General features: G+C 48.1%; 56 protein-coding genes and 1 other annotated feature (1 of these 57 cut by a window edge). Of the genes, 48 read left to right on the top strand and 8 right to left on the bottom strand.

Annotated features, from left to right (window positions below):
• From AC0TWI_RS21310 to argH, 9 genes are all read left to right on the top strand, one after another.
• Positions 1-627, top strand: partial view of a DUF2953 domain-containing protein gene (locus AC0TWI_RS21310; RefSeq protein WP_488128435.1) — the 3' portion only. Its footprint begins 12 nt before the window's first position; only the last 627 of its 639 coding nucleotides appear in the window; its start codon lies beyond the left edge, outside the window; its stop codon occupies positions 625-627.
• Positions 608-1,210: a GerW family sporulation protein gene (ytfJ, locus tag AC0TWI_RS21305; protein WP_488128348.1), complete on the top strand. Its 603-nt coding sequence runs from the start codon at positions 608-610 to the stop codon at positions 1,208-1,210. The genes AC0TWI_RS21310 and ytfJ overlap by 20 nt, the downstream gene beginning before the upstream one ends.
• 590 nt (positions 1,211-1,800) lie before the next feature.
• Positions 1,801-2,298: a thiol peroxidase gene (gene tpx, locus AC0TWI_RS21300; RefSeq protein ID WP_488128347.1), complete on the top strand. Its 498-nt coding sequence runs from the start codon at positions 1,801-1,803 to the stop codon at positions 2,296-2,298.
• Positions 2,299-2,521: 223 nt separating this feature from the next.
• The gene (locus AC0TWI_RS21295) at positions 2,522-3,535 is read left to right on the top strand and encodes a class I SAM-dependent methyltransferase (protein ID WP_488128346.1); all 1,014 of its coding nucleotides are present in this window, start codon (positions 2,522-2,524) and stop codon (positions 3,533-3,535) included.
• Positions 3,529-4,728 (top strand): acetate kinase, encoded by a 1,200-nt coding sequence (locus AC0TWI_RS21290; RefSeq protein WP_488128345.1) that lies wholly within the window; start codon positions 3,529-3,531, stop codon positions 4,726-4,728. The genes AC0TWI_RS21295 and AC0TWI_RS21290 overlap by 7 nt, the downstream gene beginning before the upstream one ends.
• A 22-nt stretch (positions 4,729-4,750) precedes the next feature.
• Complete coding sequence (locus AC0TWI_RS21285; RefSeq protein WP_488128344.1) at positions 4,751-5,590, top strand: EcsC family protein; 840 nt, start codon at positions 4,751-4,753, stop codon at positions 5,588-5,590.
• Positions 5,587-6,096 carry a MogA/MoaB family molybdenum cofactor biosynthesis protein gene (locus AC0TWI_RS21280; RefSeq protein WP_488128343.1) on the top strand — a complete coding sequence of 170 codons (510 nt, stop codon included), beginning with the start codon at positions 5,587-5,589 and terminating at the stop codon, positions 6,094-6,096. Before AC0TWI_RS21285 ends, AC0TWI_RS21280 begins: the two co-directional genes overlap by 4 nt.
• Positions 6,097-6,335: 239 nt before the next feature.
• Positions 6,336-7,541: an argininosuccinate synthase gene (locus AC0TWI_RS21275; protein WP_488128342.1), complete on the top strand. Its 1,206-nt coding sequence runs from the start codon at positions 6,336-6,338 to the stop codon at positions 7,539-7,541.
• Entirely contained in the window at positions 7,538-8,917 is a 1,380-nt protein-coding gene (gene argH, locus AC0TWI_RS21270) for an argininosuccinate lyase (RefSeq protein WP_488128341.1), read from the top strand. The genes AC0TWI_RS21275 and argH overlap by 4 nt, the downstream gene beginning before the upstream one ends.
• A gap of 26 nt (positions 8,918-8,943) precedes the next feature.
• Here the strand turns inward: argH and AC0TWI_RS21265 are convergent, their stop codons facing one another.
• The gene (locus tag AC0TWI_RS21265) at positions 8,944-9,393 is read right to left on the bottom strand and encodes a universal stress protein (RefSeq protein WP_488128340.1); all 450 of its coding nucleotides are present in this window, start codon (positions 9,391-9,393) and stop codon (positions 8,944-8,946) included.
• Positions 9,394-9,534: 141 nt separating this feature from the next.
• Between AC0TWI_RS21265 and AC0TWI_RS21260 the strand changes: the two genes are divergently transcribed.
• Positions 9,535-9,675, top strand: a complete 141-nt coding sequence (locus AC0TWI_RS21260) for a hypothetical protein (RefSeq protein ID WP_488128339.1) — start codon at positions 9,535-9,537, stop codon at positions 9,673-9,675.
• Between the two features lie 93 nt (positions 9,676-9,768).
• Positions 9,769-10,884, top strand: coding sequence for an alanine dehydrogenase (gene ald, locus AC0TWI_RS21255; protein WP_488128434.1), 1,116 nt, complete (start codon positions 9,769-9,771; stop codon positions 10,882-10,884).
• A 463-nt stretch (positions 10,885-11,347) separates the two neighbouring features.
• Here ald and AC0TWI_RS21250 read toward each other — a convergent pair whose 3' ends face one another.
• Positions 11,348-12,442, bottom strand: a complete 1,095-nt coding sequence (locus tag AC0TWI_RS21250; protein ID WP_488128338.1) for a M24 family metallopeptidase — start codon at positions 12,440-12,442, stop codon at positions 11,348-11,350.
• A gap of 140 nt (positions 12,443-12,582) precedes the next feature.
• Here AC0TWI_RS21250 and AC0TWI_RS21245 point away from each other — a divergent pair, with 140 nt between their 5' ends.
• The 3 genes from AC0TWI_RS21245 (at position 12,583) to AC0TWI_RS21235 (ending at position 15,019) form a co-directional block, all read left to right on the top strand.
• Positions 12,583-13,266, top strand: coding sequence for a metal-dependent hydrolase (locus tag AC0TWI_RS21245; RefSeq protein ID WP_488128337.1), 684 nt, complete (start codon positions 12,583-12,585; stop codon positions 13,264-13,266).
• Between the two features lie 59 nt (positions 13,267-13,325).
• Positions 13,326-13,568 (top strand): hypothetical protein, encoded by a 243-nt coding sequence (locus tag AC0TWI_RS21240; protein WP_488128336.1) that lies wholly within the window; start codon positions 13,326-13,328, stop codon positions 13,566-13,568.
• 146 nt (positions 13,569-13,714) lie between these two features.
• Positions 13,715-15,019: a DRTGG domain-containing protein gene (locus AC0TWI_RS21235; protein WP_488128335.1), complete on the top strand. Its 1,305-nt coding sequence runs from the start codon at positions 13,715-13,717 to the stop codon at positions 15,017-15,019.
• Positions 15,020-15,113: 94 nt separating this feature from the next.
• On the opposite strand, the gene AC0TWI_RS21230 is transcribed toward AC0TWI_RS21235, so the two are convergent.
• A complete protein-coding gene (locus AC0TWI_RS21230; protein ID WP_488128334.1) occupies positions 15,114-15,413 on the bottom strand; it encodes a YtpI family protein in 300 nt (99 codons plus the stop codon).
• Between the two features lie 129 nt (positions 15,414-15,542).
• Here AC0TWI_RS21230 and AC0TWI_RS21225 point away from each other — a divergent pair, with 129 nt between their 5' ends.
• Positions 15,543-16,484, top strand: a complete 942-nt coding sequence (locus AC0TWI_RS21225; RefSeq protein ID WP_488128333.1) for a DHH family phosphoesterase — start codon at positions 15,543-15,545, stop codon at positions 16,482-16,484.
• A 91-nt stretch (positions 16,485-16,575) separates the two neighbouring features.
• On the opposite strand, the gene ytrI is transcribed toward AC0TWI_RS21225, so the two are convergent.
• Both ytrI and ytrH read right to left on the bottom strand, forming a co-directional pair.
• The gene (gene ytrI / locus AC0TWI_RS21220) at positions 16,576-17,082 is read right to left on the bottom strand and encodes a sporulation membrane protein YtrI (RefSeq protein WP_488128332.1); all 507 of its coding nucleotides are present in this window, start codon (positions 17,080-17,082) and stop codon (positions 16,576-16,578) included.
• Positions 17,079-17,411 (bottom strand): sporulation membrane protein YtrH, encoded by a 333-nt coding sequence (gene ytrH, locus AC0TWI_RS21215; RefSeq protein ID WP_488128331.1) that lies wholly within the window; start codon positions 17,409-17,411, stop codon positions 17,079-17,081. The genes ytrI and ytrH overlap by 4 nt, the downstream gene beginning before the upstream one ends.
• Before the next feature lie 129 nt (positions 17,412-17,540).
• Here ytrH and dnaE point away from each other — a divergent pair, with 129 nt between their 5' ends.
• From dnaE to AC0TWI_RS21180, 7 genes are all read left to right on the top strand, one after another.
• Positions 17,541-20,891, top strand: coding sequence for a DNA polymerase III subunit alpha (gene dnaE / locus AC0TWI_RS21210; RefSeq protein ID WP_488128330.1), 3,351 nt, complete (start codon positions 17,541-17,543; stop codon positions 20,889-20,891).
• A 219-nt stretch (positions 20,892-21,110) separates the two neighbouring features.
• The gene (gene ystJ, locus AC0TWI_RS21205; protein WP_488128433.1) at positions 21,111-22,319 is read left to right on the top strand and encodes an NADP-dependent malic enzyme; all 1,209 of its coding nucleotides are present in this window, start codon (positions 21,111-21,113) and stop codon (positions 22,317-22,319) included.
• Positions 22,320-22,451: 132 nt separating this feature from the next.
• Entirely contained in the window at positions 22,452-23,321 is an 870-nt protein-coding gene (gene accD, locus AC0TWI_RS21200; protein WP_488128329.1) for an acetyl-CoA carboxylase, carboxyltransferase subunit beta, read from the top strand.
• Entirely contained in the window at positions 23,315-24,298 is a 984-nt protein-coding gene (gene accA, locus AC0TWI_RS21195) for an acetyl-CoA carboxylase carboxyl transferase subunit alpha (RefSeq protein WP_488128328.1), read from the top strand. The genes accD and accA overlap by 7 nt, the downstream gene beginning before the upstream one ends.
• Before the next feature lie 228 nt (positions 24,299-24,526).
• Positions 24,527-25,486 carry a 6-phosphofructokinase gene (gene pfkA / locus AC0TWI_RS21190; RefSeq protein WP_488128327.1) on the top strand — a complete coding sequence of 320 codons (960 nt, stop codon included), beginning with the start codon at positions 24,527-24,529 and terminating at the stop codon, positions 25,484-25,486.
• 28 nt (positions 25,487-25,514) lie between these two features.
• The gene (gene pyk / locus AC0TWI_RS21185) at positions 25,515-27,275 is read left to right on the top strand and encodes a pyruvate kinase (protein WP_488128326.1); all 1,761 of its coding nucleotides are present in this window, start codon (positions 25,515-25,517) and stop codon (positions 27,273-27,275) included.
• Positions 27,276-27,383: 108 nt separating this feature from the next.
• Positions 27,384-27,770: an FxsA family protein gene (locus AC0TWI_RS21180; RefSeq protein ID WP_488128432.1), complete on the top strand. Its 387-nt coding sequence runs from the start codon at positions 27,384-27,386 to the stop codon at positions 27,768-27,770.
• 38 nt (positions 27,771-27,808) lie between these two features.
• Here the strand turns inward: AC0TWI_RS21180 and ytvI are convergent, their stop codons facing one another.
• Complete coding sequence (ytvI, locus tag AC0TWI_RS21175; protein WP_488128325.1) at positions 27,809-28,930, bottom strand: sporulation integral membrane protein YtvI; 1,122 nt, start codon at positions 28,928-28,930, stop codon at positions 27,809-27,811.
• Between the two features lie 478 nt (positions 28,931-29,408).
• Here ytvI and AC0TWI_RS21170 point away from each other — a divergent pair, with 478 nt between their 5' ends.
• From AC0TWI_RS21170 to thrS, 20 genes are all read left to right on the top strand, one after another.
• Positions 29,409-29,918, top strand: coding sequence for a DUF441 domain-containing protein (locus tag AC0TWI_RS21170; protein ID WP_488128324.1), 510 nt, complete (start codon positions 29,409-29,411; stop codon positions 29,916-29,918).
• 166 nt (positions 29,919-30,084) lie between these two features.
• A complete protein-coding gene (citZ, locus tag AC0TWI_RS21165; protein ID WP_488128323.1) occupies positions 30,085-31,200 on the top strand; it encodes a citrate synthase in 1,116 nt (371 codons plus the stop codon).
• A gap of 47 nt (positions 31,201-31,247) precedes the next feature.
• Positions 31,248-32,519: an NADP-dependent isocitrate dehydrogenase gene (gene icd, locus AC0TWI_RS21160; protein WP_488128322.1), complete on the top strand. Its 1,272-nt coding sequence runs from the start codon at positions 31,248-31,250 to the stop codon at positions 32,517-32,519.
• Positions 32,520-32,775: 256 nt separating this feature from the next.
• Positions 32,776-33,714 (top strand): malate dehydrogenase, encoded by a 939-nt coding sequence (gene mdh / locus AC0TWI_RS21155; protein WP_488128431.1) that lies wholly within the window; start codon positions 32,776-32,778, stop codon positions 33,712-33,714.
• A 128-nt stretch (positions 33,715-33,842) separates the two neighbouring features.
• On the top strand, positions 33,843-34,781 hold the full coding sequence (gene hflK, locus AC0TWI_RS21150; RefSeq protein ID WP_488128430.1) for an FtsH protease activity modulator HflK: 939 nt from the start codon (positions 33,843-33,845) through the stop codon (positions 34,779-34,781).
• The gene (gene hflC, locus AC0TWI_RS21145) at positions 34,781-35,713 is read left to right on the top strand and encodes a protease modulator HflC (protein ID WP_488128321.1); all 933 of its coding nucleotides are present in this window, start codon (positions 34,781-34,783) and stop codon (positions 35,711-35,713) included. The genes hflK and hflC overlap by 1 nt, the downstream gene beginning before the upstream one ends.
• 129 nt (positions 35,714-35,842) lie before the next feature.
• Entirely contained in the window at positions 35,843-38,473 is a 2,631-nt protein-coding gene (polA, locus tag AC0TWI_RS21140) for a DNA polymerase I (RefSeq protein WP_488128320.1), read from the top strand.
• A 26-nt stretch (positions 38,474-38,499) separates the two neighbouring features.
• Positions 38,500-39,327 (top strand): DNA-formamidopyrimidine glycosylase, encoded by an 828-nt coding sequence (gene mutM / locus AC0TWI_RS21135; RefSeq protein ID WP_488128319.1) that lies wholly within the window; start codon positions 38,500-38,502, stop codon positions 39,325-39,327.
• A gap of 80 nt (positions 39,328-39,407) precedes the next feature.
• Positions 39,408-40,040: a sporulation membrane protein YtaF gene (ytaF, locus tag AC0TWI_RS21130; protein WP_488128318.1), complete on the top strand. Its 633-nt coding sequence runs from the start codon at positions 39,408-39,410 to the stop codon at positions 40,038-40,040.
• Between the two features lie 13 nt (positions 40,041-40,053).
• Positions 40,054-40,656 carry a dephospho-CoA kinase gene (coaE, locus tag AC0TWI_RS21125; RefSeq protein WP_488128317.1) on the top strand — a complete coding sequence of 201 codons (603 nt, stop codon included), beginning with the start codon at positions 40,054-40,056 and terminating at the stop codon, positions 40,654-40,656.
• Between the two features lie 103 nt (positions 40,657-40,759).
• Positions 40,760-41,785 carry a glyceraldehyde-3-phosphate dehydrogenase gene (locus AC0TWI_RS21120; protein ID WP_488128316.1) on the top strand — a complete coding sequence of 342 codons (1,026 nt, stop codon included), beginning with the start codon at positions 40,760-40,762 and terminating at the stop codon, positions 41,783-41,785.
• Between the two features lie 166 nt (positions 41,786-41,951).
• Positions 41,952-43,487 carry a PTS transporter subunit EIIC gene (locus AC0TWI_RS21115; protein WP_488128315.1) on the top strand — a complete coding sequence of 512 codons (1,536 nt, stop codon included), beginning with the start codon at positions 41,952-41,954 and terminating at the stop codon, positions 43,485-43,487.
• 3 nt (positions 43,488-43,490) lie between these two features.
• Entirely contained in the window at positions 43,491-44,174 is a 684-nt protein-coding gene (locus AC0TWI_RS21110; RefSeq protein WP_488128314.1) for an N-acetylmannosamine-6-phosphate 2-epimerase, read from the top strand.
• Positions 44,175-44,180: 6 nt separating this feature from the next.
• On the top strand, positions 44,181-44,987 hold the full coding sequence (locus tag AC0TWI_RS21105; protein WP_488128313.1) for a MurR/RpiR family transcriptional regulator: 807 nt from the start codon (positions 44,181-44,183) through the stop codon (positions 44,985-44,987).
• Between the two features lie 269 nt (positions 44,988-45,256).
• Entirely contained in the window at positions 45,257-45,628 is a 372-nt protein-coding gene (gene speD / locus AC0TWI_RS21100; protein WP_488128312.1) for an adenosylmethionine decarboxylase, read from the top strand.
• Positions 45,629-45,768: 140 nt separating this feature from the next.
• Positions 45,769-46,224, top strand: a complete 456-nt coding sequence (gene nrdR / locus AC0TWI_RS21095) for a transcriptional regulator NrdR (RefSeq protein ID WP_488128311.1) — start codon at positions 45,769-45,771, stop codon at positions 46,222-46,224.
• Positions 46,225-46,239: 15 nt separating this feature from the next.
• Entirely contained in the window at positions 46,240-47,661 is a 1,422-nt protein-coding gene (locus AC0TWI_RS21090; RefSeq protein WP_488128310.1) for a replication initiation and membrane attachment family protein, read from the top strand.
• On the top strand, positions 47,645-48,577 hold the full coding sequence (dnaI, locus tag AC0TWI_RS21085) for a primosomal protein DnaI (RefSeq protein ID WP_488128309.1): 933 nt from the start codon (positions 47,645-47,647) through the stop codon (positions 48,575-48,577). The genes AC0TWI_RS21090 and dnaI overlap by 17 nt, the downstream gene beginning before the upstream one ends.
• A gap of 141 nt (positions 48,578-48,718) precedes the next feature.
• A complete protein-coding gene (locus tag AC0TWI_RS21080; protein WP_488128308.1) occupies positions 48,719-49,555 on the top strand; it encodes a putative sporulation protein YtxC in 837 nt (278 codons plus the stop codon).
• 315 nt (positions 49,556-49,870) lie between these two features.
• On the top strand, positions 49,871-51,811 hold the full coding sequence (thrS, locus tag AC0TWI_RS21075) for a threonine--tRNA ligase (RefSeq protein WP_488128307.1): 1,941 nt from the start codon (positions 49,871-49,873) through the stop codon (positions 51,809-51,811).
• A gap of 114 nt (positions 51,812-51,925) precedes the next feature.
• Here thrS and AC0TWI_RS21070 read toward each other — a convergent pair whose 3' ends face one another.
• Positions 51,926-52,471: a YusW family protein gene (locus AC0TWI_RS21070; protein WP_488128306.1), complete on the bottom strand. Its 546-nt coding sequence runs from the start codon at positions 52,469-52,471 to the stop codon at positions 51,926-51,928.
• 187 nt (positions 52,472-52,658) lie between these two features.
• Positions 52,659-52,797 (top strand) — a sequence feature (ribosomal protein L20 leader region).
• A gap of 70 nt (positions 52,798-52,867) precedes the next feature.
• On the opposite strand from AC0TWI_RS21070, the gene infC reads away from it, so the two are divergent.
• From infC to AC0TWI_RS21040, 6 genes are all read left to right on the top strand, one after another.
• Positions 52,868-53,371 (top strand): translation initiation factor IF-3, encoded by a 504-nt coding sequence (gene infC / locus AC0TWI_RS21065; RefSeq protein WP_488128305.1) that lies wholly within the window; start codon positions 52,868-52,870, stop codon positions 53,369-53,371.
• A 19-nt stretch (positions 53,372-53,390) separates the two neighbouring features.
• The gene (rpmI, locus tag AC0TWI_RS21060; RefSeq protein WP_488128304.1) at positions 53,391-53,591 is read left to right on the top strand and encodes a 50S ribosomal protein L35; all 201 of its coding nucleotides are present in this window, start codon (positions 53,391-53,393) and stop codon (positions 53,589-53,591) included.
• A gap of 32 nt (positions 53,592-53,623) precedes the next feature.
• Complete coding sequence (gene rplT / locus AC0TWI_RS21055; RefSeq protein ID WP_488128303.1) at positions 53,624-53,977, top strand: 50S ribosomal protein L20; 354 nt, start codon at positions 53,624-53,626, stop codon at positions 53,975-53,977.
• A 69-nt stretch (positions 53,978-54,046) separates the two neighbouring features.
• The gene (locus AC0TWI_RS21050; protein ID WP_488128302.1) at positions 54,047-54,319 is read left to right on the top strand and encodes a DUF1294 domain-containing protein; all 273 of its coding nucleotides are present in this window, start codon (positions 54,047-54,049) and stop codon (positions 54,317-54,319) included.
• Between the two features lie 44 nt (positions 54,320-54,363).
• The gene (locus AC0TWI_RS21045; RefSeq protein WP_488128301.1) at positions 54,364-54,936 is read left to right on the top strand and encodes a TVP38/TMEM64 family protein; all 573 of its coding nucleotides are present in this window, start codon (positions 54,364-54,366) and stop codon (positions 54,934-54,936) included.
• A gap of 106 nt (positions 54,937-55,042) precedes the next feature.
• Complete coding sequence (locus AC0TWI_RS21040) at positions 55,043-56,158, top strand: CAP domain-containing protein (RefSeq protein WP_488128300.1); 1,116 nt, start codon at positions 55,043-55,045, stop codon at positions 56,156-56,158.
• A 123-nt stretch (positions 56,159-56,281) separates the two neighbouring features.
• Here the strand turns inward: AC0TWI_RS21040 and AC0TWI_RS21035 are convergent, their stop codons facing one another.
• The gene (locus tag AC0TWI_RS21035) at positions 56,282-57,661 is read right to left on the bottom strand and encodes a vWA domain-containing protein (RefSeq protein ID WP_488128299.1); all 1,380 of its coding nucleotides are present in this window, start codon (positions 57,659-57,661) and stop codon (positions 56,282-56,284) included.
• Positions 57,662-57,671 lie beyond the last annotated feature (10 nt).

Genomic DNA, 57,671 nt, shown 5'->3' with positions numbered 1-57,671 from the left:
CTGGATAGCGGAGGGATGTTCATGAAGTTCCTTGCCATTTTGCTTATCGTCCTGCTCATAGGGGCGGTATGCCTACTGTTCACGAAGATAACAATAACCGTTACTGCCCAGATCGATGAAGTTGCCCAGTATGCCGATTGGACAGTGAAGGCCGTGTTTGGCATCCTTTCAATAAAAAGACGGATGGATCTGGATATGCTGTTGCAAAAGGCACGGAGCGATAAGCCTGCGCCTTCCGCTGGCAGGATGAGCCTGAAACAATATGCGGGAGTGGGGCCGGAGCTTAGAAGAATGGCCAGAAAAGTGACAATCCGTTCATTCACATGGAGGACTAGCATTGGGCTTGGCGACGCTGCCGATACGGCAATAGCTTACGGCAGCCTGTGGACAGTGAAAGCAGGTATCATATCTCTTATGGAAAGTGCGATGTCCATGAAGAAAAAACAGGTCGAAATTGAGCCCGATTTCCAAAGGATGATGCTGAAAACCCGCCTCAAATGTATGATGGACATCCGGGCCGGAAATGCTATCCTGGAGGCTTTTAGGATATATAGGAAAATGAAAAGGAATTCGGTTCATTCCGTGAATGAAGACAGGAGGAGCGTACATGGCGGAGCATCCCATTAAAGATTTAATGACAACGGCAATGGAAAATTTGAAGCAAATGATAGATGTAAATACAATCATCGGGGATCCTGTGGAAACCCCTGATGGCGGAATCGTACTTACGGTGTCCAAAGTAGGCTTCGGCTTTGCGGCAGGTGGCAGTGAATTTACCGGAGGAGGCTCCTCGGACAGCCAGAGCGGGAGCAGCCTGCCATTCGGCGGGGGAAGCGGGGGCGGCGTCTCCATCACACCAATCGCTTTTCTCGTTATCAATAAAGACGGCGTCCAAATGCTGCATCTCCAGCAAAAACCTCAATTTATGGAAAGACTGCTCGAAATCGCACCGATGGCAGCCGAAAAAATCCAACAAATCATGAACGAATCCGGCCAAAGCAAAAACAGCCAGCAACAAAAAAACAAAGACAGCAACAGCAACTCCTCCAAACAAAGCGACAACAAAGAACAAAAACAAAACAGCGATAAAGAAGACGAGAACAAAGAAAAAAATAGCGACAACAAAAACAGCGACCAAAACACCGAAAACAAAGACAGCAAAGACGAAGAAAAAGACAAGAAAAAAAGCGAACTAGACTTTGATATCTAAAGAAAAGCGGAGGCGCCTTGCTCAGCTGCGACAAGCATAAGACGAAGCTGGAAAAAGGCGCTTTCCAGCCTTTCTCCAGCTTTGGCTTATGACCTCGAGCAGCTGGGCGCCGGAGCTGGACAAAGAAAAGCGGAGGCGCCTGTTCATCGGCGTACAAACTGGAGGGAAGCCAACGAGATAAAGGAAACACGACGACGCAGGAGTCGATGTTGACTTATCGTAGGCGGCTGCCCGAAGTTTGCCAGCCGATAGGCGCCGGAGCTGGACAAAGAAATGCGGAGGCGATTGATCAGGGGCGACAAGCGCTGGAGAAAAAGCACGGGTGGGTGATGTCCAACCCACCTGTGCTTTTTCGAAGCGACCTCGAGCAGCTAGGCGCCGGAGCTGGACAAAGAAAAGCGGAGGCGCCTGTCCATCGGCATACAAACTGGAGGGAAGCCAACGAGATCGACAAGCGCTGGAGAAAAGCACAGGTGGGTGATGTCCAACCCACCCGTGCTTTTTCGAAGCGACCTCAAGCGCTTTTTGCTTGCAACCATGGAAATTTTCGACAATGATAGAGACAGACTCAACTGAAGGAGGAATAAACAATGGCAAAGGTAACATTCAAGGGAAGTCCGATTACGCTGCTTGGCAATGAAGTAAAGGTTGGTGACCAGGCACCTGATTTCACAGTACTCGCAAATGATCTTTCAGAAGTGAAATTCGGCGATTTTGAGAAAAATGTGAGAATCATCAGTGTTGTGCCGTCTGTCGACACAGGTGTTTGCGCTGCTCAGACAAAGCGCTTCAATGAGGAAGCAGCCAATTTGAATGCGCAAGTGATCACTATTTCTGCTGACCTGCCATTCGCCCAGGCGAGATGGGCACAGGAGAATGGACTAACAGCAGCAAAAATCTTTTCCGACTACCGCGACCTATCCTTCGGCGAAGCTTATGGTACGGTGATGCAGGAACTCCGCCTGCTGGCAAGAAGTGTGTTCGTCATCGATAGCAGCGACAAAGTGGTCTATGTAGAATATGTAAGCGAAGGAACGAATCATCCGCAGTACGATGATGCTATCGACGCGGCAAAATCTGCTAAGTAATTATTTCCGTGTTTTTGCAGCGAATCTGATATACTTGTAACCCTGAGTGTCTGTGCACTTGGGGTTTTCGCTTGTATGCCCGGAATTTTGCCGGAATGGCGTTTTTCTTGTTTCACTGCCGGTTGGAGGGATAAAATAGGAGTACAAAGAAGTGGCGCGGTTCAACCGGACACTTTTTTGCAGGCTGGCAGAGTACAGTTGAGTCTGGACAGGAGGACTAAGCATGAAATTGGCGCCGATAGAAGTTTTATTTAACGTTATCGACCAAACCGCAGGCATTTTGCAGGAAGAGCTGTCTTGTACATATTTGGATGCAATCGCCGAGACAGGGGAAAATCTGTTTCAGCAGGCGGTTTTACAGGAAGATATGAATGAAGTTGCGAAAAAGCGGCTGATGAAAAAATACAGTGAAATCCATCTTGGAACTTATACAAAAGAGGATATCCGGAAAGCCTATCAATTGGCGATTTTAAAAGGGATGAAAGGCAATGTTCAGCCCAATCACCAAATGACTCCGGATACGATCGGTTACATGATCAGTTATCTTGCCGGAAAGTTTTTAGAAGACCGGCAGCGCCTATCTATTCTAGATCCGGCCGCCGGAACAGCGAATTTGCTGTGCACGATTTTGAACAGGCTGGAGGACAAGGTAATATCCGCGTTCGGCGTAGAGGTGGATGAGGTGCTAATCCGCCTTGCGTATGTCGGTGCGAATCTCCAAGAGCAGCCGATCGAGTTTTATCATCAGGATGCACTGGAACCGCTCTTCATCGATCCGGTTGACGCCGTCTTTTGCGATCTGCCGGTAGGCTATTATCCGGACGATGTACAAGCATCCGGGTATGAGCTGAAGAGGGACAGCGGACATTCCTACGCACATCATCTTTTCATCGAACAAAGCATCCGCCATACAGCGCCCGGGGGATATCTCTTCTTCCTCATCCCTAATGGTCTTTTTGAAAGCGAAGAGGCACCGAAGCTTCAGGCGTTCCTGAAAAAACATGTTCATATCCAGGGGATCATTCAGCTTCCGCTATCCACATTTGCCAATGAGGATGCTGCGAAAAGCATTATGATCTTGCAGAAACAGAATGAAGGCATCAAGCCGCCGAAAGAAGTGCTTTTGGCGACGCTCCCTAAGCTGTCCAATAAAGAGTCATTGGACAAAATGATTCGCAAAATGGATCAGTGGTTCACAGAAAATAAACAACATCAAGAGGAGGGTCTTGATTGGTAAAAATCATGGCAGTAAACGCAGGCAGTTCATCGTTGAAATTTCAACTTATCGTGATGCCGGAAGAACAAGAAATTGCAAAAGGACTTATTGAAAGAATCGGTTTAAAGGATTCTGTGTTTTCGATTTCATTTAATGGGAAACGTCACAAAGAAACTCTCGACATCCCGAATCACAGTGTGGCAGTAGAGATTCTCCTGGACAGACTTGTCTCACTCGGAGTCATTTCCTCACTTCAAGATATTCAAGGAGTTGGTCATAGGGTTGTCCATGGCGGTGAAGTTTTCCGTGACTCCGCCCTTGTAGATGATGAAGCGCTGGCAAATATTGAAAAGCTGTCGGAGCTTGCACCGCTTCATAATCCGGCCAATGCGACAGGAATCAAGGCATTTAGAGAGATTCTTCCCGACGTTCCGGAAGTGGCTGTCTTCGATACGGCTTTCCATCAGACGATGCCGGAAAACTCCTTTTTATACAGTTTGCCGTATGAATACTACAAAAAGTACGGAATCCGTAAATATGGCTTCCATGGCACTTCCCATAAATATGTATCCGAGCGTGCGGCAGAATTGCTGGAACGGCCTTTATCCCAGCTCCGTCTCATCTCCTGTCACCTTGGGAACGGTGCGAGCATCGCCGCCATTAAAGGTGGAAAGTCGATTGATACTTCGATGGGATTCACTCCGCTTGCAGGTGTCACGATGGGGACTCGTTCAGGGAACCTGGATCCGGCCCTGATTCCGTATATTATGGAGAAAACCGGAAAAACAGCGGAAGAAGTGCTTGATGTGCTTAACAAGGAATCAGGCATGCTCGGCGTATCAGGCTTCTCCAGCGATCTGCGTGACATTGAAATGGAAGCCGCTAACGGAAGCGAACGAGCTGAATTGGCACTGGATATTTTCGCAGACCGGATTCATAAATATCTCGGTTCTTATGCGGCGAGAATGTCAGGCGTCGATGCCATCATTTTCACAGCAGGAATTGGGGAAAACAGCCAGGAAATCCGGGCAAAAGTCTTAAAAGGGCTTCAATTCATGGGTGTTTATTGGGATCCTGATTTGAACAAGATCCGTGGAAAAGAGACATTTATCAGTCACCCGCATTCACCTGTTAAAGTAATGGTTATTCCGACAAACGAGGAAATCATGATTGCAAGAGACGTAATGAGACTGTCACCCGGCTTGAACGGTTAATAAATTGGAGGGGGAGAGGCAAATGGCGACGAAGCGGGATGAAAAGCTTTTGGACGAGCTGCAAGAATGGCGGCAGACATTATTCGAATATGAAGCGAATGATTTTCAAAACACATACGACAAATGGCTCGATGGGTTGATGCGCATGCTGCCGGAAAGGCTGCAGAACGACATTTTTGAAAAAGTGGACAGCTGGCTCTTTCATCTTAACTCGCTTTTGCGCGGCTCCCAGCTTCAAAGTGAGGCAGAGGAGCGGATATTGCAGCTGGCTCGCTCAATGAAGGAGGGGGTTGACTCCCTATCTGATTTGCAGAAGCTGCCGGTTGATCAGCTCACTTATATTGCCGAACAGCAAGCGGCCAGACACCGATTGTACTCACTCGTGCAAGGCGGTATGTCGGGTTCCGGCAAAGGGCTGCTCGTAACGAGTGATTTGCTTGCAGTACTGGTCATCAATCTCCGTGTCACCCAGCTGATCGCCATGTCTTTCGGCCATAATGTTCAATCTCCGGCAGGGCTTGTTGAGACAGTAAAAGTGTTTAATACAGCCATCATGCCGGATCGCTTGAAGATGTTTGGCTGGGAAGATTTGATGGATGATCTGCAAAAAGGGGATCAAGCCTTTTATTTTGATACTCCAGAGCGGGTAACAGATCAGACTTGCATCGATGAAGCCTTGAAGCAGCTCTTAAAAATCAGTCTGATCCTTATGCTTTCAAAAAAGTCATCGTCTAACATTCCGTTCCTTTCGGTTGCAGTAGGGGCTGGCGTAAATTATAGTACAACACGGAAGGTGACGAATTTTGCGCTGAAATATTATCAATATAAGTATTTGCTCGCGAAAAACGGAGATTTGTCTTGAGCGCAGAGGAGCATAAGCGGAATGCGCCTGAGAAGATCGGCTGTGCTGTAATTACAGTTTCGGATACGCGGGATGAACAGACGGACAAGAGCGGCCGGCTGATCTGTGAGCTTTTAGAAGCGGCAGGTCATCGGACAGCCGACCGTCAAATCGTCAAAGACGACAGCATTGCCATTGAAACATCTGTCATGCGCGTCATTTCGAATCCCGATATCCAGCTTGTACTGCTTACCGGAGGAACAGGGATATCACCAAGAGACGTAACGATCGAGACGATAGCCCCCCATTTTGAAAAAGAGCTTGTTGGTTTTGGAGAACTTTTCCGCATGCTTAGTTATTCGGAGGATATCGGATCTGCCGCTATGCTTTCGAGAGCAACGGCAGGAATCTGCCGGGAGAAGGCGATTTTCGTCATGCCGGGTTCTTCTGGTGCAGTCAAGCTGGCAATGACAAAACTGATCTTGCCAGAGATCGGTCATATCGTAAAGCAATTGCATAAGGAATAGAAGAAGAGAACGCGTAGATGCGATAAGGGCATCTGCGCGTTTTTTTGTATCTCATTCTTCCTTTGTTTAATACGTTGTAGAGAACGATTTGGAGGGGGACTCCAGTACATGCATAAAAAAAGAAAAATTTTGCATTTTACCATTGTCCGTTTTGAAAGGATATGATAATATCAAAATTACAAACTGATTAAAAATAAATTTATTTGCATAAGTATACAAACAACAGGAGGTATGAATAGATGAAAAAGAAAGTTGTTCTTGCATATTCCGGCGGTTTGGACACATCCGTCGCAATTAAATGGTTTATTGATCAAGGGTATGATGTAGTTGCTTGCTGTCTTGATGTAGGCGAAGGGAAGGATTTGGATTTCATTCAGGCAAAGGCGCTAGATATGGGAGCTATCGGAAGCCATGTCATCGATGCGAAAGAAGAATTTGCGAATGAATATGCATTGCTTGCCATGCAAGCCCACACAATGTATGAAGGCAAGTATCCGCTCGTATCTGCTCTGTCCCGCCCGCTGATTGCGAAAAAGCTTGTCGAGGTCGCTGAGAAGGAGAATGCAGATGCTGTAGCCCACGGCTGCACAGGTAAAGGAAATGACCAAGTTCGTTTTGAAGTATCCATCAAGGCGCTTAATCCTGAACTTGAAGTGCTTGCCCCTGTCCGCGAATGGAGCTGGTCTCGTGAAGAGGAAATCGAATATGCCAAGCAAAAAGGTATTCCGATTCCGATTAATCTCGACAGCCCGTTCTCAATCGACCAGAACTTATGGGGACGCAGCAATGAGTGTGGAATCCTCGAGGATCCTTGGGTAGCACCTCCTGCAAATGCTTATGACCTTACTAGTGCTCTCGAAGATACGCCGGATACACCGGAAATCATTGAGATTGAATTTGCTAAAGGTGTGCCGACTTCAATCAATGGAAAGAACTATCCGCTCAGCCAACTGATTCTTGAACTGAACACTATTGCTGGTAAGCATGGCGTCGGCCGGATCGACCACGTCGAGAACCGCCTCGTCGGAATCAAGTCGCGTGAAATTTACGAATGCCCAGGTGCGGTGACTTTGCTGACAGCCCATAAGGAATTGGAAGATTTGACGCTCGTGAAGGAGCTCGCCCATTTCAAGCCGGTTATCGAGAAGAAGCTGACCGAATTGATTTATGACGGCCTTTGGTTCTCCCCACTGAAAAATGCACTTGAGGCATTTTTAAAGGAAACACAGCAGTATGTGAACGGGACAGTCAGAGTAAAGCTTTTCAAAGGGCATGCGATCGTTGAAGGCAGAAAATCGCCGAACTCTCTTTACAATGAGAAGCTTGCAACCTATACATCGAGCGATGAATTTGATCAGTCTGCTTCTGTCGGGTTCATCAAGCTTTGGGGCCTTCCGACTGAAGTGCACAGCCAAATCCATCATAAGGACGGCGTGAAAATATGAAAAAAGCATGGGGAGGGCGCTTCTCTAAAACATCTGAGCAATGGATCGACGAATTTGGCGCCTCGATTGCTTTTGACCAGGAGCTCGTTTTTGAAGACATCGAGGGGAGCATCGCGCATGTCCGTATGCTCGGAGAAACAGGAATTTTATCTTCCGATGACAGCCGGAAAATTGAAGAAGGCCTTCTCATATTAAAAGAGCGAGCACAAACAGAAGGACTTTCGTATTCGGTGTCCGAAGAGGATATTCATTTAAATCTGGAGAAGATGCTGATCGACGAAATCGGTCCTGTCGGCGGCAAGCTGCATACAGGCAGAAGCCGGAATGATCAGGTAGCGACAGACATGCACCTTTACTTAAAAAAACAGGTGATGGCAATCATCGAGCATGTAGAAGAGCTGCAAACAGCGCTTGTAGAGCAAGCGAAAGAACATGTGGAAACCTTGCTGCCGGGCTATACCCATTTGCAGCGTGCCCAGCCGGTTTCATTCGCGCATCATTTGCTTGCATATTTCTGGATGCTGGAAAGAGATAAGGAGCGGTACAGAGAGAGCCTCAAGCGGATTGATCTGTCGCCGCTCGGAGCCAGTGCTCTTGCTGGCACGACGTTCCCGATCGACCGGAAGCGGTCGGCGGAGCTGCTCGGTTTTGCCGGAGTCTATGAAAATAGCATGGATGCGGTCAGCGACAGGGATTTCATCGTGGAATTTTTAAGCAATTCCGCGCTGGCGATTACCCATCTCTCGCGTCTTGCTGAGGAGATTATTCTCTGGTCAAGCCGGGAATTCAGCTTCATTGAGCTGGATGACGCCTATGCAACGGGAAGCAGTATTATGCCGCAGAAGAAAAACCCGGATATGGCAGAGCTGATCCGCGGCAAAACCGGGCGAGTCACCGGCAATTTAATGTCGATGCTGACGGTTCTGAAAGGTTTGCCACTAACGTATAACAAAGACATGCAAGAGGACAAGGAGGGGATGTTTGACACCGTCCAAACGATGCTCGGCTCCCTGAAAATTTTCGCTGGAATGATCCGAACCATGGAAGTTAAGAAAGAGAACATGGAAAGCGCCGTCCATCAGGATTTCTCCAATGCGACGGAATTGGCGGATTACCTTGCCGCAAAAGGCATACCTTTCCGCGAAGCCCACGAAATTGTCGGGAAGCTTGTTCTTGCCTGCATCCAGAACAACTGTTACTTGCTTGACATGCCGCTTGCCGAATTGCAGGAAGCATGTCCGGCAATTGGTGAAGATGTATACAGCATCCTTGCTCCGCATGAGGCAGTCAAGCGCCGGAACTCATACGGCGGAACAGGTTTTGAAAGAGTGAAAGAGCAATTGACGATTGCTGAAGATAAGATAAAGAGAGCATAATCCGTTGCGGATTATGCTCTTCATCGTCAATTATCTTCTTTTTTGGTCCTTACAACAAGCACATCACAGGCTGCAGAGCGGGTGATTTGTTCGGAAACACTGCCGATCAACAGTCGCTCAACCGCATTGTAGCCGGTGGCACCACAAATGATTAGATCTGCATTGATTTTTTTGGCGGCTTGCTTTGGAATGACGACTTTGGGCGAGCCGAATTCAATCAGGGTGCTGACGGAGACTCCATTTTCTTTTGCTTCCTTCTCGTAACCGCCGAGAAGTTCATGTGCGTAGTTTTCAGCACGCTCCGCCATTGTTCCGTTGTAGGCATCAATGGCAGCGAAGGAACGGGTATCAATAACATGGACAAGGGTCAATTGGGCGTTGTTCCTTTTCGCGACTGCGATCGCCTTTTTGAAAGCCCATTCCGCCGCCTTTGAACCATCGACTGCTATGAGTATGTTTTGATATGAAAGTGGCATAACGATTCCTCCTTTGAGTATAAATCCGCTATACTTTCCATTTACCCTTAAAGCTTGTTTTCCTACCTTCATCGTATCAAACTTCCACCACATAATCCTTTTCAGAATTGTGAAGAATACGAAAAAAGTGAGGTGACCAGAATGAAGGAGGACATGTATAAAAAAGAGACGGCAAAGAGGATCATGGAAGCATACAGCAGCAATCCGGACGACCACTTTCCTCGTGGAGAAGCCGGGAGCCGCAAGGAAAAGGCGGGCAAGCGGAAGCCTGGCGATGAATAGTTTGAGATGATTGTGCATGAAAGTAAAAAGATGTCATTCATTTGTCGAAATGTTATAGTAATAAGGAGTAAAACTTGAATGGAGGGGTTAACAATGCGGATTGGAGTACCAAAAGAAATTAAAAACAATGAAAACAGGGTGGCCATGACGCCTGCGGGAGTTGTGACGCTCACTGCGGCAGGGCATGAAGTACATATCGAAACCGGCGCCGGCTTGGGTTCCGGCTTTACCGATGAAGAATTTACGCAAGCAGGTGCCCGTATTGTCAACACTCCTTCTGAAGCTTGGTCGAATGAAATGATCATGAAGGTAAAAGAACCGCTGCCAGAGGAATACCGTTATTTCCGCGAAGGGCAGGTACTGTTCACATACTTGCACTTGGCCGCAGAGGAAGAATTGACCGAAGCGCTGATTTCTTCCAAAGTAACGGCTATCGGCTATGAAACGGTACAGCTGGAGAACAGAACATTGCCGCTGCTCACGCCAATGAGTGAGGTTGCAGGCAGGATGTCTGTCCAGATTGGAGCCCAGTTCCTTCAAAAAACACATGGCGGGCAAGGAATCATCCTTGCAGGTGTGCCAGGAGTTTCCCGAGGAAAGGTGGCAATTATCGGCGGTGGTGTGGCAGGAACAAATGCTGCGAAAATAGCAGTCGGCATGGGAGCGGATGTTACCGTTATCGATTTGATGCCGGACCGCCTGCGCCAGCTTGATGATATTTTTGGACATAGTATAAAAACAGTAATATCCAACCCGTATACAATAGCGGAAGTAGTGAAGGATGCGGATCTCGTCATCGGAGCGGTATTGATTCCGGGATCAAGAGCGCCAAAACTTGTAACAGAAGAGATGATCAAATCCATGAAGCCGGGCTCGGTCGTTGTGGATATCGCAATTGACCAGGGCGGCATTTTTGAAACGAGTGACAGAATCACCACACACGATGAACCGACATACGAAAAGCACGGCGTCGTTCATTATGCGGTTGCCAATATGCCTGGCGCTGTCCCGCGCACATCCACAATGGCACTGACCAACGTAACAGTCCCGTATGCGCTGAGAATTGCAAACAAAGGCTACAAGCAAGCGTGCCTTGATGATGAAGCGTTGCGCAAGGGAATCAACACACTGGACGGGCACGTCACGCACGAGGGTGTAGCTTCTTCGCTGAACCTCACCTATCAGGATGTTGATGCATTGCTGGATTAAAAGAACGGCTGCGAGATGGACTCGCAGCCGTTCTTTGTTCAGGTTCTAGATAAGGGCTATTCATGGATACGTTTTTTCTGATGTCAAAGAGAACGTTAGACACGTGAAAAACCGAGAAACGGAATTTTTCCGGCGTCAATCGTAGCCTAAGACACGTGAAGAACCGGGGATCGGATTTCTTCCGGTGTCAAAGGTGGTCTTAGACAAGTGAAAAACCGGGAATCCGTATTCTTCCGGTGTCAATCGGGCTCTCAGACACGTGAACAATCAGGAATCTGAATTCTTCAGGTCTCAATCATTCCCTTAGACACGTGAAAGACGGAAAGTCGAAATTCTTCCGGGATCAATCCGATCTGATCTATAAATACGTAAAAAAATACGTAAAAAAACCGCGCCCCCAGTTTTAAACGTGTGGGTACGGTTTTCTCACTCAACTCGATCTAACGGAAAAGCACAATAACCATTAGATGATTTGCAAGGTTTTCGGATACTTCGTCAATATTTCGACTCCCGATTCTGTCACATAGACATCGTCTTCAATCCGCACGCCTGCTACATTCGGTACGTAAATTCCTGGTTCAATCGTGAAGACCATGCCAGCCTGTACTTTCATTTCGTTGACGGCGGTCATCGAAGGGAACTCGTGGACACTGATGCCGAGTCCGTGGCCGAGCCGGTGAGGGAAGTATTCGCCGTAGCCGGCATCCTCGATTACTTTTCTAGCAGCTAGGTCCAGGTCCATCGCGCGTACGCCTGGCTTTGCCATCTCAATTGCTGTTTCTTCCGCCTTGAGTACGGTTTCGTAGATCCGGCGCTGCTCTTCATTGATGTCACCGAACGCTACGGTTCTTGTAATGTCGGAGCAATACCCTTCGTAAATGACACCGAGGTCAAAGAGGACGAGATCGCCTTTTTGGATTTTCGTACTTCCCGGGTTGCCGTGCGGTGAGGCAGCGTTGGCGCCTGTGAGCACCATCGTGTCGAAGGACATGCCGTCTACACCTTTTTTCTTCGCTTCGTATTCAATCGCAGCAATGATTTCGACTTCCGTTTTTCCTTCTGCAATTTCCGAAACGCCGACACTTACAGCAAAGTCTGCAAGCTCGCACGCTTTTCGGAGCAGTTCCATCTCTTTTTCGTCCTTGATCAAGCGGAGCTGCTGGATTTTCTTCTCTGCGCTCACAAAGGAGGCGCCAGCATATCGCTTTTTCAGTTCCTCGTACCTTTCCACGTTCAGATGTTCCGTCTCAATCGCCCAAGACTTCACATCGCTCACTCTCGCCCCGACTCTCTCTTGGACGAAATCCCATGGACGGTCGGTATCGCTGTACCCGATGATTTCATAGGCCCAGCCTGCATTTTTCGCTTCATCTTTTTCCATTCCCGGGCAGACGAGGAATGGTTCTTTTTCCTGAAAAACGGCGACGCCAAGCAGCCGCTCATGCGGATCGCTGCGAAAGCCGCTCAAGTAAAAAACATTATCCGGCGATGTAATGAACGCGGCATCGATATTTTCCTCTTTCAGCCAATTCATCATTTGTTGAAGTCTCTGATTCACAGTACCATCTCCTATGTAATTGTTCATAAAAAGAGTAACAGTTACCGGACAGTGTGTAAACTGGGGCGTTACGTCGCCAAAAAGGACAATTGGAAGAAAGACCGTTATACTAGGGGCAAATGGGAAAGGAGTGGTAGAATTTGAAAATTTCTTATCATGGTCATTCGGTGGTAAAAGTAGAGACAAACGGAAAAACACTTCTCATCGATCCCTTTATTACTGGCAATGATTTAACAGATTTAAAAGCTGGAGAGGAAAACCCGGATGTCATCATATTAACGCATGGACACGGAGATCATGTCGGGGATACTGTGGAATTGGCAAAAAGAAGCGGTGCCCTCGTCATTGCACCGAATGAACTGGCGGTTTACCTTGGCTGGCAAGGGTTGAATACGCATCCGATGCATATTGGCGGTGCGTATGAATTCGACTTTGGAAAAGTGAAATATACGCCGGCTTTCCACGGATCGGCAGTCATTACAGACGATAAGCAGATCATCTATACGGGGATGCCTGCAGGCGTTCTTCTTATGATAGAAGGAAAAACAATCTATCATGCCGGGGACACAGCGCTGTTCTCCGACATGAAGCTGATTGGCGAAAGGCATCCGATTGATGTTGCATTCCTGCCGATCGGAGACAACTTTACTATGGGCCCTGAGGATGCAGCCTATGCAGCAAAATTGCTGAAGCCAAGTAAAGTTGTACCGATCCATTACAATACATTTCCGCCAATCAAACAAGATCCGCAATTGTTCATCGATCTTCTCGAAGACGGGATAAAAGGGGAAATCATGAATCCTGGCGATGTGATCGAGTTCTAATAGGCATGTCCCCGAGGCCTCCCTGCATACATTGATAAAAAGCATGCAGGAGGAGAGAGATGAAAAACCGTTATTTGCTTTGTCTATTGTTGTGCGCAGCTATGTTTTATATTGCGCTGCCGAGGCTGAATCCTGCAGCCGGCGGTCTTGAAGGACTATTTTCTGTTGCTTGGCTCGGCCTTGCGATTGCTGTAGCTGCGGGAAATCTGTCTGCACTTTTTTTTGCACGGCCGTCAGGGAAAAAGCAGGAACGTTCCTTCAGGAATCAAGGGGAGGAACAAAAGCGGCTCCGTGCCAGGTGACGAATGGGCATGCGGGAAAGTTCGAATCAGCGAGGGTCAAATTCTCGCTGATTTTTTGCTGAACAGGGATAAAATTGTCGGTTGCCACTTTTCCCGATATAATGGGAGCAGAAGCTGAACGGACTTTTTAGAAAAGGGTGAAAAGCTTGGCAACAAAGCATGAACAAATTATCCGCTATATCGACGGGCTCCCTGTAGGGGAGAAAATCTCCGTCAGGCAAATTGCAAAGGCACTGAGTGTAAGTGAAGGCACAGCCTATCGGGCCATCAAGGATGCGGAAAACCAAGGATATGTCAGCACGATTGAACGTGTGGGCACCATCAGGATTGAACGGAAAAAGAAAGAAAATATTGAGAAGCTGACATTTGCCGAAATTGTCAACATCATCGATGGACAGGTGCTTGGCGGCAAATCGGGGCTGCATAAAACATTGACAAAGTTCGTGATCGGCGCCATGAAGCTTGAGGCAATGATGCGCTATACTGGAGCAGGCAATCTGTTGATCGTCGGAAATCGGATCCAGGCGCATGAACTTGCGCTGAAGGCAGGAGCGGCCGTTTTGATCACTGGCGGCTTTGATACGGAAGAGCATGTGAAAAAGCTTGCAGATGAACTGGAAATGCCGATTTTGTCTACGAGCTATGATACATTCACGGTGGCAACGATGATCAACCGCGCGATTTACGACCAATTGATCAAAAAAGAGATCATTCTTGTGGAGGACATCCTCACACCGGCCAGCCAATCTGCCTACATGGCCTTGAAGGACACGGTCGAGGATTGGTATGAGATGAAGAACGAAACAGCGCACAGCCGCTTTCCTGTCGTCGACCGCCATATGAAGGTTCATGGCATTGTCACGGGCAAGGATGTCATCGGCCAGCCAATGACGCTGCCGATTGAAAAAGCGATGACGAAAAACCCACTGACTGTCGGTAAAAAAACAAGTGTAGCTTCTGTAGCTCATATGATGATCTGGGAAGGGATCGAAGTACTTCCGGTCGTCGATGCCCAACAGGGGTTCGAGGGAATCATCAGCAGGCAGGATGTACTGAAAGCGCTCCAGATGATCCAGCGGCAGCCGCAGGTCGGGGAAACGCTCGATGATACTATCTCGAAAGGGCTGAATACAGGAGATGAAGAGTCGTCCTTCACCTTTGAAGTGACGCCGCAAATGACGAATCAGTTTGGGACAATCTCTTATGGGGTATTTACCTCCATTGTGACAGAGGCTGCTGTCCGGCTGTTCCGCCAGCAGAAAAAAGGAGAACTGGCCGTAGAAAACATGACGATCTATTTTTTGAAGCCTGTCCAGATGGATACCGTTCTTCACGTCTCGCCGAGAATTTTGGAAGCGGGCCGGAAATTCGGGAAAGTGGATGTCGAAGTTTACAATAAGAATGAAATCGCTGGAAAAGCGCTAATGATGTGCAGGCTGATAGAAAGATAAGGGAAGCGGGCGAGCGGAGTCCAGGCATCTTTAAACATGAAAAAGCCGGAAAGAGCAATATTGTCTGCTCTTTCCGGCGGATCAGGGACTGGCTTTATTTTAATTCTTCAGCTTCCCTGATCGCATACGGCACATGGTGACGATAATTTTTGTAGCCGACGTATGCATTTAGAAGACCGAGAAGGATGAAGAGTGCCCCGATTACATATGTTAAGGTTGTGGAGAACAGCAGGATTTGGTTAAGACCAAAAAGGGCTACGAAGATACCGAGGGTCATACCGGACTTTCCACTGAGCATTTTCTTCTCCATTGGGCGCTGGCTTCGGATATACTTGATTTTATAGTATACATAAAATGAAAATGAGATTACGATAAAAAAGACTAAAAAAGGCATAGTGCAATGAATCCTCCCATACAATGTTCTTCTTTCATTGTACTTGCTGGCCGCAGCAATTTCCAATGTCTATCCTTGAACTTTACATGACAATCATGCACGGATGATGATGTGCAGAAGGAGGTCTCTATGAGAGAGCAGATTTTTGAGGCGATTCAGGAATATGAGACGATTATTATCCACCGCCACGTGCGTCCCGATCCGGATGCGTACGGATCGCAGGGCGGACTTGCAGAATTGTTGAGGGCTTCATACCCGGAGAAGAAAATTTACCGTGTCGGTGCACGGGAGGCGTCTCTCGACTATTTGTTTGTGCCGGACGTCATTCCGGACGAAACGTATGAAGGGGCGCTCGTCATCGTATGTGATACGGCAAATCAGGAGCGGGTATGTGACCAGAGGTATACGAAAGGGGATGCGGTCATAAAGATCGATCATCACCCGAACGAGGATGCTTACGGAGATCTTTTATGGGTTGATACGACAGCATCGTCCGTCAGCGAAATGATTTTTGATTTTTACCTGTCTTTTCGCGGGGAAGGGCTGAAGATGACAGATGAAGCGGCGCGGCTCATCTTTGCCGGAATTGTCGGAGACACCGGCCGGTTCCTCTATCCGAGCACGACTCAGCGGACCTTGGAATATGCAAGCGAACTAATCGGCTATGAGTTCGATCGATCGCTTCTCTATGACAATATGTATGAAATGGATCAGAAGGTGATCAAGCTGCAAGGGTATGTGCTTGAGCATTTCAAAATGGATGAAAACGGAGCCGCGGCTGTGACGCTTAATAAAGAAGTGCTGGCAGCGCATGAAATCGCACCGTCCGAAGCCTCGCTGCTCGTCAGTTCGCTCGGATCCGTCAAGGGAATCAAAGCGTGGACCTTTTTCATTGAAGAGGACGATCAAATCCGTGTCCGCCTTCGTTCAAAGGGTCCGGTTATCAATAAAATCGCAATGCAGTACAATGGAGGCGGCCATCCGCTTGCAGCCGGTGCATCCGTCTATTCATGGGCAGAGGCCCAGCAAGTTTATGAGCAGATCCAGGCACTTTGCACACCTTCGAAATAGAGTGTCGGTTGTCAGGGTGCCGTGCACTTCATAGATCAGCGACTTGCAGAATGACCAACAGCCCCCTGCCTTGACAAAGGAGGGGGTTCCTTTAATCTGCGAGCCTGAGTTCAATGACAACGGTAACCGTCGTAAAAAACGCCACTTCTTTTACGAGCAGCTTGTAGCGCCTGCCGTTGATGTTCATCGACTTGTTTTCAATCGACTTTTTGATGATTTCCCTGTTCTTGTAGACGGTCGTCAAGTCTTTTGTCATCAGTGACCGCAAATCACTTTTAACAGCCTCCTCGACAGTTGAAATGCTTTTGCTGTCTGTAATGCCGTAGCGCTTGCCGTTCGTCACCTTTACATCGATCTGCTGGATCAGGAGCATCTCTTGATTGCGTTTATTAAGCTCCTGGTAATCTTCCTGCCAGATTTCTACATAGCCGCGCAGCTCTTTTATTTGTTTTTCCTGGTCGGCAATGATGCGTGCGGTCCTTTCCTGCATGGTGCCATACATGAAGAGGAAGACAATCCAGCTTATACAGCCGCCGATCGCAATGCCGGCAAAAAAACGCTGCCATCCGGGCTGCCTTTGCAGGTTGGGGACTTTCATACGATGTGCTCCTGTGTGAGCCAGGAGATCATGATTGAAGCTGTTTTTGCGCCGCCCATAGCCGAAAGGATCAAGAGGAATTGCTTAAACAAATCTTTTGTCCCTCCTTCCAGAAACCCCCGCTCAAAGCTATAGACCGTATCAAATGTACCCCCGATGGCCGCGATGATTGCCCAGATCCGCACACGGCCGGATATTCTGGCGATTTCCGTTAAGAGCGGTTCGCCGGTAATAAAAGCAGAAAGTCCGCCAATAAGCGAACCGCCCAGCATGACGCCCAACGCGATAAAATAGCTGCTGAAAAATGCCGGAAAGAAAGCTTCGTTCATCCTCACCATCTCCAATTCAAGAAATCGGCTGTCCATACTATATATGGGACAATCGTTGAACTTACGCATATTTTCTTTTTTCATTTAATCGTTCATAATACTAGATAAGGATTTTGAAAGGGGCGGATCTTGATGTTTGTGCATTTGCAAGTGGCGTCAGCCTATAGCTTGCTGTCGAGCACCCTGTCGATTCGCAGACTGGCAGAACGGGCAAAGGAGATCGGCTTTTCTGCGATTGCGCTGACAGACCACAACGTCCTGTACGGCGTGCCTGCTTTTTATAAGGCATGTTTACAGCAGGAGATTAAACCGATCATTGGGCTGTCCGCCGATGTGGCGGGGGAGGCGGGGACGCACCGTCTTCTATTGCTTGCGGAAAATAACGAGGGCTACAGGCATCTGCTGAAAATATCGAGCGCCATCAAGACGCAACAGGAAGAAACCATCTCCGAGAAATGGCTTTCCTCATACAGCGGGGGACTGATTGCTGTCTCCCCCGGAAGTGAAGGAGAAATCGGAAGGTATTTGTCCGAAGGAGACGAAGAGGCTGCAGGCCTGGCAGTAGAAAAGTATAAAAAAATGTTCGGCGCTGATTCTTTTTTTATCGGACTGCAAAATTTTAAAACAGAAGCTTCTGTAAGCCTCCTTGAAAAAATGGGGAGGTTTGCCTCGGAGAGAATGCTCCCTGCGGCCGCGCTGAACAATGTTCGCTATGAAAAGCCCGAAGACCAATTCGCGGTGAAAACATTGGAAGCGATCAATTCGGGAGATAAGCTGCCGGACTTGCCTGAAGATACGGGAAGGGAGGCGTATTTAAAAACAGACGAAGAGATGGCTGCTCTCTTCTCCGCCTATCCCGAAGCGATGGCGAATACAGCAGAGATCGCTGAGCGCTGTAATGTGATGATTGAAATGAATCAGCGGCTCCTCCCATCTTTTCCGCTTGAGCCGGGCGAAACAGCAGCGGGCAAAATGCAGGCGCTATGTGAAGAAAGACTTGGGGAGCTCGGGCTCGGAAATCTGTCCGATTACCGGAAGCGACTCCGCTATGAACTTGATGTGATCGGAAAAATGGGCTTCAATGATTATTTTCTGATTGTCTGGGATTTCATGAAATACGCGAGAGAAAACGGCATATTGACAGGGCCTGGCCGCGGATCGGCAGCCGGCTCGCTTGTCGCCTACCTCCTTCGCATCACAGCCGTCGACCCGCTCCGGTACGGACTGCTTTTCGAACGGTTCCTTAATCCCGAGCGGGTGACGATGCCGGATATCGATATCGATTTTCCCGATCATCGGCGGGATGAAGTGATTGGGTACGTCGTCCAAAAATATGGGCGGCTCCATGTGGCACAAATCATCACTTTCGGCACCTTTGCGGCAAAAGCGGCACTTCGGGATACAGCCCGTGCATTCGGCCTCCCGCCGCTTGAAATCGACAATCTTTCAAAACGGGTTCCGTCCAAGCTCGGTATTTCCTTGAAACAGGCCTACAGCGAATCGGAAGGTCTCCGCTCCTTCGCTGAGGCGTCGGGGATAAACCGCAGACTGTTTGCAACGGCACAGATGATTGAGGGGCTGCCTCGGCATACATCCACCCATGCGGCAGGCGTGGTCATATCCACCAAGCCGCTTCCGGATCTTATACCAATTCAGGGCGGCCACGGAGAGACTTATTTGACGCAGTTCCCGATGGAGGATCTGGAGGAAATCGGTCTTTTGAAAATGGACTTTCTCGGCTTGCGAAATCTTTCCTTGCTCGAACGGGTGATAAAGAGTATTGAATTCGGAACCGGACGAAAGATTACTATCGCCGAATTGCCATTCGATGATGAAAAGACGCTGAACTTGCTTCAAAAAGGTGAAACAACCGGCATTTTTCAATTTGAATCAGCAGGCATGCGCAAGGTGCTTCGGGAATTGCGTCCGACAGAATTCGAAGATCTTGTTGCCGTGAACGCCCTTTTTCGGCCAGGCCCAATGGATCACATTCCGATTTATATTGCAAGGAAACATGGAAAAGAAAAAATCGAGTATCCGCATCCCGACCTGCAGCCGATATTGGAAATCACTTACGGAGTAATCGTCTACCAAGAGCAGATCATGCAGATCGCCTCCCTGATGGCCGGCTTTTCGCTCGGAGAAGCAGATTTGCTGCGAAGAGCGGTGAGCAAGAAAAAGCGCGACGTCCTCGACCGTGAGCGAGAACGGTTTGTGAGAGGGGCCCGTAATAAAGGATATAGTGACCAGGCAGCTAATGAGACATATGATCTGATTGTAAAGTTCGCCAATTATGGATTCAACCGGAGCCATGCTGTCGCTTACAGCCTTATTTCATGGCAGCTCTCGTGGCTGAAAGCCCATTACCCGGTACATTTCATGGCAGCTCTGCTGACGTCTGCCATTGGAAACGATGAAAAGGTGGCCGCTTATATTGCAGAATGCCGGCAGATGGGCATAAACATCGCTCCGCCATCGATCAATAAAAGCCGTTATCCTTTTTCAGCAGAGGATGGCGATATTCGTTTCAGCTTGGCAGCAATCAAAGGGATGGGCATGAATTCGCTCAGAGGTGTCATCGAGGCAAGGGAGAAAGGGCCTTTTAAAGACCTATTCGACTTCTGTCTCCGTGTTCCGCAGCGGGCGGTGAACCGGAAGCTGTTGGAAAGGCTCGTCCATTCAGGTGCCTTTGATGAATTCGGAAAAGATAGAGCTGTGCTTCTCGCAACGCTTGATGTCGCCATGGAGCATGCAGAACTGATGAGGCCCGAAGACGGGATGCATGATCTTTTTATGGAAGATGAAGCGTTCGCGATTAAGCCGAAGTACGCGGATGCAGAGCCGATCAGTACGGCAGACAAGCTTGCTTTTGAAAAGGAATCGCTTGGTGTTTATCTGTCTGACCATCCGGCGGGGGCCTATGCGTCTGCCTTCACAGAAGCAGGGGCAAAACCGCTGATTGACCTTCACGCCGGACAGAGGAACGTAAAAGCGGGTGTTTATGTTTCAAGGATCAAAACAATCCGGACAAAAAAAGGCGATGTCATGGCATTTGTTACGCTCAGCGATGCGTCAGGAGAAATGGAGGCAGTTGTTTTTCCTGACTTGTACAGGCAGTCCGGCCCTGTCCTCAAGGAGGGCGCAATTGTGCTGGCTGAAGGAAGTATCGAAGAGCGGAATAGGCAGCCGCAAATGATTATCAAGCGGCTTATCCCTGCGAGCAGCCTCTCTGACACGAAAAAAGAGAGCGGCGGGAAAGTGCTCTATTTGAAAATCTCCGCGGAGCTTGAGAACAATGAGTCACTATCAGAGGTGAAAGCAATCCTGCTCGCAGAGCCCGGGGCGACACCTGTCATTTTATACTATGAAGAGAAGAAGAGAACCATCCGTCTCGATCAGGGTTATTCCGTCAAACCGACAGAAAAATGCTTGCAAAAACTGCGTGCCCTGCTCGGCGAACGGTCTGTAATGCTGAAATAACTTTTTCAAACCATTCTAAGTTATGATATATTGTTAAAAAGCAAGTGTTCAAAAAACGGACGACTTTGGTCCAAGCCGGAGAAACGCAAAAATCGCTTCCCCGCCCGTTCCTGACACTTCTAACATAAATACATGCCTGCAAGAATGTAAAAAAGTGAGAAAGTACATACAGTAAACAAAGGAGTGGATCTCTTGACTTTACGCGAAGAAGCTCTGCATATGCATAAAGTGCATAAAGGGAAACTGGAGTCAGCATCGAAAGTGGAAGTGAAAAATGCAAAGGACTTGAGTCTTGCCTATTCCCCAGGTGTGGCCGAGCCATGTAAATTAATCTATGAAAAGCCTGAAGCAGTATGGGATTATACGATGAAGGGCAATATGGTAGCGGTTGTGACTGACGGAACAGCGGTGCTCGGACTCGGCAATATCGGTCCGGAGGCAGCTTTGCCGGTAATGGAAGGAAAGGCCGTACTCTTTAAAAGCTTTGCTGGTGTTGATGCCTTTCCGATCTGCCTGAATACAACAGATGTAGATGAAATCGTCCAGACAGTAAAATTGCTGGAGCCTACTTTCGGCGGCGTTAATCTAGAGGACATCTCCGCTCCTCATTGTTTTGTCATCGAAGAACGACTCAAAAAGGAGACGCGCATTCCTGTTTTCCATGATGACCAGCATGGAACGGCAATTGTAACAGTGGCAGGCCTTTTGAACGCACTGAAGCTTACCGGAAGAAAGATGTCCCAGATTAAAGTTGTCGCCAATGGAGCAGGAGCTGCAGGCATTGCGATTATCAAGCTTCTTTATAGCTATGGTGTCCGTGAAATTATTATGTGCGACTCCAAGGGTGCCATCTATGATGGACGACCTGAAGGCATGAACGAAGTGAAAGCGGCCGTGGCAAAATATACAAACCGCGACAGGCTTGAAGGCTCGCTCGGGGATGTGATCAAGGGAGCGGATGTGTTCATCGGCGTTTCCGTCGCCGGAGCGCTGACAGAAGAAATGGTCCGCTCAATGAACTCAGAGCCGATCATCTTTGCGATGGCCAATCCCGAACCGGAAATCATGCCTGACCTTGCAAAAGCAGCGGGTGCGAAGGTAATTGGGACAGGCCGTTCTGATTTTCCGAATCAGGTAAACAACGTCCTTGCTTTCCCGGGTATTTTCAGAGGAGCGCTTGACGTGCGTGCAACCCACATAAATGAGAGAATGAAACAGGCAGCGGTAGAAGCGATCGCGGGACTCATTACCGAAGAAGAATTGACCGCTGACTATGTGATTCCAGGACCGTTTGATCCGCGTGTCGCGCCCCATGTTGCGGCAGCTGTCGCCAAAGCTGCGATGGAGACTGGAGTGGCCAGGATCCAAGTGGACCCTGAAGAAGTCAGGGAAAGAACAAAAAAACTCGCCATTATCGGCAAAGATTAAGCGGCAAATGCTTGAAGCGGAGTTCCGCCAGCCGAAGAATAGCAGTGATTACGAACCGAAGGGGGACGACAGGGCGGATGCCTTGTCTTTTTCCCTTGCCCGGCAAAAATTAGCGATAAAGGGGGACTCGCCTTGCTGAAAGACTTTTTTTCAAAACCGAAGAAAAAGAAATACGCAGCCATTCCTTCTGAAGCGGCTAAACATGACGTACCTGAAGGCATCATGACGAAATGCCCGGAATGCAAAAAGATTATGTATACAAAAGAACTGCAAAAGAACTTGAAGGTTTGCCTGCATTGCGGTCATCATCATCGGATGACTGCATTTGAGCGTGTCGATTCACTTTTCGACGAAGGAAGCTTCCAAGCCTTTGACGATAAGATTTCATCAGAGAATCCACTTGGATTCCCGGGTTATATTGAAAAATTGGACAAAGATAAAAAAGCGACCAACCTTGAGGAAGCAGTATTGACGGGCTCAGGCCGGATCAATGGGGTGGAGGCTGTAACAGCTATTATGGATTCCCACTTCAGAATGGGAAGCATGGGTTCCGTCGTTGGCGAAAAGATTGCCCGTGCGATCGAAGTTGCCGGTGAAAAGCATGTTCCTTTTATCATCTTCACCGCTTCTGGCGGGGCGAGAATGCAGGAAGGGATTCTTTCGCTAATGCAGATGGCGAAAACGAGTGCTGCGCTGAAGCTGTTCAGCGAAAAGGGCGGCTTATTCATATCCGTTATGACCCATCCGACGACAGGGGGCGTGTCAGCAAGCTTTGCCTCCCTCGGCGATTACAATTTCTCCGAGCCTCAAGCCCTGATTGGATTTGCCGGACGCCGTGTCATCGAGCAGACAATCCGTGAAGATTTGCCGGATGATTTTCAAACTGCGGAATTTTTGCTTGAGCACGGCCAGCTTGATGCGGTCATTCCAAGGCTTGAAATGAAAGAGACATTGACGAAGGTGCTTGAAATCCATCAGCAAGAGGGTGAATTGGCATGGTGAACGGCCTAGAATTTGAAAAGCCGGTGCTCGAACTCCGCAATAAAATTGCCGAGCTGAGGGCTTATACACAAGAATCCGATGTTGATCTGTCCGAGGAAATCGACAGACTCGAAACGCGGCTCGTAAAATTGGAAAGCGAAATTTATGAAAACATGAAGCCGTGGGACCGGGTGCAGATTGCCCGTCATCCATCCAGGCCGACAACACTTGATTATATTGACCATTTGTTTGAAGATTTTATTGAACTGCATGGCGACAGGGCTTACGGTGACGATAAGGCGATTGTCGGCGGAATTGGCAGATTCCAAGGTCTGCCTGTAACTGTGATCGGCCATCAGCGCGGCCGTGATACGAAGGAAAATGTTTTCCGCAATTTCGGCATGCCTCACCCAGAGGGATACCGCAAGGCGCTCCGCCTGATGAAGCAGGCGGAAAAGTTCCGCCGGCCAGTCATCTGTTTCATTGACACGAAGGGTGCTTATCCGGGGAAAGCGGCTGAAGAACGGGGGATCAGCGAATCGATTGCCCGCAATCTTTTTGAAATGGCCGGCCTGCGAGTGCCGATCGTCTGCATCGTAACAGGTGAAGGCGGAAGCGGCGGGGCGTTGGGTCTTGGAGTAGGAGACCGCATCTACATGCTGGAAAACTCCACTTACTCCGTCATTACCCCCGAAGGAGCGGCATCGATTCTTTGGAAAGACGCTTCTTATGCCAAACAGGCTGCCGAAGCGATGAAGATTACCGCCCCCGACCTTGATGAAATGGGAATTATTGACGAAATTATTCCGGAAGTGCGGGGCGGTGCCCACCGCGATATCGGACAGCAAGCCAGCATGATTGAGAAAACCATCAAAAAAGCCCTGAGAGAGCTGATCGGCAAGACTCCTGATGTACTGATTCAGGAGCGGTACGAGAAATTCAAGAAAATGGGCAGCTTCCAAGAAGCAGAGCAGCAGGAAACGGTCTCTCAGCCGTGACTTTATCGCCCTCCTTTTTAAAAACATGACGGTTTTCAAAAGGTATTGCCCTGATCGGGTAATACCTTTTCCTGTTGAAATCTGGAGGGCCATTTATTTTTCTCAAAAGTCGCAGGGTGATTATTTGAGAACAAAGTGGGAAAATGGTACTTTTAATATATCTGATGACTATGCATTTTTTTAAAACCGAATCAGTTAGCATCTATGAATTCAATGAGGTGATCTGGGATGAAGAGAATTGGAGTATTGACTAGCGGCGGAGATGCGCCGGGAATGAACGCGGCAATCCGTGCCGTAGTCAGAAAAACGATCTATCACGGCATGGAGGCGTATGGAATTTACCAGGGCTTCAGCGGTCTGATCAACGGAAATATCAGCAAGCTTGAATTGGGTTCAGTGGGTGATATCATCCACCGTGGCGGTACGATGCTGCGCTCCGCCCGCTGTGAGGAGTTTAAGACAGAAGAGGGACAGTTGAAAGGCGTCGAACAGCTGAAGAAGCATGGCATCGACGGGCTTGTTGTCATCGGCGGCGACGGCTCCTTCCAAGGTGCAAAAGCATTGACTTCACGCGGCTTCCCTTGTGTGGGGGTACCGGGAACGATCGACAATGACATCGCCGGAACACAGTTTACAATCGGTTTTGACACAGCACTGAATACAGTGCTTGATGCCATAGACAAAATCCGAGATACAGCAACCTCTCATGAGCGTACGTTTATTATCGAAGTGATGGGCCGTGATGCCGGAGATATCGCTCTTTGGACAGGCTTGGCAGGAGGTGCGGAAACGATCCTCATCCCTGAAGAACATTATGACATGGAAGAAATCGCCGAGCGCCTGCGCAGCGGACATAAACGCGGAAAGAAACACAGCATTATCGTCGTTGCAGAAGGTGTAGCTAGCGGACCGGCTTTTGCGGAAGAGTTGAACAAGGCGACCAATTTTGAAACAAGAGTGTCTGTCCTCGGACATATTCAGCGTGGCGGATCGCCGACTGCGTTTGACCGTGTACTTGCAAGCAGGCTCGGTGCGAGAGCAGTTGAATTAATCATGGAGGGGAAAGGCGGCCGTGCGGTCGGCATCCAGAACAATGAGGTGATCGACCACGACATTCTCGAGATTCTGAATATGGAGCATGGTTATAACAAAGAACTTTATCGCCTTTCACAAGAACTCTCGATTTAAACAGAAGAAGATCTCAGGAGGATGGAATATGAAGAAGACAAAGATTGTTTGTACAATTGGACCGGCAAGCGAAAATCCTGAAACACTCTATAAACTGATTGAAGCGGGCATGAACGTAGCCCGTCTGAACTTCTCGCATGGGGATCATGACGAGCACCGCAGCCGGATTGTTAACATCCGGGAAGCAGCAGAAAAAGCGGGTAAAACGGTTGGAATCTTGCTGGATACGAAGGGGCCGGAAATCAGAACGCATAATATGGTTGGCGGCGCAATCGATTTGAAGGCAGGCAATACCATCAGCATCTCCATGGAGGAAGTTGAAGGTACAGAAGAAAGATTTTCCGTTACGTATTCCGGATTGATCAATGACGTCCATAGCGGATCCAGAATTTTGCTGGACGATGGACTGATTGGTCTTGAAGTGACGGAAATTAAGCGGGAATCAAGCGAAATCGTCACAAAGATTTTGAACAGCGGTACGTTGAAAAACAAAAAGGGTGTCAATGTGCCGGGAGTGTCGGTAAACCTGCCGGGCATTACAGAAAAAGATGCCAAAGACATCTTGTTTGGAATTGAGCAAGGCATCGACTTTATCGCTGCTTCTTTTGTCAGAAGAGCGACGGATGTACTTGAAATCCGCCAGCTGCTGGAAGAGAACAACGCTTCAGATATCCATATCATCCCTAAGATTGAAAACCAGGAAGGCGTCGACAATATCGACGAGATTCTTGAAGTTTCTGATGGATTAATGGTAGCGCGTGGAGACCTCGGAGTTGAAATCCCGACAGAATCTGTTCCGCTTGTGCAAAAGCAGTTGATCAAGAAATGCAACAAGCTCGGAAAGCCTGTTATCACAGCAACACAAATGCTCGACTCGATGCAGCGCAACCCGCGTCCGACAAGAGCTGAGGCGAGTGATGTCGCCAATGCGATCTTTGACGGATCTGATGCAGTCATGCTTTCAGGCGAAACAGCTGCAGGACTTTACCCTGTCGAGTCGGTCCAAACGATGAACAGTATCGCGCTGTCAGCTGAATCGGCACTGAATCATGAAGCAATCTTATCTTATTTGAGCAAGAACAGTGAATACAAAATAACGGACGCCATCTGTCAGTCAGTCGCACATACAGCCATCAACCTTGATGTGGCAGCGATTGTGACGCCGACAGAAAGTGGTCATACGGCTAGAATGGTAGCAAAATACCGTCCGAAGGCACCAATTGTAGCGATTACTTCACATGAGAAGATTGTTCGCAGACTCTCGCTTGTTTGGGGTGTCTACCCGGAACTTGGTTCGTCAGTATCCTCTACGGATGAAATGCTCGAGAATGCTGTAACAGAGAGCATGAATTCTCAGCTCGTGAAGCACGGTGACCGGATTATCATTACGGGCGGAGTTCCTGTAGGTGAAAAAGGCACGACAAATCTTATGAAAATCCATATCGTCGGTGACGTCATTGCGAAAGGCCAGGGCATCGGCAGGAAATCGGCATATGGCAAAGCGATCATCGTAAGAGACGCAGCTGAGGCCAACGAAAAGGTGAAGCCGGGCTCCGTTATGGTAGCTATCGGAACAGACCGTGAAATGGTACAGGCGCTTGAACAGTGTTCAGCGCTGATCACTGAAGAAGGCGGCCTGACAAGCCATGCAGCAGTTGTCGGTATCAACCTTGGCATTCCGGTAATCGTTGGTGTTGAAGACGCTACGAGTCTGATCAAAGACGGCCAGGAAATCACGGTTGATTCAGTCCATGGTGTAATTTATAACGGCCACGCAAGCGTTCTTTAATAAACCTTTTCATTCCCGCCTTTCAACTGAAAGGCGGGAAAATATTATCGGTTCGCCATTTCAGACGGTTCTTTGAAGCTGTGGAGTGGCGGCGGGGAGTGGATCCAGATCCGATACTTGCTGTTACTATTCATACTAATCCCAGCAGCTGAATTGGCTGTATTTTTGCAGGCGGGGAAAACGATCGGCATTTTTCCAACGATTGCTATCGTCATCCTGACTGGCTTTCTCGGAGCCTATCTGGCAAAGCGCCAGGGGCTGGAAGTGTGGCGCAGGGCCCAAGAGCTTGCAAGGCAGGGTGAGCCGCCTGGTGACGCGATTCTCGACGGAATCTGCATTCTTGCCGGTGGTTTGCTGCTTCTCACTCCTGGTTTCCTTTCAGATGTAGCTGGCCTGCTGTTTCTCATGCCGTTTACAAGAAAGATGTTCAAGCCGTTTCTGATGAAAGCGATCAGGAAACGTACGAGCAGAAGAAGAATCCATATATACAAATGAAAGAGCCGGGATGTGCGTCCCGGCTCTTTTTCTGGGTTTTACTGAATCGGTGTGTTCCCTTTAATATAATTCCATGTATCCGTGAACACATTTGTTTTATGAAGGGTCGTTAATAGAACAAGTGCGACCGGTCCGACAATCAGTCCGAGGAATCCGATCAGCTTAAAGCCGACGAACAGCGCAATCAGTGTTGCGAGCGGGTTCAAACCGATGTTCGATGACAGGATTTTAGGCTCCATCACCTGCCTCTGGACGAGGACGACCGTGTACAAAATGCCGAGGCCAATGGCAAGCGGATAATTTCCGGTCACAATTTCAAAGATGATCCACGGGACAAAGATGGTGCCGGTCCCAAGATAGGGGAGCAAATCAACGATTCCTGTAATTAATGCGATAGTGATTGCATAATCAATCCGCAGGATGAGCAAGCCAATCAGAACGATGACCAGTGTGAGGGAAATCAGCGTCAGCTGGGCTTTTGCGAAACCAAACAATGCCTTACGCAGTTCCCCGATTACTTTTGCTCCGCTCGTCCGCAGCCTCTCATGCAGGAACTGCCCCGCCCATTTCTTCAGCTTGTACCAATCTTTTGAAATGAAAAAAGTGGCCAGCAATGAAAAAATAAGCACGGTGGCTGCATTTGGTACCCAAGAGACCAACGCAGGCAATTTCAGGAAAAAGTTTTGGATAAATGTCGTAACGCTTGCTGTGATTTTATCTCCTGTTGCAGTAATGCTGTTCATAATCGTGTCCTGCTGCCCCGAGTCCAGGCTCTGGAACATGCTTGCAATCCGATTGTAAAAAGGAATCACCTGGGAAGCAAACAGATTTTCGATATATTCGATCATCGTTTTAATATGTTCAGGCACGACATTAGACAGATAGGATGTGCCGGCAACAATCTCGGCGATCAGCAGTGTAATCAGACCGGCAAATACGCCGATCAGCAGTACAATTGTCGTAATAACAGCCAACGCACGAGGAAATTTCCATTTCCTTTCTAGGAAATTCACAAGTGGGTTGATAGCAAGAGCGATTACAAGGGCAATAATAAACGGGTAGGCTACTTTAAAGATGAGATAAATCGCCAGTAGTGACAGAATCACGACAGATACAACAATCAAAAAGCGAAATATCCGACCCGCTGTTTCACGATTCACATGTATCCCTCCAGTTAGAGCAGAGAATCATAAGATTTTCTGGTTTTGCTTGCAAGGGGCAAGCCCCTCCGCTTTTCTAGTGTCCAGCTGCGGGGGCTAGCTGCTCGAGGTCACAAGCCAAGCAAGAATGAAGGCAAAAAGCGCCTTCTTTCTTGCTCGTCTTGTGCTTGTCGCAGCTAATCAAGCCCCCTCCGCATTTCTAGTGTCCAGCTCTGGGCGATAGGGGCTCGAGGTCGCTTCGGAAAAGATCAGGTGGATTGGAAAGCATCCACCCGCTCTTTTCCTCCAGCGCTTGTCGCCCCTGATCAATCGCCCTCCGCTTTTCTTGATCCAGCTGCGGGGGCTAGGGGCTCGAGGTCACAAGCCAAGAAGGAAGAAAGGCTGTAAAGCGCCTTTTTTCCTTCTCGTCTTGTGCTTGTCGCCCCTGGGCAAGCCCCCTCCGCTTTTCTATTAATATTATCATGTTATGTTCTTTTTTATGTCAATTTACAAGGGAGTGGTTTTTGTGGTTTTTAGCCAGGCTTATTTGTTTTTGTTGCTTTTGCTTGGGATTGGGGTTGTGGCGAAGAATCAGTCGCTGATTATTGCGGCGGTGTTTTTGCTTTTGTTGAAGGTGGCGGGTGCGGATGAGAAGGTGTTTTCAGCTTTGCAGGGGAAGGGGATTAATTGGGGAGTTACGGTAATAACGATTGCCGTGCTGGCACCGATTGCGAGTGGAAGTATCGGGTTCCGGCAGCTCGGGGAAGCGGTAAAATCTCCCTATGCCTGGATTGCGCTTGGGGCCGGCATGGCGGTTGCGCTGATTGCAAAGTTTGGGATTGTTCTCCTTGCGGCTGATCCCCACATTACGACTGCGCTTGTGCTCGGTACCATCCTCTCCGTTGCCCTGTTCAAGGGAGTGGCGGTCGGCCCGCTGATTGGAGCTGGAATAGCCTATATGGCCATGAAAATATTTGAAATGTTTACATCCGGACCGGGGGCTGGATAGGAATATAGAACGTTTTCATTCCCAAATAATGAATAATTCGTTATAATGGTCAGTGGAACTAAATAATAGAGAAATTAGACAAGTTTCGGTATTGGGCTATAATGGATAAGTACGGTTTCTCCATGCCGGCCTGATTTAGAGAAAAGAGGAAAAGGAGAGGTTTTATATGACAGCATCCAGCGGACTGGAAGGGATCGTTGCCACAACGTCCTCCATCAGTTCAATCATCGATGACACCCTTACATATGTTGGCTATAATATTGATGATCTGACTGAAAATGCAAGTTTCGAAGAAGTGGTTTATCTTCTATGGCATCTCGAACTGCCTACGAAAGAGCAACTGCAGGAATTGAAAGAACAGCTTGCGGACAATATGGTACTTCCGGCTGAAATTATTGAAAGCTTTAAAACATATCCGATCGACCGAGTACATCCGATGGCTGCCCTGCGCACTGCCGTATCTGCCCTCGGCCTTTATGACGAAGAAGCGGATGTGATGAACAAGGAAGCGAACTACCGCAAAGCCATCCGTCTTCAGGCAAAAATTGCTACGATTGTTGCATCCTTCTCCCGTGTGAGAAAAGGTCTGGAACCTGTGGCTCCGAGAAAAGATCTTGGTTTTGCCGAAAACTTCCTTTACATGCTGAATGGCAAGGAAGCGGAAGCGATTGAGATCGAAGCATTCAATAAGGCGCTTGTTTTGCATGCAGACCATGAATTGAATGCCTCTACCTTCACTGCCCGCGTTTGCGTTGCAACTCTTTCCGATATGTATTCCGGCGTTACTGCTGCCATCGGCGCACTGAAAGGACCTCTGCATGGAGGAGCGAATGAACAGGTCATGAAGATGCTTACAGAAATCGGTTCTGTCGACAGAGCTGAAGACTACATCAATGACAAACTGAACAACAAAGAGAAGATCATGGGCTTCGGCCACCGCGTTTACCGCAAAGGTGATCCACGTGCCAAGCATCTGAGGGAAATGTCTCAGAAGCTGACAGAAATTACAGGCGAGCCAGAGTGGTATGATATTTCTGTTAAGGTGGAGGAAACTTTCACTTCCAAGAAGCCGCTGCCGCCGAATGTTGATTTTTATTCAGCGTCCGTCTATCATAGCCTAGGGATCGATCATGATCTCTTTACACCGATTTTCGCTGTCAGCCGCGTTTCGGGCTGGATCGCTCATATTCTCGAGCAATATGAGAACAACCGCCTGATTCGTCCGCGTGCGGATTATACCGGTCCTGGCATGCGCGAATATGTTAGCATCGACGAGCGCTAATCTAGTATAATCGGGAACTATTAAAATTGATTTGGAGGAGAATTTCTATGTCACAAGGCGAAAAAATCACAGTAACAAACGGTGTTCTTCAAACACCAGATAATCCAATCATCCCTTTCATCGAAGGCGACGGAACAGGCCCGGACATTTGGGCTGCAGCCAAACGCGTTCTTGATGCAGCAGTAGACAAAGCCTACAGCGGCAAAAAGAAGATCGAATGGAAAGAAGTCTATGCCGGAGAAAAGGCATTCAATAAATTTGGCGAGTGGCTTCCAGAAGAGACGCTTGACACGATCCGCGAATACCTGATCGCTATCAAAGGACCTCTTACTACACCAATCGGCGGAGGTTTCCGCTCATTGAACGTTGCGCTTCGCCAGGAATTGGATCTGTTCGTATGCTTGCGTCCAGTCCGCTATTTCGAAGGAGTGCCTTCACCGGTAAAACGTCCGGAAGATACTGATATGGTCATCTTCCGCGAAAACACAGAAGATATTTATGCGGGCATCGAGTATAAAGAGGGTACGCCGGAAGTGAAGAAAGTGATCGACTTCCTTCAAAACGAGATGGGCGTAAACAAAATCCGTTTCCCTGAAACATCCGGAATCGGAATCAAGCCGGTTTCCCAAGAAGGAACAAGCCGCCTTGTCCGTGCTGCCATCAACTATGCAATCAAAGAAGGCCGCAAGTCTGTGACTCTTGTTCACAAAGGAAACATCATGAAGTTCACTGAAGGAGCCTTCAAGAACTGGGGCTATGAGTTGGCTGAGAAAGAATTCGGCGACAAAGTATTCACTTGGAACCAGTACGACAAGATCAAAGATGAGCAGGGTGCAGACGCTGCAAACAAAGCTCAGTCTGATGCAGAGGCAGCTGGTAAAATCATCATTAAAGATGCGATTGCTGACATTTTCCTTCAACAAATCCTGACTCGTCCGAAAGAATTTGATGTGGTTGCTACGATGAACCTGAACGGAGACTATATTTCCGATGCGCTTGCTGCACAAGTCGGCGGAATCGGTATTGCTCCGGGAGCGAACATCAACTATGAGACTGGTCACGCAATCTTTGAAGCAACTCACGGCACGGCTCCAAAATATGCTGGCCTTGATAAGGTAAATCCTTCTTCCGTCCTTCTTTCTGGTGTGCTGATGCTTGAACACCTTGGTTGGAACGAAGCTGCTCAAATGATTACAAAATCAATTGAAAAGACAATTGAATCAAAAGTGGTTACGTATGATTTCGCACGTTTGATGGAAGGCGCGACAGAAGTGAAAACTTCTGAATTTGCCACAGCGTTGATTGAAAACATGGAGTAATCCAACTTGGTACAGTACAGCTTCAATCAGTAGGTTTTTACTTCACTGCCCACTGATTGTTAGTTGAACGAACCGGGCTGTTGACTGCTGCTGATTCCCGCTCCATTTGTTGAGGTGGGAGTCATGCGGCCAGTTAACGCGGGATAAAAAGATTTTGGCATCGCCGGACAGCATAATTCGCATGTTCGGCATGCGGAAATCTTTTTTTTGCAATCAGGCGAAAATCTGCTTTATCCAATTTATAGAAAGAAGGGACATTCTTATGACAAGGAAGAAAATATCTGTAATTGGCGGCGGCTTTACCGGCGCGACCACTGCATTCCTCTTGGCACAAAAAGAGCTGGGAGATGTTGTACTCGTTGATATACCGCAAATGGAAAATCCGACAAAAGGAAAAGCGCTCGATATGCTCGAAGCCTCTCCTGTCCAAGGATTCGATGCAAATATTACCGGTACGTCCGATTATGCGGATACAGAGAATTCCGATGTAGTCGTCATCACAGCGGGGATTGCCAGAAAGCCCGGCATGAGCCGCGACGATTTGGTACAGACAAACCAGAAGGTGATGAAGAGTGTCACAAAAGAGATCATCAAGCATTCGCCGAACTGCCACATCATCGTGTTGACGAATCCGGTCGATGCGATGACGTATACGGTATATAAAGAGTCTGGCTTCCCGAAAAACAGGGTAATCGGTCAATCCGGCGTCCTGGATACAGCCCGCTTCCGCACATTTGTCGCGCAAGAGCTGAATGTTTCGGTGAAAGATGTTACCGGTTTCGTTCTTGGCGGGCATGGTGATGATATGGTTCCCCTCGTCCGCTACTCATACGCAGGCGGCATTCCCTTGGAGACGCTGATTTCAAGCGAGCGCCTGGATGAAATTGTCGAGAGGACGAGAAAAGGCGGCGGAGAGATTGTCAATCTGCTCGGTAACGGGAGTGCCTACTATGCTCCAGCTGCATCGCTAGTCGAAATGGTCGAAGCAATCGTCAAGGATCAGCGCCGCATTCTTCCGTCGATCGCATATCTTGAAGGAGAATATGGATTTGACGGCATCTACCTTGGTGTCCCGACCATCCTTGGTAAAGAAGGAATCGAGAAAGTGATTGAACTGGATCTGACGGATGAAGAGAAAGCTGCACTTCAGAAGTCTGCTGATTCTGTCCGCGAAGTCATGAAAGTTTTAGCCTAATATTCATCCCGGAAACCTTCACAGGTTTTCGGGATTTCTTTTTCCTGCCTGCCAAATGAATCTTTTTCTAATCCCGGACGTATGAACAGGTATAGAGAAAAATGGGGAAAGGAAAATGCGATATGAGTATGAAAAGAACGTTGACCGTTACAGGCCTTGTGGCGGCTGTCCTTATTCTGGCTCTTGTCCTCGTCACGTCCTGGTACACTGTCGACGAATCGGACCAGGCCGTCATTTTGACATTTGGCAGAGCGGAGGAGACGGTGACGGAACCAGGGCTGCATTTCAAACTGCCATATCCGATCCAGCGTGTTGAAAAGCTGGCGCGGGAAACGCTCAAGCTTGATTTTGGCTACAAGGAAGGGAAAAACCAGCCCGCCGAAACGAAAATGATTACCGGTGATGAAAATATTGTATTGGCGGACCTTGTTGTCCAGTGGAAAATCACGGACCCGAAAAAATACCTCTTCCACTCGGAAGACCCGGAGCAGATTTTATACAATGCGACATCGGCTTCGCTCCGGAGCATTATCGGCAGCTCAAAAATCGATGATGCCCTCACGTCCGGAAAAGTAGAGATTGAGGCAAACGTACGGGAACTGCTGACCTCTTTGATGGACAAATACGATGTCGGCATCTCGATTCTTGCTGTCAACCTGAAGGATGTCGAGCTCCCGAATAAAGAGGTAAGAAGTGCATTTACTGCTGTAACGGATGCCCGGGAAACGATGAATACAAAAATCAACGAAGCGAAAAAGTACGAGAATAAGCGCATGAATGAGGCAAAAGGAGAAGAGGCTGCCATAATGTCCAAGGCGAACGGAGAGAAGCAGGCAAGGCTGGAGGCAGCGCGAGGCGATGTTGCGGTTTTCAATAAGCTGTATGAGCAGTATAAATCGAACCCTCAAATCACCCGTGAACGCCTTATTCTTGAGACCCTTGAGCAGGTGCTGCCGGGTGCGGAAATTTATATTATGAATGATGAAGGCAGCACACTGAAACACTTCCCGATCCGTCCGCTGGAACGGCCTGAACCAAGTGCCACAGAAGAAGGAGGGAAGCAGTAATGGACAAAAAAGTGATTGACCTGGAAGCAAGGAAAAGCATAAACCTCGAATGGAAGAAGTTTGTCAGGTTCGGCTTGTTTTTTGTCATCCTGATTGTACTGCTCCTCCTTCTTCTGACGAGTGCGTTTGTTGTAAAAGAAGGAGAATACAAGGTAGTGCGGCAATTTGGTGAAGTCGTGAGGATCAAAGACACGCCGGGACTCGGATTTAAGGTTCCGTTTATCCAAAGCGTATCGACCCTCCCGAAATACCAGATGACATATGACGTATCACAGGCGGAAATCAACACGAAAGATAAGAAGCGGATGATCATCGACAATTATGCGGTCTGGAGAATCGATGACCCGCGGAAGATGATTTCCAATGCGAGAACCGTTGCGAATGCGGAATCGCGGATGGAGGAATTTATTTATTCAGTTGTCAGATCCGAACTGGGACAGCTGGATTACGAGGCAATCATCAATGATGAGAAGTCGTCAAGGGGCAGCCTGAATGACAAGGTGACGGAGAGAGTGAACGAACTCCTTGCCCGCGATGAGTACGGAATTGTCGTGACCGACGTCCGCACAAAACGCACAGACCTTCCACAGGAGAACGAAAACTCAGTATACCTGAGAATGATCTCGGAACGGGAATCGAAGGCACAGGAATATTTATCGATGGGCGATGCCAAAAAAAATGATGAAACTGCGGAGACCGACCGAAAAGTACGGGAAATGCTCGCCAAAGCCCAAGCAGAGGCGGAAATCATCCGTTCTGAAGGGGAGGGGGAAGCGGCAAGGATTTACAATGAGGCTTTTTCCAAGGATAAGGAGTTCTATCAGCTTTACCGCACATTGGAAACCTATAAAAAGACGATCGGTGAGGAGACCGTCATTGTCATCCCGTCCGATTCACCGTATGCCCGCCTGCTGATGGGGTATACGAATTGACGAAAACCCGCCAGGCAGATAAAGCCTGCGGGTTTTTTTTCGTTATTCGGGCAGTGACTTCGCCTGATGAGCGACTTTTCCTCTAACATGTTAAAATGGATGTACGAGAGCCCCTTGAGGAGGTTAAGGATGAAGAAGAAACTATTGCTGATTGATGGAAACAGTATTGCGTACCGTGCGTTTTTTGCGCTGCCGCTGTTGAATAATGACAAAGGGATCCACACGAACGCGGTGTACGGATTTACAACGATGCTGATGAAAGTGTTGGACGAGGTCAAGCCAACGCATATTCTTGTTGCTTTCGATGCCGGGAAAACGACTTTCCGCCACTCGACGTTCAAAGAATACAAAGGAGGGCGCCAGAAAACGCCGCCCGAGCTGTCGGAACAGTTCCCATTTCTGCGGGAGTTGCTCGATGCCTACGGAATCAAACGTTTTGAGCTGGAGAATTACGAGGCGGATGATATCATCGGAACGCTTGCCGTCCGTGCCGCAGAGGAAGGGTTCAATGTCCGGGTTATTTCCGGGGATAAGGACTTGACACAGCTGAGTACGGATAAGATAACGGTCGGCATTACGAGAAAAGGAATAACAGATATTGAGGAATACACGCCTGCCCATATTGAAGAGAAATACGGACTTACACCAGAACAGATCATAGATATGAAAGGTTTGATGGGGGATTCTTCGGATAACATCCCAGGCGTTCCAGGGGTTGGGGAAAAAACCGCTATCAAGCTACTGAAACAATTCGGGACCTTGGAGAACCTCCTCAATAATATTGCCGAGGTGAGCGGGGCAAAGCTGAAAGAGAAGCTCGCAGAGTTCAATGACCAGGCTGTGATGAGCAAGGAACTGGCGACAATCGAAAAGAATGCCCCGGTTCCTATAGATGTGGAGGATCTTCAGTATTCAGGATATGAAGTGGACAAATTGTCTGCGGTCTTCAGGGAGCTTGGCTTCAATTCACTGCTTGATAAGCTCGATGGTGCGGAAGAAGCAGAGGAAGTGGAACTGGCGGACTTAGAGTATAAAGTGGCCGAAACGATTGAAGAGGAGCTTTTTGCTGACGAGAATGCTCTTTACGTTGAAATATTGGAAGACAATTACTATACAGGCGACATTATCGGTTTTGGACTCGCGAATGAGAATGGCAATTATTTTTTGCCGGTTGAAACAGCACTCGCCTCACCTGTTTTCAAAAAATGGGCAGAAGACCCATCCAGCAAGAAAAGGGTGTTTGATGCAAAACGGTCTGTCGTTTCTCTGAAGAAACGAGGCATCGACTTGAACGGGATCGACTTTGATCTTCTTCTCGTTTCGTATCTGCTCAACCCATCCGAATCACCGAAGGACTTTTCTGATGTAGCTAAGCTGCACCAATATACGAATGTCCAGTCCGATGAGAGTGTATATGGTAAAGGGGCGAAGCGGAAAGCTGCAGAGGGTGATGAGCTTGCCGCCCATCTTGCCCGCAAGGCAGCGGCTGTTCTGGCTCTCCATACGCCTCTCATTAAGGATTTGGAAAAAAATGAGCAAACCGACCTTTTCTTTGATTTGGAGCTTCCGCTTGCCCTGATCTTGGCGAAAATGGAGTATACAGGTGTGAAAGTTGATGTTGGCCGTCTTGAGAAAATGAAAGAGGAAGTCGGCTCCAGACTGAAAGAGATTGAAAGCCATATTCACGAACTGGCTGGGGAGCCGTTCAACATCAATTCACCGAAACAGCTTGGCGTCATTCTATTTGAAAAACTCGGGCTGCCCGTGATCAAAAAAACCAAAACAGGCTATTCGACTTCTGCAGATGTGTTAGAGAAACTGGAAAACGACCATGAAATCATCCGGGCGATCCTTGATTACCGCCAGCTTGGCAAGCTGCAGTCCACATACATTGAGGGGCTATTAAAAGTCATCCATTCGGGTTCGGATAAGGTTCATACCCGTTTCAATCAGGCGCTGACGACCACCGGCAGGTTGAGCTCTACAGATCCGAATTTGCAGAACATCCCGATCCGGCTTGAGGAAGGACGGAAAATTCGCCAGGCGTTCATACCGTCCGAAGAGGGCTGGGTTATCTTTTCGGCGGACTATTCACAAATCGAACTTCGGGTTCTCGCCGATATTGCGAAGGATGACAATCTGATCGAAGCGTTCCAGCATGGACTTGATATTCATACGAAGACCGCGATGGATGTTTTCCATGTTGAAGCAGACGGAGTAACATCGAATATGAGAAGACAGGCAAAAGCGGTGAACTTCGGTATTGTATACGGAATCAGCGATTATGGCCTGTCGCAGAGCCTCGGCATTACGAGGAAAGAGGCGGGAAGATTTATCGACCGCTATCTTGAGAGCTTCCCGGGAGTCAAAAATTACATGGATGACAGTATCGCTGAGGCGAGGGAAAAAGGCTATGTGTCCACACTGCTTCACCGGAGGCGCTATATTCCTGAAATCACGAGCAGAAATTTCAACCTGCGAAGCTTTGCCGAACGGACAGCGATGAACACGCCGATCCAAGGCAGTGCTGCAGATATTATCAAAAAAGCGATGATTGATATGGATGCCCGCCTGGAAAAGGAAGGGCTTGAAGCAAGGCTGCTTCTTCAAGTGCATGATGAATTGATTTTTGAAGCGCCTGAACACGAAGTGGAGAAACTGAAGGAAATTGTGCCCGATGTAATGGAGCATGCATTGGAGCTTGCGGTTCCGCTTAAGGTGGAGTATGCATACGGACCGACATGGTTTGACGCAAAGTAAAATAACACCAAGGGAGGGAGCAGCTTATGCCGGAACTGCCGGAAGTGGAAACGGTCCGCAGATCATTGACACAGCTTGTCGCAGGTAAAACGATCAATCGTGTCGAAGTGGGCTGGCCGAAAATCATTAAACACCCGGAAGAATACGAACAATTCCAGGATGCTCTTCCCGGGCAGACGATCGAAAGCATCGACCGGAAGGGAAAATTCCTGATCTTTCTTCTCCAGGACTATGCACTCGTGTCCCATCTGAGGATGGAAGGGAATTACCGCCTGCACGATGCAGGTGATGAAAAGGATAAGCATACGCATATCATCTTTTATTTTACGGACGGAACTGAATTGCATTACCGTGATGTCCGGAAGTTCGGCACGATGCACCTGTTTGCACGGGGCACGGAGCATGACCTGCTGCCGCTCGCAAAACTTGGGCCTGAACCTTTTTCAGAGCAATTTACCTTTGATTATCTCCAGGAAAAACTGGGGAAAACAGACCGGGCAATCAAGAGCGTTTTGCTCGATCAGACAGTCGTCACCGGGCTTGGCAATATTTATGTCGACGAGGTGCTGTTTCACTCGCATATCCATCCGGAGCGGAAAGCTTCATCGCTCAAAAAGAATGAGATTGAAACACTGCGGATTCAGTCGGCGAGAGTGCTGGCCGACTCAATTGAAGCGGGGGGCAGCTCTGTCAATACGTATATGAATGCCCATGGATTATCCGGGACTTACCAGGAGAAGCTTTTGGTATACGGGCGAAAAGGTGAACCGTGCCCGAATTGCGGAACACCAATTGAAAAAATTAAAGTCGGCGGGCGGGGAACCCACTTTTGCCCGGATTGCCAAATTCCCTGATCACCACTCCGTTTAACCATCCCCTTTTTTCCTCATATACTGTGTTATCTCCGCAGTATTGGCGAGGAAGGGGATTCAGAATGGGGTATACACTATCATTAGTGCTGCTTGCCGCTGCCATCAGTCTTGATAGCTTTAGTACCGGGCTTGCATACGGTCTCAGGAAAATATGGATTCCGTTTAAATCGATCGTTATCATTTCCATGATGACCGCAGCCTCTCTGGCTTTTGCCATGCTGGCTGGAAAAGGGCTCGTTGGACTAATGTCTCCGGAAGCGGCAAATCGGATTGGCGGTATCATCCTGATTTGCATCGGTACATGGGTCGTCATCCAATTTTTTAAAACGGATCAGAACCCGGCGGACCATGGAGAAAAGCATGTTCTCAAGTGGGAAATTAAATCGCTTGGGATTGTCATCCATATTTTACGTAAACCAACCCGGGCCGACTTTGACCGGTCTGGAACGATTAACGGGCTTGAGGCATTATTTCTCGGTGCGGCATTGTCGCTGGATGCTTTCGGAGCAGGAATCGGAGCTGCCATGATCGGCTACTCTCCGGCTTTGCTTGCCGGATGTGCGGCGATCATGAGTGGAATGTTTCTGGCTGCCGGCCTGAGGATGGGCCGATTGTTTTCCAAGGCGCACTGGCTCCAGAAGTTTGCCTTCATGCCGGGCGTTCTGCTTATTTGTATCGGGCTGATTAAAATGTGAAAGAGGAGGAGCCATGACAGCCATTATCGGACTGACAGGCGGCATCGCCAGCGGAAAAAGCACAATTTCCCGCCTGCTCCACAATCGCGGGTTTGCGATTGTAGATGCTGACAAGGCGGCGAGGGCCGTTGTTGAACAAGGAGAAGAAGCATATAAACAAGTTGTCGCCGAATTCGGTGAGGAAATTCTCCAGCCGGACGGCGAAATAGATCGAGCGAAACTGGGCTCCGTTATTTTTCATAATGAGGAAAAACGATTATTGCTGAACAGTATTGTCCATCCGGCCGTGAGGGAGAGGATGGACGAATGGAAGGAAAAAGCGGTCTCGTCCGGAAAGGAGACTGTCATTTATGACATTCCGCTGCTCTTTGAGAGCAAACTAACCCGTCTCGTAGAGAAAGTGATTGTTGTCTATGTGTCGGAGAATGTGCAGCTGGAGCGACTGATGGCGAGAAACCAGCTTAGCGAGGAAGAGGCAAAGGCAAGGATTGCATCCCAGCTCCCTCTCAGCCAAAAGCGCGAGTGGGCAGACGCAGTGATTGATAATAATGGGGAGATTTCTGAGTCTGAGGCCCAATTAGAAAAGATCATATCCAGCTGGAAACTGTCACCATGAATCATCATGGTGATTTTTTCATGACAATTATATCCTCCCTCATCTGTTAATGTGTTATACTATTGTAAGATTTAGTATAACTTTATTGGAGGGTTTTTAGAGGATGAATGCGAAGATTGCAATCAACGGTTTTGGCCGGATTGGCCGGATGGTATTCAGAAAGGCGATGGAGGACAATATGCCGATTGCCGCCATCAACGCGAGTTATCCAGCGCAAACATTGGCCCATCTGATTAAATACGATACGACTCACGGTTCTTTTGCAGGAACGGTGGAGTGCAAGGATGAAAGACTGATCGTTAATGGCCAGGATATCCTCCTGCTGAACAATCGTAACCCGCTCGAGCTTCCTTGGGGAAGAATGGGAATCGATATTGTTATAGAGGCGACCGGGAAGTTCAATGAAAGGGAAAAAGCCGCCATGCATTTAACTGCCGGAGCCAAAAAGGTCATTTTGACGGCGCCTGGGAAAAGGGAGGACGTCACCATCGTGATGGGAGTAAATGAAAGCGCTTTGAATATTGATGAGCATGATGTGATCTCAAATGCATCCTGCACAACAAACTGCCTTGCACCCATTATAAAAGTGCTGGATGATAATTTCGGGATTGTCAATGGCCTGATGACAACGGTGCATGCCTATACAAACGATCAAAATAATATCGATAATCCTCACAAAGACTTGCGCCGAGCCCGGGCGTGCGGACAATCGATCATACCGACAACGACAGGGGCCGCTAAAACATTGGAACTTGTGCTCCCACAGATGAAGGGGAAGATCCACGGTATGGCTCTTCGTGTTCCAACGCCGAATGTCTCCCTCGTCGATCTCGTTGTCGACTTGGAAGGCGAAGCTGATGCAGAGACTGTAAATAGCGTTCTGAAAGAAGCTGCCTCAGGAGAGTGGAAGGGAATTATCCAATATACAGAAGAGCCGCTCGTATCCTCCGACTTTAACACGAACTCACACTCTGCCATTGTCGACGGGCTTTCCACCATTGCGATCGGAAAAAGCAAAATCAAAGTGCTCGCCTGGTATGACAATGAATGGGCATACTCCTGCCGCGTCATTGAGCTTACCCGTCATGTATCCTCCGCTATTTTGCACAAAGACATAAAAGCAGGCTGATTCAACATCCGCCGCCAGTATTTTGGCAAACACATCGGGAAGATGTGTTTTTTTTTTGAGAAACTATGCACCCATGCCAGAAGTTGGATAAAAAAACCGCTTGCAAACGGGAAAAACGCCCTTTATAATTTAAATGAAAATGATTTACAAAAGGGAAGTGATTTTGATGAATAGTTTCTTCGAGAAGGCACAGCAGTTCGGTAAATCATTCATGTTGCCGATTGCCGTTCTGCCTGCTGCCGGGCTTTTACTCGGTATCGGGGGTGCCTTATCCAATCCAAATACGATTAAAGCGTATCCATTCTTGGATATTTCTTGGCTGCAAGCCGTGTTTACAGTTATGTCGAGCGCCGGAAATGTGATTTTCGCAAACTTGGCCCTCTTGTTTGCTATTGGCGTTGCAGTCGGATTGGCAAAAACCGATAAGGGCACAGCCGGGCTTGCCGGCATGCTCGGGTTCCTTGTCATGAACTCAACAATATCCGCTCTTTTAACCATCACTGGTAAAATGAACACGGAAAATCCGGCCTCTGTCGGACAAGGGACAACCTTGGGCATCCCTACACTGGAAACAGGAGTTTTCGGCGGTGTAGTAGTGGGGGTAGTAGTCGCCTTGCTTCACAATCGTTATAACAAGAAGCAGTTGCCGCCATTCTTGGGCTTCTTCAGCGGGTCGCGCTTTGTGCCGATTGTATCTTCATTTGCTACAATCTTCCTAGGCGCCATCATGTTTGTTGCCTGGCCGTTTATTCAAGCGGGAATCTTTAAAATGGGCGGACTTGTGGAAGCGACAGGTTATATCGGCACCTTCGTTTATGGCTTCGTATTGAGATTGCTTGGACCGTTCGGGCTGCATCATATTTTTTATATGCCGTTCTGGACAACCAGTCTCGGAGGGTCCCTCATGGTCAATGGCCATATGGTCGAAGGGACACAGCGGATTTTCTTTGCACAGCTGGCTGATCCTGATGTTCACAAGTTTTATATCGGTACAGCCCGTTTCATGTCCGGCCGCTTTATTACGATGATGTTTGGCTTGGTCGGTGCTGCTTTTGCAATCTACCGGACAGCAAAGCCCCAGCACAAGAAGGTAGTGGCTGGATTGATGGGCTCTGCTGCCTTGACATCTTTCCTGACAGGGATAACCGAGCCGCTCGAGTTTTCCTTCTTGTTCATCGCACCGATGCTGTATGTAGTGCATGCTTTCTTGGATGGCCTTGCTTTTATGATGGCTCATATTTTTCAAATTACCATCGGCCAGACGTTTTCCGGAGGATTTATTGACTTTGTATTATTCGGTATTTTACAAGGAAACGCAAAGACAAATTGGATTGTTGTTCCGCTGATCGGGATACCATGGTTTTTCATTTACTACTTTTTGTTCTCCTTCTTCATCAAAAAGTTCAACTTCAAGACACCCGGACGGGAAGATGAGCAAGATTCGCCTGCCGGGACAGAAGATTCGAGCGAACGCGCTCAAACGATTATCAGTGCACTGGGCGGATCGGATAATTTAACGGCTGTGGATTGCTGCGCGACCCGGCTTAGAGTAAGTGTCATAGATTCAGAGAAAGTGGACGATGGGCTTCTGAAGCAAACGGGAGCAAAGGGCGTTGTGAAAAAAGGCAATGGGATCCAGGTAATATATGGTCCCCATGTGACGATCATTAAAAATGAAATCAATGAAATTGTAGGTGAGTAATGAATGTTAAACGAAATAAAATACAAACTGGTTGTTTCATGCCAAGCGCTTGAGGATGAGCCGCTGCACAGCTCTTTTATTATGTCCAAGATGGCTCTGGCAGCAAAGCAGGGTGGGGCAGCAGGCATCCGCGCCAACTCAAAAGAAGATATTCTAGCGATTAAGGCGGAAGTGGATCTGCCTGTTATCGGCATTATTAAACGGGACTATCCGGACAGTGAAGTATACATTACTGCGACAAAAGAGGAATTGAAGGAACTGATTGAATCGGATTGTGAAATGATTGCCCTCGACGCAACGGACCGCCCTCGCCCTAACGGGGAAACGTTGGCCGAGCAGGTGGACTTTGTGAAAAAAGCTCATCCTGAAATATTATTAATGGCTGACATTTCAACCATAGAAGAAGCGCAAACAGCGGAAAAGCTCGGCTTTGACTGTGTTTCCACTACCCTTTATGGATACACAAAACAAACGGCGGGCGGAAAACTGTTTCACAATGATTTCGAATTTGTTAAACTGGTGCTGGACAATGTACGCATTCCAGTGATTGCCGAGGGGAATATTCTGTCTCCCGAGATGGCGAAGCATGTCCTTTCGCTTGGAGTGCATGCCGTTGTCGTGGGCGGAGCTATCACCAGACCCCAGCAAATCACTAGCCGTTTTGTAGAGGCAATCAAAGAGGTGTAATGTGCTTTGGGCACACTTTTGACAGAGATCCAAGCCAACTATTCTTCTTTCTCCGATAAAGAAAAAGGTTTGGCGGACTATTTGCTTTCATCGCCGGAAGAGGCTTCTCACAGCAATATAAAAGAGATTGCACTTAAAACCGGCGTCTCGGTCGCGACCGTTACAAGGTTCTGCAAAAAAGTATCATGCACTAGTTTCGTGGAATTGAAGCTGAAACTTGCTCGTGAGGGACACAGTGAAGCCGATGATAGCATCGGGGTCCAATTGAAACAGCAGTACGAATCATCTTTGCGCGATATCGAAGGTTTGAACGAGGATGCCGAGATGCTGAACGTTCTCCGGATTATCGAGGGAGCAGCGAAAGTGCATGTGTATGGTCTCGGGAGTTCTGGTCTTGCAGCCCAGGAATTGAATTACCGTTTAAGTAGAATGGGCTTCAATTCCGAGGCTGTGACAGACCCCCATTTGATGATCATCCGGAGCACCCTTCTGCAAAAAGACGATGTGCTCATCGCCATTTCCCGTTCCGGCCAGACTCGGGATTTGCTTACATCTGTACGGAGAGCGAAGGAAAGGGGAGTCAAGCTTGTTTCCATAACCGCGTATGGAGATGCCCCGCTTACAAAAATTTCCGAAGCGGTACTGCTGACGCTTCATCCATTGCGGACACGGTTTATTTCAACTGGTTTGGATTTAAGCACCCTTTACCTGATAGATTTTATCAGCTCCTCCTTCATGAAAGATGCAGATCGAAGTGAAATTTATGAGCAAACGGTCCAAGCCATCTCGAATGAGGCGTGGATTGATGACTGAAGAAAGCTTGCCCGGACGCCGGATGGTGTTCCGGGCTTCTTTCTGCTGCATTTGAATTCAAATAATAAATCCGAAAGTTATTGCCAAACGATTATTCAAGCCTTATACTATGAATCGTGGTGTTTGAATGAACAGCTATGCAAATGCATAAAACCGCATAACTGCTTAAAGGGTTAGGACCTCATTGGACTAACTTTCCCCCGTTGCAGTTAAACATCTTTAACTTGTTTTTGTGATCGCTAAAAAATACGTTGAAGGGGGAACGATCAATGGAAACAATGGGACGTCATGTAATATCAGAATTATGGGGTTGTGATTTTGACAAGCTGAACAGCATGCCATACATCGAGCAGGTGTTTGTCGATGCTGCTTTGAAATCAGGTGCGGAAATTCGCGAAGTCGCTTTTCACAAGTTTGCTCCGCAGGGAGTCAGCGGAGTCGTTATCATTTCTGAATCCCATTTGACGATCCACAGCTTTCCGGAGCATGGGTATGCGAGTATCGATGTCTATACTTGCGGAGACTTGGATCCGAATATTGCAGCCGATTATATTGCGGCAGCGCTCGATGCGGAAACAAGGGAAACGCTAGAGATGCCGCGTGGAATGGGACCGTTGAAGCTTGAGCACGCGGTCCGATAAAAGCCAACTTTTATAAGAAAGGAGCCGATTCGATTAGGAATGGGCTCTTTTTGGTCTATAGGGAAATGGGTACTCTTTTTATTTTCGACGAAAAGTGAGGTATAATAAGAAAAAGCGATCGGAACGGAGAGGATAGAGAAATGAAGTGTCCGTCTTGTCATCATAACGGAACCCGCGTTGTCGATTCACGGCCTGCTGACGACGTCCGGGCCATCCGGAGAAGAAGGGAATGCGAAAAATGTGCCTACCGGTTCACGACCTTTGAAAGAGTGGAGGAGACCCCTCTCATCGTCGTGAAAAAGGAAGGCATCCGCGAAGAGTTCAGCAGGGAAAAAATCCTGCGCGGACTGATCCGCGCATGCGAGAAACGTCCTGTAACGCTTGATCAACTGGAAGAGATGACGAGCGATATCGAGCGGGAGCTGCGCAGCCTCGGACAGGCGGAAGTACAATCTGAGCTTGTCGGGGAAAGGGTGATGGACAAGCTGGCGAAGGTCGATGAGGTCGCTTATGTCCGTTTCGCATCCGTATACCGGCAGTTTAAAGATATCAACGTCTTCTTGGATGAACTGAAGGAATTAATAAAAAAAGCATAACGAAAGTGTGTAAATATGATGCAGCATTGGAATGAAGTACAGCCAGTCGACTCTTTTCAAGTGGTGATGAAGGGCACCCTTCACCGCCACGATCATAAGGTCGTAGCCTATTTGTATCAGCCTTTGATGGGGCCGGTTTGCATGAGCCTGTACACGACTCTCTGGCATGCAGTGACAGAGAGCAGGCTTTGGTCCGATACGTGGAATCACTATCATTTGATGAATATGCTCGGGCTGAATCTCCAGGAAATCTATGATGCCCGGCTGAAGCTCGAAGGCATCGGACTGCTGAAGACGTACATAAAGGAAGAGGAAGACAGGACATTCATTTATGAATTGCTGCCTCCTTTATCGGCAGAGCAATTTTTCACGGACGGCATGTTGAATATTTATTTATACCAAAAGCTGGGGCAGGCCCACTTTTTGCGCCTGAAGAAGTACTTTTCCGATGGGCAGATCGATCGTGGGGAGTATGCCGATATTACGCGTTCCTTCCAGGATGTGTTCGAATCGATTGGAGTGGAGTCGCTTACCAATCCGGAGGCACATCAGGCAGGAATACCTGAGAAAGGGCAGGGGCTGCACCGCCGAGCGGAAGCAGTCCCGATCCCGATCGACGGCCGCGGTTTTGATTTTGCACTGCTTGAGGATGGGCTGTCGAATCTGACCGTGCCGCGGAAGGTTTTGACGCCCGCAGTGAAGGATGCGATCAGCAAGCTCGCCTTTCTCTATTCGATCAACGCTATCGACATGCAGCATCTTCTCCTTTCTGTGATGAATGCATCGCAGACGGTGGATATCGAAGAGCTGCGCAAGGCGGCGAGAGACTGGTATCAGATGGAAAATGGCGACAGGCTGCCTGAACTGATTGATAAACGTGAGACGAGGCCGGCGGCACGCGAGCCGGAGAAGGAAATGACGAAACAGGAAAAGCTTGTCCACTATTTGGAAACTGTTTCTCCGAGAGAACTTCTTGTCGACCTGTCAGACGGTGCCGAGCCTGCGAAAGCCGACGTAAAAGCGGTTGAGGAGGTCATGTTCCAGCAGAAGCTGGAGCCGGGCGTCATGAATGTATTGATCCATTATGTCATGCTCAAGACGGACATGAAGCTCTCAAAGAGCTATTTGGAGAAAATCGCATCCCATTGGTCGCGGAAGAAAATCAAGTCGGTCCGAGAGGCAATGGATTTGGCGATTGAAGAGAACCGGCAGTACCAGGAATGGGCGAGCGGAAAGACAGCTCCGACCCAAAGGAAAAGAAAGCCGATCCGTACGGAAAAGCTGCCTGACTGGTTTTTGGCAAATGAGCATGTGACCGCCAAGGCTCCGGCTCAGGCGGAGGAAACCGAAGAACTGGAAGAAAAGCGCAAACGACTGGAAGCGATCCAGAGAAAGTATAAGAAAGCAGGAGGTGAAAAAGGTGGAGAAGATCAATAGGACGTTGTCCAAGATCAAGACACCCGATTTCCGGCAGCGATACGAGCACTTGAAAGCGGAAGTGCTCGCCAATCCGGATGTTGCCCGCTTTATTCACCAATATGAAGGGGTAATGAGCGAGAGTGACATTGAGAAAAACTTAATGAAGCTGTACGAGTTTTCCACACAGACAAAACACTGTGAAGGTTGCAGCGGACTTGCTCAGTGCCGGAACATGATGCAGGGATATGAGCCGGAGCTTGTATTTGAACGGGGGAATGTGACGATCCATTACCGCCCGTGCCCGACGAAAGTGATGGAAGATGAACGCAAACGGGCGGAAAGGCTGATTAAAAGCATATACATGCCTAAAGCGATCCTGCGTGCTTCCTTTGCGGATTTTTCCCTGGACAGTCCGGGCAGGATGGACGCGTTCGAGTATGCGGAACGATTCGCATCCCAATACAAGCCGGGAAATTACATGAAGGGGCTTTACCTTCACGGACCGTTTGGTGTGGGAAAATCTTTTCTGCTCGGGGCAATCGCCAATCACCTTGCGGATAAGAACATCCCGTCTCTGCTCGTCTATGTACCGGAATTTCTGCGGGAAATGAAGCAGTCGATCAGCGACCACTCCCTGGACGATAAGCTGCAATCGGTGAAAACAGCACCGATCCTCATGCTCGATGATATTGGCGCCGAGTCGATGTCAAGCTGGACGAGAGACGAAGTACTAGGCGCTATTCTTCAGTACAGGATGGATGAGCAGCTCCCCACCTTTTTCTCATCGAATTTTTCTATGGACGGTCTTTCCCATCATTTAACGTACTCCCAAAGGGGAGAGGAAGAGCAAATGAAGGCTGGCCGGATCATGGAGAGGGTCATGTATCTATCCCGCCCGATCGGATTGGACGGGCCGAACCGCCGCCACCAGTGACGAATAAGCTGCCAGGAAAGAGCCGTGACACGGCCTTTCCTGGCAGCTTTTTTGCCATGCTTCCCGCCCTTTGTAATTCCTGGTCTAGGTTGTCCCGTCCCTCCATATACATAAAGTATCGTAAGTGAAGGAGGGGCGGGCTTGAATCTACTTTTTAACTCCATAAAAGATGCGATTCGGTTGAAATTATTTTTATCCGCAAACGGCCTGCAGGAGTCTTTTTCCGAGCAGCAGGGTCAATTTATATATACCTTCTCCGACGATGTCCGGAAAGTGGAAAAAAGAATGGGTGCGCTTATCCGCTTTATCATGGAAGTCAAACGGAATGAATGGATCAACCGGCAATTGCTCGACACATATAAATACGAGAGTGATGTGGAGCGGGTGCAGATCATGGAAATCTCCAGCCATATGTTTGGAGGAGAACGCCCTGAATTAACGGCACTTGCCGGGGAGTTCGATGAGGAAAAGCTGATTGGGGCCGCAGTGGATGATCTATTCCAGTACGATGGTACGGTGCTATTTGAGTCATTTTTGAAATTCCGCCTGAAAATGTATTTTGAGCGGGTTGCTGATTATGTGAACGTTGCAATCGATGAATACAAAATGGAACAGGAATACCAGATGTTCGTCCAGATGCTGCGGGACTATTTGCAAAAGCGGGATCATGTGAAGCCGGTCATCCACCTTTGCATTGATCATCAGACAGTTTTTTATGATGAAAAGATCTGCAAGCTGAACAAGGAGGAGATCGCCAGCATGCTTGACCGCCGTCTTCTGAGCAATCATCCGGTTTATGTTGATTCCGCTATCATCGCTCCCTTGCTGTCGATCGCTCCCCAGAAAATTTTTCTGTATACAAATCAAGAGGAACAGGCACTCGTCCGCACGCTGAAAAATATTTTTGAAGAGCGGATCGCCGTCTTCCCGCCGCGCTACTTGCATACACTGCAAAAAGCGTATTCTGAAAAAACTTGATTTCTGTCCGGTCCCGCATTATAATACGTACATATATACGAACAAGTTGCGATAAGGACATGGGCATTCATCACGGCTCCCAGAGAGGAAAGCAGACGGTGCGAACTTTCCAGTACGGATGAACAGCTTACCCCCTTTGAACTCCAGCCAGGAAACCTTTCGGCAAGTATTGGCTGGCGGACCCGATCCGTTAAACGTATCCAAGTCGGCATGCTCATTTTGCATGCTGAAAACTAGGGTGGAACCACGTGCAATCAAGCTCGTCCCTTTCCAGGGGCGGGCTTTTTATTTTTTTCAAAAAAGGAGTAGAGCAAAATGGCAGAACAAGTGAAGTTAACATTCCCTGATGGCGCAGCAAAGGAGTTTCCGAAGGGCGTAACAACAGAGGAAGTGGCAGCTTCGATTTCCCCGGGGCTAAGAAAGAAGGCGCTCGCCGGCAAGGTTGATGGCAAGCTGATCGACTTCAGAACACCAATCGAGAAGGATGGAGCAATTGAAATCAATACTCCTGACAGCAGCGAAGCGTTGGAAATTCTTCGCCACAGCACAGCGCATTTGATGGCGCAGGCAGTGAAGCGTCTATATCCTGACGTCAAACTTGGAGTCGGCCCGGTCATCGAAGACGGATTCTATTACGACATGGACCTTGAACATTCCCTGACACCGGAAGACCTGCCGGTAATCGAAAAGGAAATGAAGAAAATCATCAATGAAAACATTGAAATCGTCCGCAAAGAGATTTCCCGTGAGGATGCGAAGAAGCTTTTTGCCAATGACGAATACAAGCAGGAACTGATTGATGCGATTCCAGCCGACGAAAAAGTGACTGTTTATGAGCAGGGTGATTTTGTCGATCTTTGCCGCGGTGTCCACGTGCCATCTACCGGAAAGATTAAGGAATTCAAGCTTTTGAGCATTGCGGGTGCGTATTGGCGCGGCGACAGCAAAAACAAAATGCTCCAGCGTGTTTATGGCACAGCCTTCTTCAAAAAGGAGGACCTGGAACATCATCTGCAAATGCTTGAAGAAGCGAAAGAGCGCGATCACCGCAAACTCGGCAAGGAGCTGTCCTTATTCACAAGCTCGCAAAAGGTCGGCCAAGGGATGCCGCTTTGGCTGCCAAAGGGCGCAACGATCCGCCGGATCATCGAGCGCTACATCGTCGACAAGGAAATCGCACTTGGCTACGATCATGTTTATACACCAATCATGGCTAATGTCGAATTGTACAAAACGAGCGGCCACTGGGATCATTATCAGGAAAACATGTTCCCGATCATGGACATGGACAATGAACAACTCGTTCTGCGTCCTATGAACTGCCCGCATCATATGATGGTGTACAAAAACGATATCCACAGCTACCGCGAACTGCCAATCCGGATTGCAGAGCTCGGTACAATGCACCGCTACGAAATGTCAGGAGCGCTTTCCGGCCTGCAGCGTGTGCGTGGAATGACACTGAACGATGCCCATATCTTTGTCCGTCCTGACCAGATCAAGGAAGAGTTCCTCCGTGTCGTTCATTTGATCATTGAAGTATATAAAGACTTTGATTTGACTGACTATACTTTCCGTCTGTCCTATAGAGATCCGGAAGACAAAGAAAAGTATTTTGACGATGATGAAATGTGGAACAAAGCCCAGTCCATGCTGAAGGACGCGATGGATGAGCTTGGCGTCGATTATTATGAAGCAGACGGAGAAGCAGCCTTCTACGGCCCGAAACTGGACGTACAGGTGAAGACAGCGCTCGGCAAGGAAGAGACATTGTCGACAGTCCAGCTCGACTTCCTGCTGCCTGAAAAATTCGATCTCACATATGTCGGTGAAGACGGCAAACAGCATCGCCCGGTCGTTATTCACCGCGGGGTCGTCTCCACAATGGAACGCTTTGTCGCCTTCTTAATCGAGGAATACAAAGGAGCTTTCCCGACATGGCTTGCACCTGTCCAAGTTCAAGTAATCCCGGTTTCCCCGGACGCACACTTCGACTATGCGAAAAAAGTGGCTGACAAGCTGAAGGCATCCGGCTTCCGTGTCGAGCTCGATGCGCGCGATGAGAAAATGGGCTATAAGATCCGTGAAGCTCAAGTACAAAAAATTCCGTACATGCTCGTTGTCGGCGACCAGGAAGTCGAAAAAGAGGCAGTTAACGTTCGCAAATACGGTGAGCAAAAATCCGAAACGATGTCATTCGTTCAATTCAAAGACGAATTGGCAGAGGATGTTGCTTCATTCTCACGGAAAAAATAAAAACAAGGCCTGCCCGGAAACTCAGTGAGAACTGATTTTCCGCGGCAGGCCTTTTTCTCTTTTCTCTGTGGAGAGCAAAGGGATTTATCTTAGCAATCAGGGGGCTGATTTCTATTATTTATTGTCCTTCACTTCCACTTTCGTACCGTCTTTTTTCGTATATTCCAGATCGAACTTGTTGTAGTCATCGCCAAGCTGGAAGGCATCCAAAGTCTGGCGAATCACCTCTTCCTTCGGAGTATTCGCGTCAAATCCGATGCTTTGCATCGAGGTATAAAGTGCCTGGAACGCTTCTGAACCTTTCAATACTTTATTGTGGACTTCGTCCGATAGCTTCGCTTCATACTTTCCGTTTTCATCTTCCTGTTCATATTCAAAATCAAACTCCGAACCTGGGCCGTAGTCCACTTCGAGGTCGAATTTCGTGAAATCCAATTCAGCCATTTGATCCGCTACATTTTCATCGGATACATTGCCGGTGGATTTATTGCCGCTGTTTGCCGGATCAGTATCTTCCGGTGTCGTTTTTTGTTCCGGCTCGTTTTCCGGAACCGTTACTTTCTCTTTCGGGTTTGAGTCGACCGACGGATCGTCATTTCCGCAGGCGGACAGCCCGAGAGCAAGCGCCATTGCTGAAAATCCATAGACAAATTTTTTCATACGGGGAACCTCCAGTAAGATAGACTTGTTATACAAAGTTTTACCCGCTGGCTTTGTTTTAAACATTTTCAAAACATATTGCAATCTGGCCTAGGATTTGTTATCATGAAAGACGTTGTTAAGAGGATTCATTATTGACAAGAGATTTTGCTTATGTTATAGTAACTAAGGTGAATTGAATACTCATATGTGGAAGAAGGAGCTGCCCGCTTCTCGCCTGATCGACGCTTCTTGCTGTTGGCAGGTTTTCATGAATTCAGAAACAATTTTTAACGACTTTGTTAATGAAGTGCGGGTTGCTATGTGCACCGCACTTTTTTATTGTAATTTTTCAGTTGTGATTTCCACAGTGTATTCCTCAAAAAACCTTGGAGGTGGCTAACTATTAGCAAAGATATGTTGGTAAATGAAGGCATCCGTGCCCGTGAACTTCGTCTTGTTGATCATAATGGTGAGCAATTGGGAGTCAGATCCCGAAATGAAGCTCTTGAAATCGCCGCTCGCGTCAATCTGGACCTTGTCCTTGTCGCTCCAAACGCTAAGCCGCCGGTAGCCCGGATTATGGACTACGGAAAGCACCGCTTTGAGCTGCAGAAGAAAGAAAAAGAAGCGCGCAAGAACCAGAAAGTGATCAATGTGAAGGAAGTTCGTCTGAGTCCTACTATTGATGAGCATGATTTTAACACGAAGCTGCGCAATGGCCGCAAGTTCCTCGAAAAAGGCGACAAGGTCAAAGCATCGATCCGCTTCAAAGGGCGCGCCATCACGCATAAAGAGATCGGCCAGCGCGTATTGAACCGCTTTGCCGAAGAGTGTGCGGATGTAGCGACAGTTGAATCCAAGCCGAAGATGGACGGCCGGAGCATGTTCTTAGTATTAGCACCAAAAATCGAAAAGTAATGTTGAGGAGGAAACCCCTATGCCAAAAATGAAAACACATCGCGGTTCGGCGAAACGCTTCAAAAGAACCGGAACTGGCCAACTGAAACGTGGACATGGTTACACAAGCCACTTGTTCGCCAATAAATCGACTAAACAAAAACGCAAACTTCGTAAGTCAGCTATGGTATCAAAAGGCGATTTCCGCCGTATCCGCCATATGCTTGCTAACATGAAGTAATCGGACCGAGATCCAATTAGGAGGGAAATAATATGCCACGTGTAAAAGGCGGTACAGTAACCCGCAGACGTCGTAAAAAGGTATTGAAATTAGCAAAAGGTTATTTTGGTTCCAAACATAGATTGTTCAGAACTGCAAATCAGCAAGTAATGAAATCATATATGTACGCTTACCGCGATCGCCGCAACAAAAAGCGTGACTTCCGCAAATTGTGGATCACACGTATCAACGCTGCTGCTCGCACAAACGGCCTTTCTTACAGCCGCATGATGCACGGTTTGAAAGTAGCCGGCATTGAAGTAAACCGCAAAATGCTTGCAGAGCTTGCTGTAGCTGATGAAAAAGCATTCGCAGCATTGGCGAATAAAGCGAAAGCTGCTCTATAATAATTGAAATGTGAAAAGCCATTCTCTATTGTGAGAGTGGCTTTTTTGCTTATGAGAGGGGGAAGGAAGATGAATACATTTGCCATTGGCTACTTCATTTTCATCAACGTTATGGGTGCACTGATGATGAGGAATGATAAACAATATGCCCGCCAAGGGAAAAGGCGGATCAGAGAACGGACGCTTTGGCTTGTTGCAATTGCCGGAGGGGCTCCAGGCATGACGGTTGCCATGAATATATACCGCCACAAAACAAAGCATCTTTCATTCAAGTATGGCTTCCCGCTGCTGGCCATCATCGATCTGTTCCTATATAGCCTTGTGCTCTACTACGGGTCATAACAGCCGAGCCATGCGTATAAAATGGGAGTAAGAAGGTGATGCGAATGAATGAGAAACTCGTATTCATGCTGGCGTTCATGGAGGAAAGCGGAAGGCTGGCACCATTCATTTTTATATTCTTTCATACGCTGCGGCAATTCCTGTTCATTCCGGTCGCCCTCGTCTGTATGGCCGGGGGTGTGCTCTTCGGCAGTCTGCTCGGCACCATCTATTCGCTCATCGGCCTGCTGATACTGTCCGCTCTATTTTATTTCTGTATCGGCCGCATGCCGAAGATGTACGAAAGATTGATGGGCATCAAATCGAAATGGTTTGGCCGCTACCATAAAATGACAGTCGGCCAAATCTCGGTACTCCGGCTTATTCCTTTTTTTCATTATCATTTGCTTAATCTTTGCCTGAAGGAAAGGCGCCCCGACTTCAAGGGCTATATGAAGGGGGCCTTCGTTTCCAATCTGCCGCTCGCTTTCTTTTATACCGTTTTCGGTGAATTTATCACCCGTTTTACTCCGGCGATCGCTGCTATGATTGTTGTTGCGTTATTTGTACTTTTTTATGCGCTGAGGGAAAAGATTGCTGTAATTGCCTGGAAGGAATTTTTTGCTGAGGGTAGTTAAAAGCTGGAACAGTGCAGTGCGCTGTTCTTTTTTTGTTTCGTTTTTTGGTATACTGGCAACAGACGGTTTTCGTAGGGAACCGTTACTTTTTTATAGAGGTGAAAGAATGCCAAAATTGCGTTCGATTATTGTAACTGTTGTGATTGCTTTTGTATTTTGGCATTTTTACGGAAGTTCATATAAAACAGGGGGAGTCCAGGGCGTAGTGGATAAAGCCAGAGCGGACGTCCAGGCGATTGCAGAACATCCTCTTGTACGCAATACATGGCACTCGATCAAGCTGGGTCTCGGGGATCTGAAAGATGAGGCTATGAATAAGGGATTAAAAGGGCAGGGCATTGCCGAAAAGCCGGACCTCCGCAGCCCGGATACCCAGGATTTTTCCGTCCACAATGTAGAAATAGGAGATGCGAAGGCGGATGTGGAAGCCGCAGCCGGTTCCCCGAAACGTTCGAGTTTCAATGAATATGGCACGGAATGGTATACCTATCACGAAGGCTACCATAATTTTTTTATGGCCGCATATGATGAACAGGGAAGGGCGGCTGCTTTGTATACAAATCAGGATCTGCTTTCTTCCAAGACAGGCATCAAACTGGGGACGCCAAAGGATGAGGTTAGGCAGCTCGGATACAAACCGTTGGAAGCGATACGTAAGGGCCTGATCTCTTATCGGATGGATTCAAAAGGCGAGTACGATCTTTTTTTGATAGACGGCAATTATGTGACCATCTTTTATGATACGCAGCAGGGAGATATGGTCACGGCCATTTTGATTGTCAGTGAAAAATTCGAAAAGAATAAGGAGAACATTTATGGGGCTCCAAGCGAAGAGTTGAAGGAAGGTTATGAGCAGCAGCTTTTCGATGTGACCAATGCGGCAAGGGTGCAGCACGGGCTTAACGCGCTATCCTGGAATGAGCCGGTTCAAGCCACTGCACGGGGCCACAGCAGCGATATGGCGGATAAACATTATTTCGACCATACCAATTTGGAGGGGAAATCCCCTTTTGACCGGATGGAAGAGGACGGAATTGCATTCAGCATGGCTGGTGAAAACATCGCAAAGGGGCAATTTAACAGTATTTTTGCCCATGAAGGGCTGATGAACTCCCCTGGCCACCGAAAAAACATCCTTCTCCCTGAATATAGAGCGCTCGGAACGGGAGTCGCTTTCAACGAAACAAATCAACCTTATTTTACCGAGAACTTTCTCAAATAATCGGAATAAGGGTGGATTAACTTTGGAAAATGAAAAAGCATCAAACCCCTTTGTCAGGTTTGATGCTTTTTTGGTTCGATCTTAAGCTAATCCAGCGGTCACCGCTCATTTCTGTTCATTTCGCTACTGGGGCTTGTTTTGTTCGTACTTCTCTTCAAGCAGCCTGATTGTTTCATCGATTGTCCGGTCATTCAGCTCGTAAAGATCTGCCTTCATTTTTTCATGTTCTTCATTGATCCATTGATGATAGTCTTGGTTTTTTTTCTGCAGATAGCCATAACTTTCACTCGACATCAATTTTCGGTCCTGGCGTAGATATTGGAGTGCGAATCCGACCCCCTGTCTCTCGTCTACGACTTTCCCGAATTCGCGGGCAAAATAGTTCCAAATGTCATTCCAATTTTTCACCCGATCCCATTCAAGCCGGGAGGTTTTATCCTTTTTCCACGCCTCCCACTTTTTAGCGAGCTCTCCTGCTTGAAGCAATTCTTTCTCAAGGCTGTCGGCATTTTGTACGTCTTCATATGTTCCGTTTGCCGCTTTGGCAACCTCCTGTAACTGGCTGCGTCCTTCGTTGTCAATATTGAACCCGATTACGTTGATGATCGGTGTAATATCGGAATCATAAAGCGCTTTTGCAGCAGTGACAGGATCATCATCACAGGTCGAAATACCATCACTGACAAGATAAACAATATTTGTGCTGTTTTCTCCCTTATGAGGAGCGAGATCTTTCTTTGCTTCATCAATGGCCAGCTGAATCGGCGTCCATCCTGCAGGCTTGGACCGGTCAAGGGCTGATTGAAAATTGCTCTCATCATATGCTGACAAAGGATAGATCAGTTCGCTGCTCGAACAGGAGCGCTCTTTGTCCGCATCGCTGCCGGAACCTTCATGTCCATATATCCTCAAGCCGACATTGGCATCCTTAGGAAGGCTCCGCAAAAAGCTGGCTATCGCTTTTTTTGCTGCCTCCATTTGCGATTCCCCGTCGTTGTCTTGATTCATACTCCCTGAAGCGTCAAGCAAGATGAGCACATTCAAGTTATCCTTGAACTGCCTTCGCGGCTCATCAGCGTCAGGACTGCCAATTGCCTGGAATTTCAGTTTCGCAATCAGCTCTTCCGGGCCAATGAAGTCATGTTGAAATATGGATAAGAGTTCAAGGTAATAATGATCAAGTTCTTGCTCGGACCGTTCACCCGAAATGTCCGGCAGACCTTCCGTCAGCTGATCCATTTTTTTCTGACCTTCTTCTTTTAGGATAGGTATAAACTCAGTGTAGCCCGGAGGAAGCGCCGCGAGTTCGGCTAATGTTGAGGGCAGCTGCCTGGCTTCCGGTTTTTCCTCCTTTTGGGCAGGGGATGGAGACTTTTGTTCCACAGCTACAGGGTCGGCTAATACAGGTTTTTCTGTTTCAGGTTTGGCTTGTTCCTCCTTTTCCTTTCCGCACGCGACCAATATCAATAAGAGCAACAGAAATACGAAAGATCTTTTTTTCATATTTCCTCCT

Source organism: Lederbergia sp. B243.17 (assembly GCF_057657925.1).
The sequence above is the reverse complement of the archived record's forward strand: the minus strand, read 5'-3'. Positions and strand labels throughout refer to the sequence as shown.

Bases quoted from the DNA above. Each gene is read 5' to 3' on its own strand.
- ytfJ (WP_488128348.1), top strand. From the start codon at position 608: ATGGCGGAGCATCCCATTAAAGATTTAATGACAACGGCAATGGAAAAT.
- tpx (WP_488128347.1), top strand. From the start codon at position 1,801: ATGGCAAAGGTAACATTCAAGGGAAGTCCGATTACGCTGCTTGGCAAT.
- AC0TWI_RS21295 (WP_488128346.1), top strand. From the start codon at position 2,522: ATGAAATTGGCGCCGATAGAAGTTTTATTTAACGTTATCGACCAAACC.
- AC0TWI_RS21285 (WP_488128344.1), top strand. From the start codon at position 4,751: ATGGCGACGAAGCGGGATGAAAAGCTTTTGGACGAGCTGCAAGAATGG.
- AC0TWI_RS21275 (WP_488128342.1), top strand. From the start codon at position 6,336: ATGAAAAAGAAAGTTGTTCTTGCATATTCCGGCGGTTTGGACACATCC.
- argH (WP_488128341.1), top strand. From the start codon at position 7,538: ATGAAAAAAGCATGGGGAGGGCGCTTCTCTAAAACATCTGAGCAATGG.
- AC0TWI_RS21265 (WP_488128340.1), bottom strand. From the start codon at position 9,393: ATGCCACTTTCATATCAAAACATACTCATAGCAGTCGATGGTTCAAAG.
- AC0TWI_RS21260 (WP_488128339.1), top strand. From the start codon at position 9,535: ATGAAGGAGGACATGTATAAAAAAGAGACGGCAAAGAGGATCATGGAA.
- ald (WP_488128434.1), top strand. From the start codon at position 9,769: ATGCGGATTGGAGTACCAAAAGAAATTAAAAACAATGAAAACAGGGTG.
- AC0TWI_RS21240 (WP_488128336.1), top strand. From the start codon at position 13,326: ATGAAAAACCGTTATTTGCTTTGTCTATTGTTGTGCGCAGCTATGTTT.
- AC0TWI_RS21230 (WP_488128334.1), bottom strand. From the start codon at position 15,413: ATGCCTTTTTTAGTCTTTTTTATCGTAATCTCATTTTCATTTTATGTA.
- AC0TWI_RS21225 (WP_488128333.1), top strand. From the start codon at position 15,543: ATGAGAGAGCAGATTTTTGAGGCGATTCAGGAATATGAGACGATTATT.
- ytrI (WP_488128332.1), bottom strand. From the start codon at position 17,082: ATGAAAGTCCCCAACCTGCAAAGGCAGCCCGGATGGCAGCGTTTTTTT.
- ytrH (WP_488128331.1), bottom strand. From the start codon at position 17,411: ATGAACGAAGCTTTCTTTCCGGCATTTTTCAGCAGCTATTTTATCGCG.
- ystJ (WP_488128433.1), top strand. From the start codon at position 21,111: ATGCATAAAGTGCATAAAGGGAAACTGGAGTCAGCATCGAAAGTGGAA.
- accA (WP_488128328.1), top strand. From the start codon at position 23,315: ATGGTGAACGGCCTAGAATTTGAAAAGCCGGTGCTCGAACTCCGCAAT.
- pfkA (WP_488128327.1), top strand. From the start codon at position 24,527: ATGAAGAGAATTGGAGTATTGACTAGCGGCGGAGATGCGCCGGGAATG.
- pyk (WP_488128326.1), top strand. From the start codon at position 25,515: ATGAAGAAGACAAAGATTGTTTGTACAATTGGACCGGCAAGCGAAAAT.
- AC0TWI_RS21170 (WP_488128324.1), top strand. From the start codon at position 29,409: ATGTCAATTTACAAGGGAGTGGTTTTTGTGGTTTTTAGCCAGGCTTAT.
- citZ (WP_488128323.1), top strand. From the start codon at position 30,085: ATGACAGCATCCAGCGGACTGGAAGGGATCGTTGCCACAACGTCCTCC.
- icd (WP_488128322.1), top strand. From the start codon at position 31,248: ATGTCACAAGGCGAAAAAATCACAGTAACAAACGGTGTTCTTCAAACA.
- hflK (WP_488128430.1), top strand. From the start codon at position 33,843: ATGAAAAGAACGTTGACCGTTACAGGCCTTGTGGCGGCTGTCCTTATT.
- hflC (WP_488128321.1), top strand. From the start codon at position 34,781: ATGGACAAAAAAGTGATTGACCTGGAAGCAAGGAAAAGCATAAACCTC.
- polA (WP_488128320.1), top strand. From the start codon at position 35,843: ATGAAGAAGAAACTATTGCTGATTGATGGAAACAGTATTGCGTACCGT.
- mutM (WP_488128319.1), top strand. From the start codon at position 38,500: ATGCCGGAACTGCCGGAAGTGGAAACGGTCCGCAGATCATTGACACAG.
- ytaF (WP_488128318.1), top strand. From the start codon at position 39,408: ATGGGGTATACACTATCATTAGTGCTGCTTGCCGCTGCCATCAGTCTT.
- coaE (WP_488128317.1), top strand. From the start codon at position 40,054: ATGACAGCCATTATCGGACTGACAGGCGGCATCGCCAGCGGAAAAAGC.
- AC0TWI_RS21120 (WP_488128316.1), top strand. From the start codon at position 40,760: ATGAATGCGAAGATTGCAATCAACGGTTTTGGCCGGATTGGCCGGATG.
- AC0TWI_RS21115 (WP_488128315.1), top strand. From the start codon at position 41,952: ATGAATAGTTTCTTCGAGAAGGCACAGCAGTTCGGTAAATCATTCATG.
- AC0TWI_RS21110 (WP_488128314.1), top strand. From the start codon at position 43,491: ATGTTAAACGAAATAAAATACAAACTGGTTGTTTCATGCCAAGCGCTT.
- speD (WP_488128312.1), top strand. From the start codon at position 45,257: ATGGAAACAATGGGACGTCATGTAATATCAGAATTATGGGGTTGTGAT.
- nrdR (WP_488128311.1), top strand. From the start codon at position 45,769: ATGAAGTGTCCGTCTTGTCATCATAACGGAACCCGCGTTGTCGATTCA.
- AC0TWI_RS21090 (WP_488128310.1), top strand. From the start codon at position 46,240: ATGATGCAGCATTGGAATGAAGTACAGCCAGTCGACTCTTTTCAAGTG.
- thrS (WP_488128307.1), top strand. From the start codon at position 49,871: ATGGCAGAACAAGTGAAGTTAACATTCCCTGATGGCGCAGCAAAGGAG.
- AC0TWI_RS21070 (WP_488128306.1), bottom strand. From the start codon at position 52,471: ATGAAAAAATTTGTCTATGGATTTTCAGCAATGGCGCTTGCTCTCGGG.
- infC (WP_488128305.1), top strand. From the start codon at position 52,868: ATGTTGGTAAATGAAGGCATCCGTGCCCGTGAACTTCGTCTTGTTGAT.
- rpmI (WP_488128304.1), top strand. From the start codon at position 53,391: ATGCCAAAAATGAAAACACATCGCGGTTCGGCGAAACGCTTCAAAAGA.
- rplT (WP_488128303.1), top strand. From the start codon at position 53,624: ATGCCACGTGTAAAAGGCGGTACAGTAACCCGCAGACGTCGTAAAAAG.
- AC0TWI_RS21050 (WP_488128302.1), top strand. From the start codon at position 54,047: ATGAATACATTTGCCATTGGCTACTTCATTTTCATCAACGTTATGGGT.
- AC0TWI_RS21045 (WP_488128301.1), top strand. From the start codon at position 54,364: ATGAATGAGAAACTCGTATTCATGCTGGCGTTCATGGAGGAAAGCGGA.
- AC0TWI_RS21040 (WP_488128300.1), top strand. From the start codon at position 55,043: ATGCCAAAATTGCGTTCGATTATTGTAACTGTTGTGATTGCTTTTGTA.
- AC0TWI_RS21035 (WP_488128299.1), bottom strand. From the start codon at position 57,661: ATGAAAAAAAGATCTTTCGTATTTCTGTTGCTCTTATTGATATTGGTC.